The following is a 56564-nucleotide window of genomic DNA, read 5'->3' on the forward strand; positions in this document are numbered from 1 at the left end:
GGTCCAGGACGTGGACCACACCTTCTCCCCCGCCGACCTGGTCGCCGCCGGCCGCGACACCGAGTGCAAGGCGCTATCCAACGCGGTGAAATGGCACTGCGAGGGACGGGTGTTCCTCCTGGAGAACCGCACGGTCGTCCTGCGCTAGACGACAGCGCCCCTGCTCAGGCCGCCGGATGGAGCAGGGGCGCCAGGTGGCGTTCGACGCGCGAGCGCAGATCGGGCTCGTCAAGCTGTTCCCACCAGACGTTAAGGACAGTGATCCCTGCCTCGGCGAGCTCCACTTCGCGCTTTCGTTCGCGGAGCAGTTTCTCCGCCGTGCCGACGTCCTGGAAGTACTTTCCGTTTCCGTGGACCTCCAGTGCGCGGCCGAACTCCGGCCAGGCCATGTCCAGCCGATAGCGGCTGCGGGCCGTCACCACCTCGTGTTGCAACACCGGCGCGGGGAACTTCCAGCGTTCCATGAGCATGCGCATCCGGCCCTCCGCCACCGATTCGGAACGCCCATCGGCCAGGGCGAGCAGCGTGGCCGCGCGACGGACGCCGCGAGCGCCGCGCGCCCTTTCCAGGGTCGCCGTCAGGACGTAGGGGTCCGCACCGCGCCGCAGCGCCGAATCCGCCAGCACCACGCCCTGTGTCAGCCCGACGGAGCGTAGGCAATCGATGACGGTTCGTTCCAGACTGGTCACCTTGAGCCCGCGGACCGTGGCCAGATCGTGGTCTCCGAGCCTGAAGTTGTGGCAGATGATCTGCGGTCCGCGGACGTTCACGCGGTTCGCGCTGCGCTCGAGCACATGCAGGGAGCGTCCGAGCTTCCAGACGTCGAGACCCCATAGGCGGGCCGCCGATGGCCCGACGAAGACCGGTTCGCCCCGGCACGCCAGGTCATGGCCGTGTAACGCCACGATGTCCTTCTCCCAGGGGGCCAGCCCGTCCGCGACGTCGCCCGGCAGGTAGACGCCGCTCCTGATCCTGACGAGCTGGTGTGCGTTGAGGAGGAGGTCGATGGCCTGCTTGCCCAGTCCCTCGCGGGCTAGGTCCGCGCGTGCGATGAGACGGCCAACGGCCTCATCGACGGGCGTTTGGTGGTCCGACCGCCGGCCAGGTTCCACCGTCATGGCCATCGTGGCCCACCGCACCGATTCCGGAAGAGCCGAGGGAACCGAATCCATGTGGGTCATCTGCTGATGTTCGCAGCCACGGACCGCCCCGTGAACCGGTGATGCGCCGGATGTGGATAACCACCGGAGCAGGTTGCGACGGGACGGTCCGGTGCCAGTCCGTGCGGTTCCGGCCCCCGGTTCGCCGAGGGCGGGTCTGAAGCCCGAGAACGGCCCGTTTGGCCGGCGTGTCCCGAACATTCGGACCGTTCTCCCGATTGAAACGGCGCACGGCGGCCGGATCACCGCACGGACGGGTCGCGCCTGCCGGTCGGACCGCACCTCTTCGGTGCCCGCGCGCATGATGTACGTCACAGGCCATCGGCGAGAGGACCGGAGCGACCCATGGCACAGGACGAGCGGAAGCTGTTCATCGTCGGGGTCGACGGGTCCCCGTCATCGGTCGAGGCGTTGCGCCAGACCGACTGCATCGCGGGGCCGCTGAACGCACGGATCGAGGCGACGGCCTGCTGGGACACCCCGCAGATCCTGGCCGAATACCAGGTCCAGGGCATCGACGATTTCGAGAAGCACGTCCGGCGCACAGTCGACGAGGCACTCGTGGCGGCCTTCGGCCCGGAGCTGCCCGGGCACGTGACCGTACGGCTGCGCCGCGGCAACCCGCGGCCGACCCTTATCGAGGCCAGCCGCGAGGCGGACCTGCTGGTCGTGGGCCGGCGCGGCCGCGGCGGATTCGGCGGCCTGCTGCTCGGGTCGGTCAGTTCGGCCTGCATCTCCCGGGCGCACTGCCCCGTCCTCGTGGTCCGTGCCGGCGCCACGGACGGGTGAGGACCGGCCCCCGGTCAGCCCAGGTGGGTGGGGGCGAACATCTTCAGCAGCGTCTGCACGACCACGACATTCGGGCCCTCCGCGGCGAAGGACTCCTCCAGGGCGGCCTTGATGTCCTGCGGTGCCACGGCACGGGCCGGGATGCCGAACGATTGGGCCAACGCCACGAAGTCAGGGCGGGCCAGCTCGGTGGCCGTGGCCTTGCCGAACGCCCCCTCCATGTACTCGCGCAGGATGCCGTAGCCGCCGTCGTCGACGATCAGCCAGGTGACAGCGGTCTGGTGCTGCTTCGCGGTGGCCAGTTCGGCGATGGAGTACATCGAGGATCCGTCGCCGGAGACGGCCAGCACGCGGCCGTCGATGCCGGTCCTGCCCGCCACGGCCAGGCCGACGGCCCCGCCGATGGCCGCGGGGAACCCGTAGCCGAGCCCGCCGGCGCCCTGGGCGGAATGGAATTCGCCGTCCCGGGCGTCCCAGCAGCTCCAGCCCCAGTAGGCGGCGATCGTCATGTCCCAATAGGTTTGCATGGTGGACGGGACGGCGGACCGGATGTCGTCCATGAAGCGGCGCTCCAAGGCCAGGCCCTGGGCGTCGAGCCGTCCGGTGACCTTTTCCAGCGTCTCGGCGACCACCTGCTCCGGGGACTTGCCGTGCCAGTCGGGTGCACCGGCGTCGTTCCCTGCACGGTGGGCATCCAGCGCGCCGGAGAGGAATTCCAGGGCCACCCGGGCGTCGGCCCGGATGCCCAGCGCGGGGCTGTTGGATTCCAGCACGCGGGGTTCGGCGTCGATCTGGATCATGCGCCCGCGCGGGGCGAGGGTGAAGTAGTTGGAGGTGACCTCGCCCAGCGCCGAGCCGATGACGATCAGCACGTCGGCGTCCTCGAGCACCTCGGTGGTGTGCCGGTCCTCGATCCACGACTGCAGGCTCAACGGGTGCTCCCAGGGGAACGCGCCGTTGCCGCCGGGCGAGCAGATCACCGGCGCCCGCAGCTGTTCGGCCACGCGCAGCAGTTCCGCCTGGGCGCCGGCCCGCCGGACGCCGCCGCCGGCCACGATGGCCGGGCGGCGGGACTGGCCCAGCCAGCGCACGGCCTCCTCGATGAGCTCCACGCGGGGCGGGTGCTCGTACGCCTCGGCGAGCGCGTCGACCACGGGCGGGACGAACACCTCGGCGAGCAGGATGTCCTGGGGGACCTCGACCCACACGGGACCCTGCGGCACGGTGATCGCATCTGCCCAGGCGTCCTGGATGGCCGAGGGGATGCCGGAGGCGTGGTGGACGGTGCGCTGGGACTTGGTGACGTTGGCCGCGGAGGCCTTCTGGTCATCGAGCTGGTGCAGCATGCCCTTGCGCCGGGCACCGAGGCCGTCGAGCGGGATCTGGCTGGCGATCACGACCATCGGCACGCCGGTGGCGTAGGCCTCCTGCAGTCCGGCCAGCGAGGTCAGCGCCCCGGGCCCGGTGGACAGGAACAGCACGCCGACCTCGCCGGTGGCCCGGGAGTAGCCGTCGGCGGCGAATGCTGAGTTGTTCTCCACCCGGGAGGAGACGAAGTGCAGGTCCGAGCGCGAAAGCGCATCGAACAGGCCCAGGGCGTGCTGGCCCGGGATGCCGAACACGGTGCGCGCCCCGAGGGCGGAGAGCGTCTCGATGGCCAGGTCGCCGCCGTTGCGCGGTGCCGGCGTTGTCGTCGGGGTGGTTTCTGCGGTGGTGGACATCTAGGAGGCCTCCTGCCCGGTGGTGCGGCGGTCCGCCATCAGCGAGACCAGGTCGTAGGCGACGTGGGAGCCGGCGACGCCGGTCATCTCTGCGTGGTCGTAGGCCGGGGCGACCTCGACCAGATCGGCGCCGATGAGGTTCATCCCGCGCATGCCGCGCAGGATCTCCAGCAGCTCGCGGCTGGTGATGCCGCCGGCCTCGGGGGTTCCGGTTCCGGGCGCGTGCGCCGGGTCCAGCACGTCGATGTCCACCGAGATGTACAGCGGACGGTTGCCGATGCGGTCGCGCAGCTTGGCGACGATCTCCGCCACGCCCTGGTAGTAGACGTCGGAGGAGGTCACGATGCCGAAGCCGAAGCGCTTGTCGTCCTCGAGGTCCTTCTTGCCGTAGAGCGGGCCGCGGGTGCCGACGTGGGAGATGGCCTCGGTGTCGAGGATGCCCTCCTCCACGGCCCGGCGGAACGGGGTGCCATGGGTGTATTCGGCGCCGAAGTACGTGTCCCAGGTGTCCAGGTGGGCGTCGAAATGCAGCATGGCCACCGGCTCCCCGGCGCGTTCGGCGGCGGCGCGCAGCAGCGGCAACGCGATGGTGTGGTCACCGCCGATGGTCATCAGCGAGGAGCCGTCGGCGGTCAGGTCCAGCGCGTTCTGTTGGATCGTCTCGATGGCCTCGTTGATGTTGAACGGGTTCACCGCCATGTCCCCGGCGTCGGCGACCTGGACGTTCTCGAACGGGGAGATGTCCATCGCCGGGTTGTAGGGGCGCAGCAGGCGGGAGGATTCACGCACGTGGTTGGAGCCGAACCGGGCGCCGGGCCGATAGGAGACCCCGGCATCGAACGGCACGCCGACCACCTTGATGCCGGCGCCGGTGACCTGGTCCAGGCGCGGCAGCCGGGCATAGGTGGCGGCCCCGGCAAAGCGCGGGATGCGCGAGGAATCGATGGGCCCGATGTTCCCGTTGGCCTCGATGCGGATCTCTTCCATGGTTCTCCTTCGCGGCAGGTCCCCGGAATGCCGACGACGCCAGTTGCCTCATAAGATACATTTGTTGCTCTTCATGCTATTTGTGGCCCGCGGCACAGTCAAGGAGCACGACGCCGGCACGCCTGCCCCAGCCTTGTTCCGCCCCGCGATCGGGTCAAGGCCCGACCGGTCAGCGGCGCCGTGTCGGGGATCACTGCCCCGGCGGACCTTGTCCTCTTGCATCCGTCCGCTGCAGGCGTAGTGTTCCACCTCGTGAAGAACACAGCGGGCCTGCGCACCGCCCCGGGCCGCGGCCCCCGGCGCCCCATCCGGCGCCCCCTCCAACGCCGTCTGGGCAGCTGGCTCATGGACGCCGGAATCGCCCATCCCGAGGCCCCCGGCCAGGCACGCCCCGGCCACGAGACCGGGCAGGCCTGGTGGAAGGTCATGTGCCTGTCGGGCCTGGACTACTTCTCCACGCTGGGGTACCAGCCGGCCATCGCGGTGCTGGCCGCCGGGGTGCTCGCCCCGCTGGCCACGCTCGTCCTGGTCGCCGTCACCCTGGGTGCCGCGCTGCCGATCTACCGCAGGGTCGCCGCCGAGAGCCCGCATGGGCAGGGCTCGATCGCGATGCTCGAACGGCTGCTGCCCCATTGGAAGGGCAAGGTCCTGGTCCTGGTGCTGCTGGGCTTTGCGGCAACGGACTTCATGATCACCATGACGCTCTCCGCCGCCGATGCCACCGCCCACATCATCGAGAACCCCTTCACCCCGGCCTGGTTCGAGGACAAGAACGTGCCCATCACCCTGGTGCTGCTGGTCCTGCTCACGTTGTTGTTCCTGCGCGGGTTCACCGAGGTCATCTCGTTGGCCGTCGTCCTCGTCGGTGCCTACCTGGCACTGAACGTGGTCGTGCTGGCCTCCAGCCTCGGGCGCATCGTCGCCGCCCCGGGGCCGGTGGGCGACTGGTGGACCACGCTGACCACCAGCCACGGCAGCCCCTGGCTCATGGTGGCCATGGCCCTGCTCGTCTTCCCGAAGCTCGCCCTGGGGCTGTCCGGTTTCGAGACCGGCGTGGCGGTCATGCCACAGATCCGCGGCCGGGCCACCGACACCGAGGCGGATCCGGCCGGGCGGATCGCCGGGGCCAAGCGGTTGCTGACGACGGCGGCCGTCACCATGAGCGTGCTGCTGGTCATCTCCTGCGTGGTCACCACCTGGCTGGTGCCCTCCGCGGAACTGCAGCCGGGAGGCGCGGCCAACGGGCGGGCACTGGCCTATCTGGCGCACGAGCAACTCGGTGAAGGGTTCGGCAGCGTCTACGACCTTTCGACCATCCTCATCCTCTGGTTTGCCGGGGCCTCCGCACTGGCGGGGCTGCTGAACCTCATCCCGCGCTACCTGCCCCGGTTCGGCATGGCCCCGGAGTGGGCGCGGGCCAACCGGCCGCTGGTGCTCGTCCTGGGCGGAATCGCCGTGCTGGTGACGCAGCACTTCCGGGCCAGCGTGGACGCCCAGGGCGCCGCGTACGCCACCGGGGTGCTGGTGCTGATGACCTCCGCGGCGGTCGCCGTCACCCTCTCGGCCCGGCGCCGGCGGCAACGGTGGCGCACGATGGCGTTCTCCGTCGTCGTCCTGGTCTTCCTCTACACCACGATCGCCAACGTCGTCGAGCGGCCCGACGGGCTGCGCATCGCCGCCCTGTTCATCGCCGCGATCCTCTTCGTCTCCTTCATCTCGCGGTTCCGCCGCTCCACCGAGCTGCGGGCCACCACCGTCATGTTCGACGACGCGGCCCATTCCCTCCTGACGGCGGCCGCCGGTGCGGGGCAGGTCTCGCTCATCGCCCACGAGCCGGTCAGGTTCAGCGCCGAACGGTACCGCCACAAACTCGTGCACGCCCGCATCGCCAGCCACCTGCCCGAGACGGCCCGGCCGCTGTTCATCGAGATCACGCTCGGCGACTACTCGGACTTCGCCCAGGACCTGCTGGTACGCGGGACGACGCGGCACGGTTACCACGTGTTGGCGGCGACGGCCCCTTCGGTGTCGACGGCACTGGCGGCGATCTGCCTGCGGATCCGCGACGAATTCGGCACCATGCCGCATCTGTATTTCCGCTGGACCGAGGGTTCCCCGGTGCGCAATCTTGCGGGCTTCCTGCTCTTGGGCCAGGGCGAGATCGCGCCCCTGACGCGGGAGGTGCTGCGCGAGGCCGAACCCAACGTGCAACGACGACCCTGGATACATGTGGGCTGAAGCCGCGCGCCGTCGTTCTGGCCTACGCTGGGGAGGTGACGCATCCAGCCACCGAATCCACGACCGACGTGATGGTGCGCCGGATCGCCCTGACGACGACCCTGTCCTTCGAGCAGCTGTGCCGCCGCTTCGAGGCCGCGGTCCCGGCGCTCGACCTCGCCGGACTCGAGCGGATGGCCAGCCAGGGGGCGACCTGGGACGAGCTCCAGCGCGAGGCCGCCCACGGAGCGGCCTACGACCTCTGCCGCTACTGGACCCACGCCCCCTCGGCCCTGCTGCATCTGGCCGGCAACGATGCACCCAGCCGCATCTACCTCATCGGCAGCCTGGCCATGGCCGCCCGGTTGTTCCGCATCGAACCCGGCACGACACTGCATGCGCCGCTGCGGATCGAGCTGCATGCCAACCGGTCCGGGGCCGCCGTCCTGTCCTTCGACCAGCCCGGCTCCCAGCTGGCCAGCTACGGGCTGAACAAGATCACGCAGGCCGGCTACGAGCTGGACCGGCTGCTCGGGGACCTGCTGGAGGGACTCGACCTGCCCCGGCCCGCGGCGCTAAGGCGCTAAGGCGCTAAGGCGCTAAGGCGCTAAGGCCGAGGAAACAGGCGTCAGCGCGAGGCGGCAGGGACCAGCGTCCAGAGCACGACGGCCTCGGCATCGGTGGGGTTGATCCAGGAATGCGGCTCCCGGCCCGGGAAGGTCAGCGAGTCGCCGGCCTCCAGCTCGAAGCGCTCGTTGGCGAAGACGATGATGAACGTCCCGGACACCACATGCAGCACCTCGACCTCGCAATCGACCGAATACAACTCGGACTCCCCCTCGCCGCGGGGTTCGATGACCGCACGGATCACCTGCAGGCGCTTCTCCGAGCGGCTCGTCATCAACCGCTCGACGATGCCATGGCCGCCCAGGGAGATGCGCGGCGCGCTCTCCAACCGGACCACATGGGTCTCCGGCTGGGCGAAGAGGTCCCCGATCGAGACGGACAGGACCTGGCAGAGGGTCACCAACGAGGCCACCGACGGCGAGGTGAGGTCGCGCTCGACGCGCGAGAGGAACCCCTTGGTCAGCCCGGTCGACTCGGCCACCTGCTCGATGGTCATGCGCTGGGCATGCCGTGCGGCCCGGATCTTCGAGCCGATCGCCAGCGGCGTGTTGCTGGGTTCGACGGGCAACGCCTTCATGGGTGGGATACTCCGAGTTCTCGTGCAAAGGGGCGGGGTGTGGTGCTGCGTTCCGTGACACAGCTTAGGGCAATTGCTTTGTTAGCCAGCTCACTTTAGCCTAGTGGGCAACAGGTGTTTACTGTCAAGCATCCTTCATCATCACCACACGAAATAGGGTCACCATGGAAACCATCAACATCGCGATCGTCATCGCCTACCTGGCGGCCATGCTCGCCTTCGGCTGGTGGGGCAAGTCGCGCACCAAGAACAGCAGCGACTACCTGGTCGCCGGACGCCGCCTCGGCCCGTTCCTCTACACGGGGACCATGGCCGCCGTCGTGCTTGGCGGTGCCTCCACCGTCGGCGGCGTGGGCCTGGGTTACAAGTTCGGCATCTCCGGCGCCTGGCTGGTCATCGCCATCGGCATCGGCGTGCTGCTGCTGAGCCTGTTCTTCGCCCCGCGCCTGCAACGCCTGAAAATCTTCACGGTCTCCCAGATGCTCAGCCTGCGCTACGGCTCGAAGAACGCCACCAACGCCTCGGCCATCGTCATGCTGGCCTACACGCTGATGCTGTGCGCCACGTCGACCGGCGCCTATGCCACGATCTTCGTCGTGCTCTTCGGCTGGGATCGCTGGCTGGCCATCGCCGTCGGCGGGGTCATCGTGCTCGTCTACTCGACCATCGGCGGCATGTGGTCCATCACGCTGGCCGACCAGGTCCAGTTCGTCATCAAGACCGTCGGCGTGTTCGCCCTGATGCTCCCCTTCGCCCTGTCGGCGGCCGGCGGGTTCAACGGCATCGCCTCCGGGGTGGACGAGCGGGCCCGCGACGCGTTCTTCAGCTGGGGCGGGATCGGCGCACAGACGATCATCACGTACTTCGTCGTGTACACCCTCGGCCTGCTCATCGGCCAGGACATCTGGCAGCGCGTGTTCACCGCCAAGACGCCGACGGTCGCCCGCTGGGGCGGTTCCACCGCCGGCATCTACTGCGTCCTGTACGGCATCGCCGGTGCGGTGATCGGCATGTCGGCGCGCGTCGCCCTGCCCGGCATCGACATCGAGAACCTGGGCAAGGACGTCGTCTACGCGGAGGTGGCGATGAACCTGCTGCCCGTGGTGGTCGGCGGCATCGTGCTGGCCGCTGCCGTCGCCGCGATGATGTCCACCGCCTCGGGCGCCCTCATCGCCGCCGCCACGGTGGCCCGCAACGACGTCACCCCGTTCGTCGCCGGCTGGTTTGGCAAGAAGATCGAGGTCAACACCGGGCGCAACCCCGAACACGACGTCGCCGCGAACCGCTACTGGGTACTGGGCCTCGGCGTGGTGGCCATCGTCCTGGCCATCATCGTCAACGACGTCGTCGCCGCCCTGACCATCGCCTACGACATCCTGGTCGGCGGCCTGCTGGTGGCCATCCTCGGCGGGCTGCTGTGGAAGCGCGGCAACGGCACCGGCGCCGCCCTGTCGATGGCTGCGGGAACCATTGTCACCCTGACCACCATGATCGTGCTGGAAATCGGTTCGGAGGTGAAGTTCGGCGGCGTGTACGCCAACGAGCCGATCTACTACGGCCTGGCCTCCTCGCTGGTGGTCTACCTCGTGGTCAGCCTGCTCACCCCGGCCACCCGGCCCGAGGTCAGCCGGCACTGGGCGGACCGGATCTCCGGCCGCGTCGACGTCGAGGGGGTCCCGGCCGAGCAGCACTAGCCGCGCCGGCACCGTCGTCGTGCCCCTCGGCGGGGAAATGACGGCAAAACCCGCCTGTGACGCCAAGCGGGTTTTGCCGTGCCAGCACTGGGATGCACGGCAAGTGGCGCCTACCATAGCTTGGGTGGCGCGTCCATCCGCGTTAGGCTGGCCGAAAGCTTCATGAGACGCGGGCAACAGCTCCGACTACCCGCGCACCAACCCCAGGTTCGCGGGTGGTTCGGATGAGGAAGCGGCCCGCGCGACAACGTGTCGGGTAAGAACGCACGAAAGGAAATCCGTGACGCACAGCGTCTCCGTTCTTCCCATATTCGATTCAATGCTCGGCACCGTCTGCCTCAACGTCGACGGCAACTGGGAGCGGTTCATCGCCCCACATCCCCGGGATCTCGACCACGCCCTGGGCAATACGGCGGGCCGCCCACATTGGGAGGCCGACTCCTGCGCACTGACAGTGCGCGTGCCCCGCGCCGGCCGTTCCGACGGCGAAGCGCAGGTCTTCTTCCTCGAGCGCCTCCCCGTCCGCGAACATCGCGACGCCGACTCCGCTATGATGGTTGGCTGAAGGGGAGTAGTTCCATACCCCGTCCGCCGAGGCCCCAGGCCCGGGCGGACGACAGAGGATCTGTCGACATACTGATCGCCGTGACGGCGGTCCGGCAATCCACCCGGTGTCCATGCCGGGCGAACGAGACCTTCGGCCCGCTGGTGGCGGTCCGAGGTCCTGCGCATCCCCGCAAGCCTTCGACCGGCGCCCCCGCCCCTGGGCGGGACCAACGAACCGATTGAAGGACGCCCGATGACACCGGATGCCCCCACGCCCGACGCCCCCGCCGGGAACGCCGATGCCCGGCCGGACCCCACCGCCGGCGACATCCGCCGATGGCGCAAGTACCTGGCCGACGAACGCGCCGAGGGCGCGATCTACGGGGCCCTGGCGTCCCGCCGCCAAGGCGAGGAGCGAGAAATCCTGCTCGGGCTGGCCTCCGCCGAGAAACGCCATGAGGAGCACTGGGCCAACCTCCTCGGCGGGCACGCCGACAAGACCGTGCAGCCCTCTGTCCGCCGTACCATGCTGCGCTTCATGGCCAGGAACTTCGGCTCCGTCTTCGTCCTGGCCCTGGCGCAACGGGCCGAGGGCGCCTCGCCCTACGAAGACGACGACGACGCCACCGCCCGGATGGCCGCCGACGAACTCGTCCACGAGGAAGTCGTCCGCGGCCTGGCGATCCGGGGCCGCAATCGACTCTCCGGGAACTTCCGGGCCGCTGTCTTCGGGGCCAATGACGGTCTGGTCTCCAACCTGGCCCTGGTCATGGGCATCGGGGCAACCGGCGTCTCCAGCGCGCTGGTCCTCTTTTCCGGAATCGCCGGGCTGTTGGCCGGCGCCCTGTCGATGGCGGCCGGGGAGTATGTGTCGGTCCGCTCCCAGCGCGAGCTGCTCACCGCGTCGCAACCCACCCAGGTCACCCTTGTCGCGGCACCAGATCTGGATCTGCAGGCCAACGAGCTGGTGCTGGTCTACCGGGCACGTGGCATGAGCCGTGAGGCCGCCGAGCATCGGGCTGCCGAGCGCATGGGCAAGTTCAGCTGCGACTGCGATCCGTCGCTGTCGCTGAACCCCGAGGTCCCCGATGAGGTCGAGGACGAACACGAGGCGCTCGGTTCGGCCGTCGGGGCGTCCGCCTCGAGCTTCTGCTTCTTCGCCTCCGGCGCCCTGATCCCGATCCTGCCCTACATCTTCGGCATGAGCGGGCTGCCCGCGGTGGTCCTCTCGCTCGTGTTGGTGGGCATCGCGCTCCTGGCCACCGGCGGTGTCGTCGGCCTGCTCTCCGGTGCCTCACCGGCCAAGCGCGGGCTGCGCCAGCTGGCCATCGGCCTGGGCGCTGCCGGTGTCACCTACCTGCTGGGCATGCTCTTCGGCGGTTCCGTGGCCTGATCGGCCCGTGCCGCCACGACCGGCTCAGCTGGCGCGGCGCAGCCGCCGGGCCGCGGCCGGGGGCAGCCCCGTCCGCACAGGTTCCGGGGTCGGTTTCGCCGCGGAGCCCTCCGGGGCGGGCTGCGGTTCGGGGGCCGGCTTCGGTTCCGGGGCCGGCTTCGGTTTCGGAGCCGGCTTCGGTTTCGGAGCCGGCTTCGGTTTCGGAGCGACCGCCGTGGGTTTCGGTTTCGGTGCGGGCGTCGACTGCCGCCCGGCCTTGGCCGCGGCGATCGACTCACGCGAAGGCCGGCGCGGGGCCGACTTCAACGGCCCTGCCGTTCCGCCGATCGGCGGGAGCGGCTCCACGGGGGCGTGCTCCGCATGCTTGCGGACCTTGGCCGCCCGGGACGCCTTCAGCCGCGCTGCTTTCCCTACCCGCTCCCGCTCGGCTTCGGCCACCTTTTCCGCCCGTTCCCGCTCCGCTGCGGCCAGCTTCTCCGCCTTGGCACGTTCGGCGTCGGCCAACTTCTTGTTCCGCGACTTCTCGGCTTCCGCCGCCTTCTCCGCCTTGGCACGTTCGAGCTGGGCGAGATGCTCGGTCTTCTCGGCCCGCGCCCGCTCGGCTTCGGCCAACTTCTCCGCCTTGTACCGTTCCTCCTGGGCTGCCTGGTCGGCTTTCGCCACGCTCCGCGCCTCGCGCTCTTGCCGTGCCAGGGCAGCGTGTTCGGACCGCTCCACGCGGCGTGCTGCCCGGGTTTCCACCGTGTGGGCTGCCCGTTGTTCCTTGGCCGCTTTCGCTTCTACTGCGGCCAGGTCCATCTGCGCGGCCTTGTCCGCCCGCGCCTGCCTCTCGGCCTCGCGTTTCGCCATCTGGGCAGGGGTCATCGCCTTGGTCTTCTCCGTCGGCTTCGACGGGTGTGCCGGCTCCGGCGCGGCCGGTCGTGGCGTGGCGGGATCGAAGTAGTCGGCGAGCCGGTCCAGGGTGCGCTCGATGTCCACCGGCGTGCTGCGGACCACCCCGCGCACCTTCAGTGGCCAGTGCCGTTTCACCGTCGAGGCGTCCCAGATTTCGCGCACCACGGTGCCACGGGGTGCGGGAACCAGTTCGTAGCGCCAGCGGTGGCCGTGGGGATCGCGCCACGCGATGTGCCGGGCCTCCTCGAATTCCACCACGATGTTGCGCATCCGCTGCCCCTGGCCCACGCGCTGGTCCGGGCCGAATTCGGCGCCGAGGTCCAGGCGTTGGGGTTCGTCCGGGCGGGCATGCTTCTCCGGGCTGGAACCGTCGATGAGCCGATGTTTCGACGGGTCTGCCAGCAGTTCGAAGATGGCTCCGGGGGGCGCCTGAACCAGGCGCTGCCGGGTCACGACGTACGGGTTCGAGTCCATGTCGTCAGCGTACCCAGCCGACCTGCCGATCTGCTGGACGTGGCCGGGCGCTGCGCGGATCGTTATGGACGGTTCCGGCGGCTGCCGGTCAGCCGCCGGCGAGGATGGCGACCGCCTCGTCGATGTCCTCCACCAGGTGGATGGAGCCGGCCATGTCCCGCCCCTCGGCGAGGGCGCGCAGCAACGGCCAGGCCGGTAGGTCGTGGGTCCAGTGCCGTCGCCCGACCAGGATCATCGGCGTCTGTACCTGGGCGGTGCCGTAGTAGTTCTCGCAGGCGTCCTGGAAGATCTCCTGGACCGTTCCGGCGGCGCCGGGCAGCACCACCACTCCCCCGGTGCATGCGGTGAGCAGCACGTCCTCGCGGATCGAGTTGGCGAAGTACTTGGCGATGTGCGTGGCGAACACGTTGGGCGGTTCGTGCCCGTAGAACCAGGTCGGGATCCCCACGCTCGGCGTGCCGTGCGGATGCCGCTCCAACACGGCGAACGCGGCACGCGCCCAGCCGGAGACCGAGGGGCGGAACGACGGCGCCACCTCCAGGGTGGCCACGGCATCCCGGATCGCCGGCTCGTCTTCCCCCGACAGGTAGGCGCCGAGGTTCGCCGCCTCCATCGCCCCGGGACCGCCGCCGGTGGCGACGGTAAACCCCGCACGCGCCAGCCCGGCGCCCAGGCGCATCGCCGCGGCGTAGTCCGCGGACCCGCGTTCTGCTGCGTGGCCGCCCATCACCCCGACCACACCGCGGGTCCCGATCCCCTTCCCGGGGGCACCGTCGTCGTGCCCGGGTCCGCGAACCGGGGCCAGCAGCTGCCCCAGTGCCGCACCGATCGCGTGGTCGTGCAACGTGGTGGCCAGCGCCACGTCGAGGGTGCCGCGCTCCGTCGCGCGCAGCCGGGTCCAGGCGTAGATGCGGGCATCGGCGGTCTGTTCGTAGGGGGCGGTGCCCAGCCCGGCATAGAGTTCGGACGCCGTGTAGAGGCCGCCGCGGTAGGGGTCGAACGGCAGGCCGGGCAGCTCGGGGAAGATCAGGGCGCCCCGGCGGCGCAGGCCCTCGATGGACCCGGCCGGCAATTCGCAGCCCAGGAACACCGCACCGGCGACCTCGGACGCGTCCAGGGTGCGCCGGCGGGTGCGCAGGTCCACCGATTGCAGGTGCCAGCCGGCCATCGACGCTGCCCCGTCGGCGGTGCGGGCGTCGAACTGCGCCAGCGTGTCGATCTCCAGTTCGTGCGGTGGGGTCTGCATGGACGGTGTCGACTTCATGTCGATTACCCTACGGCGCACCGGGGGAACCGGCATCCCGGTTCGTCGGCGGGGCCCGGATCATGAAACGATGGGAGGATGGCCGAATCCGCATACCCGCTCGTCGATGCCCGCGAAATCCTGCGCGTGGTCGGCGGTGCCGCGTTCACCCGCGGGAAGGCCTATGCCAACGCCGAGCACGTCCTGGACCTGGACTTCCGCACCGGCGATTCGACGCTGTCCGCCCGGGTGGCCGGCACCGAACCCGAGCCCTATGAGACCACCGTGGTGCTGCGCGATGCCCAGGGGGCGTGGATCGTGGGCGAGACGTGGTGCAGCTGCCCGGTGGGCGCCGCCTGCAAGCATGCCGCCGCGGTGCTGATCTATTCCAACACCCTGCACCTGCGGGCCCAGCGGGTGTTCTTCGAGAACACCAGCGCCCCGGCGAAGGTCCCCGCCTGGCAGGACACGCTGAATTCGCTCATCAACGCCGGGAACCGTGCGGCCACCACCGGGTCCGGGCACCGCGGACACGGCGGGCCGGACCGCCAGCACGTGCAGCCCATGGCCCTGCAATTCGAGCTCCAGGACACCACGCAGGTCGCCCACCGGCAGTGGGCCCCCGGCTCCGGGGTCGGCCACCAACGCACCTCCAGCCACCGCTGGCGCCTGGGCGTGCGCCCCATGGTCCGCTCCGGCAAAGGCCGCTGGATCCGCGGGAACCTGCGCTGGAACACCATCAGCTTCAAGACCTACGGGCTGAACCTGGACGAGGAGCAGCACCGCTGGTTCTGCCAGTTCGTCCCCCTCTACCGCGCCAACGGGCAGCTCTACTTCGGCGAGGACAACGACTGGCTCTACCTCGACGAGTTCTCCTCCCCGCTGCTGTGGTCGCTGCTGCGCGAAACCGACTCCCTGGGCATCCGGCTCATCGGCCCGCACGCCGACACCGAGATCCGGGTCGCCGACGCCGCCTCCGTCGGGCTCTCCGCCGGACGCAATGCGGACGACGGCGGGGCGCTGGGGCTGGTGCCCACGCTCACCCTGGAGGGCGGGGACCTGGCGCTGGGCCCGGACACCCCGGTCGGGGCGATCGGCACCCATGGCGTCTACGCGGCCCGGGCCGACGGCGGTCTGGTCGTCCTGGCCCCCACCGCCCAGCGGCTCAGCGCCGCCGAGGTGGCCCTGCTGCACCGGCCGGACCCCGTGATCGTCCCCGCCGACGACGTCGAGGACTTCCTGACCAGCGTCTACCCGCGGTTGGGCCGCCGCCTGGCCGTGAGCGCCCTGGACGACTCGGTGGAGCTGCCGGCGATCCTGCCGCCGAAACTCGTCCTCTCCGTGGACTACCCGGGCGGCGACGCCGTCGAGTTGTCCTGGGACTTCGACTACGGGCACGGCCCCGTCGACGCCGACCTGCGCGACACCGAGGCCGAATCCTCCCTCGAAGAGGCCGCGCTGACCGCCCTGGCCGACTCCACCGCCCTGGCCGGCCGCGCCCTGGTCCCACGCACCCTGCACGGGCTGGACACCGTGGACTTCGTGCGGCGCTCGCTGCCCCTCCTGGCCGGGGTCGAGGGGATCGACATCCGCACCACCGGCACCCCGCCCGAATACCGGGAACTGACCGAGTCCCCCGAATTGACGGTCACGACCGTCGAATCGGAGAAGCGAGACTGGTTCGACCTGGGCCTGGTCATCGCGATCGGCGAGCGCCGGATCCCGTTCGCCGACGTGCTGCGCGCCCTCTCCCGCGGGCAGAACCGCATGCTGATGCCGGACAAGACCTACTTCTCGCTCGAACACGAACTCTTCGACAAGCTGCGCGAACTCGTCGCCGAGGCCGGGGCGCTCAGCGACCGGAAGTCCGAGCTGCAGATCACCCGCTACCAGGCGTCATTGTGGGAGGAACTCGAGGAACTGGCCACGGTCACCGAGGGCCCGGATTCCTGGTACGCCGGGGTCAACTCGCTGCTCAACGTCGCCGACGCCGATCCTCCCGCCCTGCCGACCGGGCTGAAGGCCACGTTCCGTCCCTACCAGCGCGAGGGCTTCGAATGGCTGGCCATGCTCTGGCACAACGAGCTCGGCGGCGTCCTGGCCGACGACATGGGCCTGGGCAAGACCGTGCAGACCCTGGCATTGATCCTGCACGCCAAGGAGCAGTGGGCCGCGGCGGTCCCCGAGGGCGCCGACCCGGCCCGCACCCAACGTGGGCTCGACCGCGCGGCCGGCGCCCCGGCGTCGTCCTCCACTGCCGTCCCGGGCCCGTTCCTGGTCGTCGCCCCCACCTCGGTCATCGGCAACTGGGCCGACGAGGCGGCCCGTTTCGCGCCGGACCTGAAGGTCGAGGCCATCGCCGATACGCAGGGCCGTGCCTCCCGCCCCCTGTCCGCCATCGCCGCGGAAAACGACATCGTGGTCACCTCCTACACGCTCTTCCGGCTCGACGCCGAGGCCTACCAATCCCAGACGTGGGCCGGGCTGATCCTCGACGAGGCGCAGTTCGTGAAGAACAAGGCCACCAAGGCCCACCATGCGGCCCGGGACCTGAACGCCGCGTTCAAGCTGGCCATCACCGGCACCCCGATGGAGAACAACCTCATGGAGTTGTGGTCGATCTTCGCGATCGTCTCCCCCGGGTTGTTCCCTTCCGCGCTGCGCTACGCGGAGAACTACCAGCGCCCGATCGAGAAGCAGGGCCTGGACGAGCCGCTGGCCCGGCTGCGCAAGCGCATCCGCCCGTTCATGCTCCGGCGCACCAAGGACGCGGTCGTCACCGACCTGCCGCCGAAGCAGGAGCAGGTCCTGAACATCGAGCTGACCCCGCGGCACCGCAAGATCTACGACACGCATCTGCAGCGCGAGCGCCAGAAGATCCTGCGCCTGGTCGATGACATGGACAAGAACCGGTTCACCATCTTCCAGTCGCTGACCCTGCTGCGCATGCTCTCCCTGGATGCCTCGCTGGTCGATCCGGAGTACGACGGCGTCGCCTCGGCCAAGCTCGATGTGCTCTTCGAGCAACTCGCCGATGTCCTCGCCGAGGGCCACCGGGCGCTGGTGTTCAGCCAGTTCACCTCGTTCCTGAAGAAGGCCGCAGCACGGCTGGAGGCCGAGGGCGTGGAATATGCGTACCTGGACGGCTCCACCCGGCGGCGCTCCGAGGTCATCGACTCGTTCAAGTCGGGCAAGGCACCGGTGTTCCTGATCTCGTTGAAGGCCGGCGGGTTCGGGCTGAACCTCACCGAGGCGGACTACTGCTTCCTGCTGGACCCGTGGTGGAACCCGGCGGCCGAATCCCAGGCCGTCGACCGGGTCCACCGCATCGGGCAGACCCGTAACGTCATGGTCTACCGGATGGTCGCCAAGGACACGATCGAGGAGAAGGTCGTGGCCCTGCAGGACGCAAAGCGCCAGCTGATCTCCTCGGTCATGGATGCCGGGGAGGGCTTCGGCTCGGCGATGACGGCCGACGACATCCGCAACCTGCTGATCGAGTAGCCGCCCGGTCCCGCGTCACGTGCGGGCCGGCTCTGGCCCGGCGCCCAACTCCTGCCCGGGCCCATCTCCGGGTCGTTCAGGTTTCGCCAGATGGCGCCACATGAACGACCCCGGGGCCCTCCTTCAAACTGTCGGCACACCCCGCTAGGCTGGAACCAGCTTCACGAGTCATGGTGGAAAGCTCCGACTGGCCATGCACCAACCCCACTGCGGGCGACGCACGCGGCGCCCACGGATTGTTCGGCGGGTGGTTCGGATGACGAAGCGGCCCCCGGTAGCCGCCAGGGGCAAGGACGATCCGAAAGGCACGGCCATGCAGGCATTGCTGCAGCACACCACCGAGAACCCCCACCCATCCCCCGGAACCCCCCGCTTCAGCGGGGATTGGGTGGACGCTGTCGTCGTCCTGGGCCAAGGAACCATCCGCGTGGACACCGGCGACCAGGGGCATATCCTCATCCCCGGGGATTTCGAGACCCTGCGCGGGGCGCTGGACGTTTCGGGCCCGGTCGGCAACCGTACGGGGCCATGGCCCGGGGCCGGCCGCCCGGGGGTGCAGTACAACGCCGCATTGGGCATGCTGCTGGTCCCCGGCGGACACGGCCGTGTTGGACGGTCGTTTTTCCCCGTCCGCCCCGCTGGTGCATCCAGCACGTAGCCGGGCGTCGGGTCAGCCGAGCCGGATCATGACCTTCGACGATCCGGTGCCGCGGTCCGCGGCGATTTCGAAACCGCGGACCGCCTCCTCGATGGGGACCTCGTGCGTCATCAGCGGGCTCACGTCGACACCGCCGGCCATCAGGGCCAGTGCGTCGCTGATCTCGTCCACGAATCGATAGGAGCCGCGGTAGTCGATTTCCCGGGTGACGATGTTCCCCAACACGGCGGAGACCTCACCTCCGGGGAGGTTCCCCACCTGGACCAGCACCCCGCCACGGCGGACCGCGGAGATGACGCCGCCCAGCGCCCGGGGGGACCCGGAGGCCTCGATCGCGACGTCGACGTCGGTGGGCAGCACGCCTCCGGTTCCGGGGTTCACCACCTCGTCGGCTCCCATCCGGGAGGCGATGTCCAGGGCCGCATCGGACAAGTCCGCGGCGATGACGTGCTGCGCGCCGGCGGCGTGGGCCGCGGCGACGGCCAGGGCGCCGATCGGTCCGCACCCGTTGACCAGCACCGTCCGGCCGGACACGTCGCCGGCCCGGGTCACCGCATGCAACGCCACCCCGAACGGTTCCGCCAGCGCGGCCTGCTTCAGCGGCACCCCGGTGGGGATCACGCGCAGCTGGTCGGGATGGACGGTGCGGTACCGGCTGAAGGCGCCCTGTTCGTGGGGCTGGAAGGCCGCGGAGCCGAAATACCTGACCTCCGGCCACAGGTTCAACCGCTCCCCCTCGTACACGCCGGTGGCGTCCCGGCCCACATAGGTCGCCGGATGCAGGGTGACCAACGTGCCGGCGGAGATTCCCCGGCCGGCCAGCGCCTCCTCCGACTCCGCACCGATGGCCGCTACGCGTCCGGAGACCTCATGGCCCAGGACCAGCGGCCCGCTCAAGGTGGCTGTGCCCGAGGCACCGTTCCTCCAGTAGGCGATGTCCGAGCCGCAGATCCCGCCCCAGGCGAGCTCGACCAGCACCTGGTCGGGCCCGCACATCGGATCGGGAACCTCCTCGATGCGCAGATCCCCGCACCCATGTACCACTACGGCTTTCATGCCCTCGTCCTTTCGTCGCGCGTTCGGTGGATCAGAACATGTTGGCCAGGCCCAGCACGCCGACCAGGAAGATGGCCAGCGCGGAGAGCACGAGCAGGACGGTGAAGACCTTGCCGTCCTTCACCAACGGGTCGGTCTGGCGGTGCGACAGATAGATCGTCGCCGCGGCGACGCCCATGAGGAACACCGCGTTGAGGATTCCCGCCAGGACCACCAGTGCCAGTGGCGAGGAGACGACGGTGCCGAACAGGCCCCAGATGATCGGCAGTACGACCATGATCACGCGCATCCAGCGGTCGCGCTGGACCTGGTTGTTCCAGTCGAAGGCGCCGAAGACGGCGAGCGTGTTGCCGACCTGCCGGCCCAGCGAGGGGACGTTGGCGATGATGGTCTTGAAGAGGGCCAGGCCGGCGCCGACCAGGAACACGACGGCGCCCCACTGCCCGACCTCGGTCGAGAAGATGCTGGCGATGGTGCCCATCACCTCGTCGCCCTGGGGGACGATGCCCTGTGGGTGCAGGACCGCGGCGCCGAGGATGTAGAAGGCGGCGGTGGAGACCGTGTAGATGACCCAGGAGACCCAGGCGTCGAGCTTCATCACGGAGATCCATCCGCGGGCCCGCTTCGCCCACGCCTCGGATCCGTCGTTCTTCCCCGACCAAGCGGCGTAGCCCTTTTCGACACACCAGTAGGTGTAGGCGGTGATCTCCCCGGCGCCGACGCCGGTGAGCCCGAACATGGACAGGGCAACGCCCATGGACCCGACGGCCACCTGGAAGCGCATGCCCTCGAGCATGTCGCCGGCGGACCAGGCGAATTCGGTGCCCTGGATGAGGAAGACCATGACCACGGCGAAAACGGCGATGACCATGACCAGCGCGGTGGAAAGCCCCTCGACGACGGTGTACTTGTTGGCCACGTGGATGGCGATGGCGATGGCCACCAGGATGGCGACCCACGTGCCGATCGACAGGACGGAGAACGGGTCTCCGCCGATGGGCATGAGCGCCGAGAAGGCAAAGGCCGAGGCGCTGATGACGCCCGCCTGGCTGGTGAGGAACTGGACGAACATCAGCAGTACGAGCCAGGCCATCCAGCCGCGTTTGCCCAGTCGTGGCGGGACTTCGTCGTAGCCGGTCACGGCGACCTTGCCGGTGGAGATGGACCAACGGCCCAACTCGATCTGCACCCACACCTTCAGGAAGGTGGAGGCGAGCACCAACCACAGCAGGATGAAGCCGACCTCGGCGCCCAGCGTCGTGGCGGTCAGGAGTTCACCGGAGCCGACGACGGCGGCCGAGGTGATCATGCCCGGGCCCAGGAACCTGAAGCGGCCGCGCCAGGTGGCGGGCGGTTCCTGGACGTCGCGGGCGTTCAGGGCATAGGGATCGTCCAGATCGCGGGTCTTCAGGTCCGGACTGTGGGGTTGTGCGCTCATGCAGCTCCTCTGGTGGGGCGCCGTCTGGCGGCGCCCTCAAGCTCGGGCCCCGGGCGGCGCTCAACCGCTGGACAACCCCATCGGTGCGGCTGCCGGAACCCCCCAGAGGCTACCCTTCCGGAGCCCCGAGACGACAGCGGTGGCCATAACTTTCATTGGCCGCGGGGGACGAGCATGACCTTGGTGGCCCGACGTTCGTCCATCGCCCGGTAGGCCTCTGCCGCGTCCTCGAGCGGCATGACGGCGTCGAAGACGAGTCCGGGGTCGATGGTGCCGGCGAGCACGTCCTCGAGCAGTTCGGGGATGTACTTCCGGGTGGGGGCGGCACCCCCGGCGACCGTGATGTTTTTCGAGAACAGCACCCCGATCGGGAGTTCAGCTCCCCCGGCGGGGACGCCGACGATGCCCAACGCCCCGCCGGCTCGGGTGCAGCCCAGGGCCTGGTCCATCGACTCCGCGGTGCCGACGCATTCGAGGACGGAGTCGGCCAGCACCCCGCCGAGCAGTTCGGAGACCCTCCCGGCGGCCGCCTGGCCGCGTTCGGCCACGATATCGGTGGCGCCAAACGCGCGGGCGATCGCGGCCCGGTCCTCGTGCCGCGACATGGCGATGATGCGGGTGGCACCCAGACGCCGGGCTGCCAGCACGCCGCTGAGCCCGACGGCCCCATCCCCGACGACGACGACGCTGCGCCCGGGGCCAACCTGGGCACCCAGGGCGGCGTGGTGGCCGGTGCCCATGACGTCGGAGAGCGCGAGCAGGCTCTTGAGCAGCTTCTCATCCGGGTCGGCAAGGCCGGGGACGACGACGAGGCTGCCGTCGGCGTTGGGGACGCGGACGGCTTCGCCCTGGCCGCCGTCGACGTCCAACCCGTTCTCGTCCTGGCCACCCCAGATGGCCCGGTGCCGGCACGCGACCTGGACGCCGTTGCGGCAGTCGGGGCATATTCCGCAGCTGTTGGCCCACGGGGCGATCACGAAGTCCCCGACGGCCAGCGTGGTGACCTCGGCGCCGACCTCGGTCACCGTACCCACGAATTCGTGGCCGATGGGATGCGGGGCGCTGGTTTCGCGCACCCCGCGGTAGGGCCAGAGATCGGAACCGCAAACGCAGGCGGCGGCCACGGTGACCACGGCGTCGCCGGGGTGCCGGATGACCGGTGCGGGACGGTCCTCGACGCGGATGTCATAGGCAGCGTGGATCATCGTGGCGCGCATGGGCGGTTGCTCCTGGGAACTGGGCGGGACGAGCCCGGAATGCCGGGCTACACCTCCAGCGTAGAACGATCCGCCTCCGCCCGCGCGGCCCACCCGTCGAGGATCAGATCCAACCCCTCCAGAAAGGTCCGGCGCGCCCGGTCGGGCTCGTCCAGGCCGGCGGCGAGGGCCTGCGTGAATTCGTCGCTGGCGGCCTCGTCGGCCTCCCACACCACGGCGGGCGCTGCCGCGTCGAGGGCGGAGCCGAGGATGAAGGAGTCCAGGATGGTCACGGCCCGCAGCCGGGCAGCCGGGTCGAACCCGCCGGCGGCCAGTGCACGTGCCATGGCGTCGTAGACGCGCAGCGTGGTGGGGTCGCGCACGGTGTAGGCGGTGAGCAGCGGGATCAGCCGCGGATGCCGGGCGTAGGAGTCCCGGTAGCCGATCGCGATCGTCCGCAGCGTGCCGCGCCAGCCGGGCCCCTCCCCCGTTGCCGGGGCCCCATCGTCGTCATCCATGCCCGGGACGGCGACGGCCGACATCGCCACCTGGCGCATCAGTTCGACGATGTCGGCCTTGGATCCGATGTGGTTGTAGAGCGAGGACGGGCTGACACCCAGGACGGCGGCCAACCCGGGGATCGTGAACTCGCCGGCCCGGTCCACCAGGTCCAGGGCGGCGGCGGCGATGCCGGGCCGGCTGAGTTTCGGTGTCGTCGGGCGGGCCATGTCTTCTCCTCGCGTCCCGGGCCGCGGTCCGGCTCCTGGAACCGAGTATGGCAGCCCTTCCACAAGAAAACGAATGTAATTCGCTTTAGGTCTTGCGCCGGGCCGTGACCGAGGTCATACTTCTAAACGAACCCCATTCATATAACTGTCGTCACGTCGAAGGAACCGGCCATGCTGGAAATCGTCAACACCACGTCCCCGACCCCGCCCTGCCGCATCGAGGCACCCGACCGCGGCACCCGCCGCATCGCACTCGTCCAACACCGATGGCAGCCCGACACCGCAGCGCTGCGGGCCGAACTCGACGAGGGCATCGCCCGCGCCGCTGGCCACGGGGCCGCCGTCGTCTTCCTGCCCGAGCTCACCCTCTCCCGCTATCCCGCCGACACCCGGCCGGAAGGGATCCCGGTCGACGCCGCGGAGGACCTCGAATCCGGCCCCACCTTCGCCTTCGCCGCCGAGGCCGCGCGCCGCCACGGGACCGCCGTGCATGCCTCGCTCTACCAACGCGCGGACACCGGCGATGGGCTGGGCCTGAACACCGCCATTCTCGTCGGGGCCGACGGCACCCTGCAGGCCGCCACGCACAAGCTGCACATCCCGGTCACCGCCGGCTACCACGAGGACCTGTATTTCCGTCCCGGGCCGGCGTCCGACCCGTACCCGGTGTACACGCCGCCGGGCATGGACGGGCTGCGTGTGGGCCTGCCGACCTGCTGGGACGAGTGGTTCCCCGAAGTCGCCCGCAGCTACGCACTCGCCGGTGCCGACCTGCTGGCCTACCCGACGGCGATCGGCTCGGAACCGGACCACCCCGGGTTCGACACCCAGCCGCTGTGGCAGCAGACGATCATCGGCCACGCGATCGCCAACGGGCTGTTCATGGCCGCCCCGAACCGCTTCGGCAACGAGGGGTCGTTGACCTTCTACGGCTCGTCGTTCATCTGCGACCCCTACGGGCGCATCCTCGCCCAGGCGCCGCGCGACGAGTCCGCCGTCCTGGTCGCGGAGATCGACCTGGACCAGCGCCGCGACTGGCTGCAGCTCTTCCCGTTCCTGCGCACGCGCCGCCCGGACACCTACGCGGCACTGGCCGCTCCCGTGCGGGGTGCCTGAGATGGGCTGGACGATGCCGGCCGAGACCACGGCGCAGGACCGCGTCTGGATGGCCTTCCCCGCCTCCGGCTACACGCTGGGCGACACCGAGGCGGACGCCGAGGCCGCCCGGGCCTGCTGGGCCGATGTCGCCCGGGCCGTCGCCCGCTTCACCCCGGTGACCATGCTGGTCGACCCCGCCTCCCGGGCGGCGGCCCGCCGCCACCTCGGCGACGCGGTGGAGATCGTCGAGCGCGCCTTGGACGATGCCTGGATGCGCGACATCGGCCCCACCTTCGTCCACGACGGAGCGGGCAACCTGGCCGCGGTCAACTGGATCTTCAACGGGTGGGGCCAACAGGAGTGGGCCACCTGGGGGCATGACAGCCGCATCGCTGCAGCCGTCGCCGGGCTCACCGGTGTGCCGCTGATCGATTCACCCCTGGTCAACGAGGGCGGCGGATTCCACGTCGACGGCGCCGGCACTGCGTTGGCCACTGAGACCGTCCAGCTCGACCCCCAGCGCAACCCGGGGGCGACGAAGGCCGACATTGAGGCAGAATTCTCCCGCCTCCTGGGGGTCGGGAAGGTCATCTGGCTACCCCGCGGCCTGGCCCGCGACAACGGCGAGTTCGGCACCCGCGGCCACGTCGACATCGTCGCCACCTTCCCCGCTCCCGGTGTGGTGCTCTACCACGACCAGCGCGACCCCGGCCACCCTGACCACGAGCTCAGCGCCGAACTCCGTACGCTTTTCGGCACCGCGACCGATGTAGCCGGGAACCCGCTCCGCGCGATCGCCGTCCCGGCCCCGGCCACACTGCGCGACGACACCGGCTGGGTCGACTACAGCTACCTCAACCACCTGGTCACCAACGGCGGCGTGATCGCCTGCACCTTCGACGACGACCACGACGACGAGGCCCTGGCGGTGCTCGCCGACGCCTACCCGGGCCGCGAGATCATCGGCGTCGACGCCCGCGAGCTCTTCGCCCGGGGCGGCGGCATCCACTGCATCACCCAGCAACAAGCAGCGATCCGGAGACAACCATGACCACCAATACCGGAACCAACCCGGCCACGCACGGCACCACCGTTCCGGGCAGCGAAGGCACGTCCAAGGGACTGGCCGCCAGCCAGATCGGACTGGGCGCCGCCATCCTCATCGGCGTGTCAACGATCGCCCCGGCCTACGTGCTGACCTCATCGCTGGGGCCGACGGTACAGGCCATCGGCCCGTACCTGCCGGCGATCTTCATCATCGGGTTCATCCCCATGTTCCTGGTGGCCCTGGGTTACCGGGAGCTGAACACCGACACCCCGGACAGCGGGACCACCTTCACCTGGGTGTCCAAGGCCTTCGGGCCGAGGATCGGCTGGATGGGCGGCTGGGGGTTGCTGGCGGCCAACATCATCGTGCTCTCCAATCTGGCCGGGGTCGCCGTCGACTTCTTCTACCTGCTGATCTCCCAGGTCACCGGGCGTCCGGAGCTCGCCTCGCTGGCGCAGAACATCCCCGTGAACATCGCCACCTGCCTGGCATTCGTCGGCCTGGCCGTCTGGGTCTCCTGCCGAGGCCTGCACACCACGCGGACCGTGCAGTTCCTGCTGGTGGGATTCCAAGTCGTCGTCCTGGCCTGGTTCGTCATCGCCGGGATCTCTAGGGCCTCGACCCAGCCGGGACACCTGGCCTTCAGCTGGGACTGGTTCAACCCGATGCACATCAGCTCGTTCTCAGCGTTCGCTGTCGGGCTGAGCTTGTCGATCTTCGCCTTCTGGGGCTGGGACGTCTGCCTGACCATGAACGAGGAGACCAAAAACGGCGGCAAGACCTCCGGACTGGCCGCGGGCTTCACCGCAGTCGTGGTCCTGGCCATCTACCTGCTCGGATCCATCGCCGTCGTGATGTTCGCCGGCACCGGCGACACGGGGACCGGCCTGGGCAACCCGGACAACGCCGAGAACGTCTTCGCCGCACTCGCCTCCCCGGTCATGGGGCCCTTCGCAATCCTGCTCTCGCTCTCGGTCCTCTCCAGCTGCGCGGCCTCGTTGCAGTCCACGATGATCTCCCCGGCCCGATCGCTGCTGGCGATGGGCCATCACGGGGCACTGTCGAAGCGGTTCGCCAGGATCAGCCCGCGGTCGTATTCACCGGTCTTCGCCACGGTCTTCTCCGGCGGCGTCTCGACGGCCTTCTACGCGTTGATGCGGGTCCTGTCCACGAACGTCCTCAACGACACGATCCTGGCGCTGGGCATGATGATCTGCTTCTACTACGGGCTGACGGCGGTTGCCTGCGTCTGGTACTTCCGCCACACCGCGTTCCGCACCGTCCGCAACTTCACCTTCCGCTTCCTGGCCCCGCTGCTGGGAGGAATCGCGTTGACCGCGGTGTTCCTGCAGACGGCGATCGACAGCTGGGACCCGTCCTACGGGTCGGGTTCGGAGGTCTTCGGCGTGGGGCTGGTATTCGTGGTCGGCATCGGCATCCTGGCGGTCGGGTTGCTGTTGCTCATCGGGGCGAACCGCCGGCACCCGGAATACTTCTCCGGGGCGTCCCTGCCGCAGTCCGCACCCGAGCGGTGAACACCCGGAAACTGAAAGCGGCACCCGCCTTCGTGCTGAAGGTGGGTGCCGCTTTCCGTCCGCGGTACCGGCCAGGGGCCGGCGGTGCGGTCTACAGGTTGGAGGCCTCGGCGTGCTCCGGGTAGACCTCGCGCAGCAGGTGCGCGGTCTCCGACGGGGTCTTGCCGACCTTCACTCCGGCGGCCTCGAGGGCCTCCTTCTTGGCCTGCGCGGTGCCGGAGGAACCGGAGACGATGGCGCCGGCGTGGCCCATGGTCTTGCCCTCGGGGGCGGTGAAGCCCGCGACGTAGCCGACGACCGGCTTGGTGACGTTGGCCTTGATGTACTCGGCCGCACGTTCCTCGGCGTCGCCGCCGATTTCGCCGATCATGACGATCGCCTTGGTGTCCGGGTCCGCCTCGAACGCGGCCAGCGCGTCGATGTGGGTGGTGCCGATGACCGGGTCCCCGCCGATGCCGATGGCGGTGGAGAAGCCCAGGTCACGCAATTCGTACATCATCTGGTAGGTCAGGGTGCCGGACTTGGAGACCAGTCCGACGCCGCCCTTGCCGGTGATGTTGGCCGGGGTGATGCCGACCAGCGATTCCCCGGGGGTGATGATGCCGGGGCAGTTCGGGCCGATGATGCGCGTGACCTGGTTGCCGTTGGCGTCGACCTTGGACTGGGCCAGGGCCCAGAACTCGGCGGCATCCTGCACGGGCACGCCCTCGGTGATGACCACGACGAGGCCGATGCCGGCCTCGATGGCCTCCACGACGGCGTCCTTGGTGAACTTCGGCGGGACGAAGACGATGGAGACGTCGGCGCCGGTTTCGGAGATGGCCTCGGAGACGGCACCGAAGACGGGCAGGGTCACGTCACCGTGGGTGACGGTGGTGCCGGCCTTGCGGGCGTTGACGCCACCGACGACCTGGGTACCGGCCGCGAGCATGCGGGCGGTGTGCTTGGAGCCCTCGCCGCCGGTGATGCCCTGGACGATGACCTTGGAGTCCTTGTTGATGAAGATAGACATGTTTTCTTTCCCCTGGTCCTTAGGCGTTCGCCAGTTCGGCGGCCTTGTCGGCGCCTTCGTCCATGGTGGTGGACAGCGTCACGAGCGGGTGGTTGGCGTCGGCCAGGATCTTGCGTCCCTCGTCGACGTTGTTGCCGTCGAGGCGGACGACGAGCGGCTTGGTGGCCTTCGCGCCGAGCATTTCCAGGGCCTTCACGATGCCGTTGGCGACGGCGTCACAGGCGGTGATGCCGCCGAAGACGTTCACGAACACGGACTTGACCTGCTCGTCGTTGAGGATGACGTCCAGGCCGGCGGCCATGACCTCGGCCGAGGCACCACCGCCGATGTCCAGGAAGTTGGCGGGCTTGACGTTGCCGTGCTTCTCGCCGGCGTAGGCGACGACGTCCAGCGTGGACATGACCAGTCCGGCGCCGTTGCCGATGATGCCGACCTGCCCGTCGAGCTTGACGTAGTTCAGGCCGGATTCCTTGGCCTTGGCCTCGAGCGGATCGGCAGCGCCCTTGTCCTCGAGCGCCTCGTGCTCGGGGTGGCGGACCTCGGAGGCGTTCTCGTCGAGCGAGACCTTGCCGTCCAGGGCGACGATGTCACCGGCGCCGGTGCGCACCAGCGGGTTGACCTCGACCAGGGTGGCGTCTTCCTTCACGAAGACGTCCCAGAGCTTGATGATTGCCGCGGCGACGTCGGCGCGCAGCTCGGCGGCGAAGCCGGCCTCGGCGACGATCTCGTCGGCCTTCGCCTGGTCGATGCCCACTGCGGGGTCGACGGTGACCTTGGCCAGGGCATCGGGACGCTCGACGGCGAGTTCCTCGATTTCCATGCCGCCCTCGACGGAGCACATGGCCAGGTAGTTGCGGTTGGAGCGGTCCAGCAGGACGGAGAAGTAGAACTCCTCGGCGATGTCGGCGCCCTGGGCGATCATCACCTTGTTGACGGTGTGTCCCTTGATGTCCATCCCGAGGATGTTGGTGGCGTATTCGAACGCCTCGTCGGCGGTCTTGGCGACCTTGACGCCGCCGGCCTTGCCACGGCCTCCGACCTTGACCTGGGCTTTGACCACGACAACTCCGCCGATCTTCTCGGCGGCAGCCTTGGCTTCTTCAGGGGTGTAGGCAACGATGCCGGCAAGCACGGGGACACCGTGCTGCTCGAACATATCGCGCGCCTGGTATTCATACAGGTCCACGGGTGTGTCCTTCTACGTCGAAGTCGTTTCTGACTCGGAGCACGGCTCGTGTTGGCCCGGTGGCTCCAAAGGGAACTTTAGTCCCTGGGTGGCGGATGCCCTGCCAAGGCTATCGCTTTCGTGAGCAAGAGCACAGTTCTACGACGAGTAGACATCCTGGGCCGTCATACCGGGGGTTTTCGCCTGTCGATACCTCCACCCGGGGCCGTGCGGGCAGAAACTACAGCCCCCTCGTTCGTGCCGGTCCGGCCCACGTGAGCGCCCCGGCCGGTGGCGGTCAGCCGAGTTTGGCCAGCGGCGCGTAACGCAACAGCAGGCGCTTTTCCTCGGCGGCGAACTTCACCTTCGCCACGGTCTTGTCGCCTGCCCCCTCGAGCGCCAGGACCACCCCCTCGCCGAAGCTGGTGTGCGCTACCTTGTCGCCGACCGAGAGCGCGATGACCTCCTTCTGCGGTTGGACGCGCCCGACGGCCTTGGCCGTCGGCGTGGTGCGCAGCGAACCGGATTCGGCGTCGCCGGAGCGGCGGCCACCACCGGAACCGGAGCCCCAGTAGGAGCCGCTGTCGTACCGGCTGGTGGAGAAGTCACGGGAACCGAAGGCACCTGGAGCCGAGCGCCCGACCCCTTCGCGCTTCCACTCGAGCAGCTGGGCGGGGATCTCCTCGAGGAACTGGCTGGCGGGGTTGTATTGGGACTGGCCCCACAGGCTCCGATGCTCGGCACGGGTGACATAGAGCCGCCGTCGTGCACGGGTCAGGCCCACATAGGCGAGCCGGCGTTCCTCGGCGAGCTCCTTCGGGTCCGCCATGGAGCGCTGGTGCGGGAAAATGCCGTGTTCCATGCCGGTGAGGAAGACGACCGGGAACTCCAGCCCCTTGGCGGTGTGCAGGGTCATCAGCGTGACCACGCCCTCCTGCTCGGCCATCTGCGCACCCTCCTCGTCGGTGGGGGCCGCCGGGATCGAGTCGGCGTCGGCCACCAGCGAGACCTGCTCGAGGAAGTCCCCGAGCGTCCCCTCGGGGTTGTCGCGCTCGTAGTCGCGCACCACGGCCACCAGTTCGGCCAGGTTCTCCACCCGGGACTCGTCCTGCGGGTCATCGGAGGTGCGCAGCGTTTCCAAGTAGCCGGTCTGCTCCAGCACGGCTTCCAAGGCGGCGGCGGCACCGGAACCCTGGGCGACCACGGAGAGGTCGTCGATGATCTTCACGAACCCGGCGACGGCCTTGGCGCTACGCGTGGCCAGCCCGGGGGCCTCGTCGGCGCGGCGCAGGGCCGCGGTGAAGGCGATGCGCTCCTTCTGGCCCAGTGCGGCGATGGCGTATTCGGCCCGGTCCCCGATCCCGCGCTTGGGTTCGTTCAGGATCCGGCGGACGTTGACATCGTCCTCCTCGTTGACCAGCACCCGCAGGTAGGCCAGCGCGTCCTTGATCTCCTTGCGGTCGTAGAACCGGGTGCCGCCGACGACCTTGTACTTCAGGTCCACGCGCATCAGCTGCTCCTCGAGGGAGCGCGACTGGGCATTGGTGCGGTAGAACACGGCAACATCGCCGGGCCGGATGCCCTCGTCGTCGTTCAGGCGCAGGATCTCGTCGGCGATCCAGCGGGCCTCGTCCTGTTCGGATTCGCCGACGTAGCCGATGATTTTGGCCCCGTCGCCCTCTGCGGTCCACAGCCGCTTCTCCGGCCGGTCCTCATTGCGGGAGATCACCGCATTGGCGGCGTTGAGGATGGTCTGGGTTGAGCGGTAGTTCTGCTCGAGCTTGATGGTCTCCGCGTCGGGGTAGTCCTTGCCGAACTCGACGATGTTGCGGATGTCTGCGCCGCGGAAGGCGTAGATCGACTGGTCCGAGTCGCCCACCACGGTCAGCTCCCCGCCCGGGGTCTGGCCGTCGGGTCCGGTGAGTTCGCGGACCAGGGAGTACTGGGCGTGGTTGGTGTCCTGGTACTCGTCGACCATCACGTGGCGGAAACGCCGGCGGTAGTTGTCGGCGATGGCGGGGAAGGCGCGGAAGATGTTCACGACCTGGCCGATGAGGTCATCGAAGTCCATCGCGTTGGCCTGGCGCAGTCGCTGGGTGTAGCCGCGGTAGACCTCGGCCACGGCCGCGGCGAACGGGTCGTTCATGTTGGCGGTGGCCGCGTTTTCCTCGTCGTCGACCAGCTCGTTCTTCAGTGCCGAGATCCGGTGCTGCATCGCCTTGGGAGCGAATTTCTTGGGGTCCAGGTCCAGCCCCTTGGCCACCAGCGTGATCAGCCGTAGCGAGTCGGCGGAGTCGTAGATCGAGAAGTTGGATTTCAGCCCCACGTGGGTTGCCTCGCGGCGCAGGATCTTCACGCAGGAGGAGTGGAAGGTGGAGATCCACATCTTGCGCGCCGGCTCCCCCACCAGGTCGCCGATGCGTTCGCGCATTTCGGCTGCCGCCTTGTTGGTGAAGGTGATCGCCAGGATCTCGTGGGGCCGCGCGCGCCCGGTGGCCAGCAGGTAGGCGATCCGATGCGAGAGCACCCGGGTCTTGCCCGATCCGGCGCCCGCGACGATCAGCAACGGGCTGCCGGCATGCTTCACCGCTCGCTCCTGCTCGGGGTTCAGGCCCTCGAGCAGTTCGGCGGCATTCGGCAGCGAGGTGGCGCCGGCGTCGTCCGCAGTCAGGCGCGAACGCGCATCGGAAAAGTCGTCGAAGAGAAAATCCATGGTGCCTCCAGTCTACGGTCGCCGCGCATCGGGCGTTTTCAGTGGCGGTGGGGTCCGGCGGCATAATGGGCAGCATGTCCAAGAAGCCCGCGCAGCGCCGCAAGAAGCCCCGCAACCGCCCGAACACCACCACCGGGGGCGCGGGAACGACGGCGGCAGCCGGATCAGGTGGGCCGGCCCGCCGGCAACCGACGGGACCGGCACCGCGTTCGGGTAGCGCCCTGGCCAACACCACCACGGGGCGCACCCCCGAGCAGGCCCAGGGCAACGGGAACCTGATCCTGTGGGCCGGATTGGGTGCCGTGGTGCTGTTGTTCTGGTACTACCACCTGGTGGTGCTGAACCAGATGCAGGATCTCTCCGGCGGGTTGGCGATGCCCGACCAGTTGATCGGCGGCTACGACCTGTCCTACATCGAGCAGCTGCGCCCCCACATGGATGCCGACGCCCGCGGCCAGCTCTCCTACGTGCACAAGACGGCCGGGTCGTTGTTCCCCTTGTTCTTGTCCCTGGTGACGATGCTGACGATCGCCCTGCACGTGCCCCGGCGCGGGCTCAGGTGGGGCTTGTGGGCCGTTCCGCTGGCGTTCGCGATCGTGGACTTGTGGGACAACCCGCTCATCGACGGGCTGCTGACCGGCCCGGTCGATGCCGCGGCCGTGGCCACTGCCTCGGCGTTGACGGTGGCCAGCTGGATCCTGCTCTTCGCCACGGTCGCCACCGGTTTGGCGGTCGCCATCGCGGCGTTCATCCGTACGTTCCGCAAGAAATGGAGCGACGCGGGCCTGTCCTGAGGCGCGCCATGTTTTCGGCGTGGCCTGCAACTACCGCTAGGATGGTTGCTGTTCGCCCGGGTGCAGCATCCGGGCCTGCGGCCCCTGTAGCTCAGTCGGATAGAGCGACTCTCTCCTAAAGAGTAGGCCATCGGTTCGATTCCGGTCAGGGGCACCACATGGCGGGTTCGGCGCCCGCCGCGCGGACGTGCCCGCGGATCCCGTCGACCGGTGCCGGCATAAAAAAGTGGTGCCGACCGGCGTCCTGATGATGGCTCCCTTGATGCATCACCACGACGCCCGTCGGCACCCGTGCCAGCACTGCTCCCCGTGGTCGCCAACCTGCCGTTCCCCCACCAGGCACGGAAGCCGTTGAGACTCGCGTTGCCGTGTCGGTGGGCAGTTTGGTTACCGCAGCACTAACCATCATATCTAATTCCACTGGAAATAGATTGTCAATCCGAGACGTCATCCCGGGTCGTGACGGCGGGGATCCTCAGTCCAGCAGCAGGACGCTCGGCTTCGGTGACAGGCTCGCGTCCAGCACGGCGCAGCCGCCGCCGATGGCGGCGACCTCCGGACCGAGGACGGAGTTGACGATCCGGACCCCGTGCACGTCCTTGGCACTGAAGCGCTCGTTGACGACCTCGTCGACCGTCTCCAGCACGTGCTCCCGGATCAGCTCCCAATACGGTCCGCCGTAGACCACCCGGTCGACGTCCAGAACGTTGACCAGCTGGCCAATCATGTCGGCCACCCGACGGGCAAAGGTGCGCAACAGGTCGACGGCCACGGCGTTCCCGCCGTCGGCCAGCTCCACCAGGCGTCCCATGCCGGCGGCCCGCTCGGAGACGCCGGCGTTCTCGGCGATGCCCAGGTCCAGGCCGGCCTCGGTGGCCTTGCGGGCAATCGTCTCGAACGAGGTGGCGCCCGCCAGGCAGTCGTTGCGCCCGCAGGAGCACATCGTGGTCTCCTCGCCGACCGAATAGTGGCCGATCTCCCCGGCGTTGTTGCTCACGCCGCGGACGATCTCCCCGTTGACGACCATGCCGACGCCGATCCCGGCCCCGACGTAGGCGAACACGAAGTTCTGCTCGTCCTCGTGGTCCGTCCCGTGCCAGACCTCTGCGATGGTGGCGGCGATGGTGTCCTTCTCGAGGATGACGTTCAGGTTCAGCTTGCTGGCCAGGGGCTTGACGATCTCCACCTTGGACCATCCATCCAGCAGCGGCGGGCCGGTGACATGTCCGCCGTCCGCGTCCATCGGGCCGGGGACGACCACCCCGACGCCCACGATGTTCGACCGCAGCTGCCCGGAGGTGCCGATGAGTTCCTCGACGGCCTCGGCCATCCGTTCCACAGTCCCTTCCGGGTCCTCGACCGACGGTGCGGGGTACCGCTTCGAGGCGACGACCTCGCCGCGCAGATCGAGCATCACCAGGGTGATGAGGGCCGGATCCAGGTGGATGCCGATGGCGAGTTGCCGGTTGGCTTCCAGTTCCAGCACGGTGCGCGGTTTCCCGGGCCCGGAAACGATGGTGCGGTCCTCACGGACCAGTGCCTGGTCGAGCAGCCGGCGCACGACGTTGGAGATCGTCTGGGGTGATAGGCCGGTGGATTCGGCCAATTCGACGCGGCTGACGCCGTCGATGGCCCGCCTGATCGATGCGAAGATCACTGCCTGGTTGAAGTCGCCTAGCCGCCCAAGGTTGGTGCCGCGCTGCATGTATGCTCCAGATCGTTTGTGGCCACGGAGGTCGGAGTCCGCCCGCGCACCCCCAACGACGCGCCGCACCCCGTTGCGCCGCGAATGGGCGCATCGTCTTTGATTCTACATATCGATTGCACTACGGGGGCCCAGAAGCCGGGACGACGCGTGTTTGCCCGCAGGCCGGGGTCCGGGACCGCCGGTTACGGGTGGGTGCCGGCGTCGGGTCCCGCGGCGGCGAACTGGGTCCGGTGGAGCTCCGCGTAGCGTCCGCCCCGGGCGAGCAGTTCGGCATGCGTGCCGCGTTCGGCGATCCGGCCACCCTCGATGACGAGGATCGCGTCGGCGGTGCGGATGGTGGAGAGCCGGTGCGCGATGACGACGGCGGTGCGGCCCGACAGCGCCTCCACCAGGGCGGCCTGCACGGCGGCTTCACTGGTGGAGTCCAGCGCGGCGGTTGCCTCGTCGAGCAGGACGACGCGCGGGGCGGCCAGCAGCAGCCGGGCAATGGTCAGGCGTTGGCGTTCGCCGCCCGAGAGGCGGTAGCCGCGCTCGCCCACCATCGTGTCCAGGCCGTCGGGCAGCGAACGGATCAGCTCGTCGAGCCGGGCGCGGCGCAGGGCGTCCCAGAGGGCTGCGTCGGGTGCCGCGGGCGCGGCCAGGCGCAGGTTGGCGGCGATGGTCTCGTGGAAGAGGTGCCCGTCCTGGGTCACCATCCCCACCGTCTCGCGCAGGGAGGCGAACGTGGCATCGCGGACGTCCAGGCCCGCGAGTTCCACCGCTCCCCCATCCACGTCGTAGAGGCGAGCCAGCAGCTGGGCGATGGTCGATTTGCCCGCCCCGGAGGAGCCCACCAGGGCGTAGGTCTGCCCGGCCGGGACCTCGAAGTCGATGCCGTGCAGGACCTCCTCACCGCCGCGGGTGTCCAGCACGCTGACCTCCTCGAGGGAGGCCAGCGAGACCTTGTCGGCGCTGGGATAGCCGAAACGCACGTCGCGGAAACGCACGGGGACCGGCCCGGCCGGTACCTGGCGGGCGTCCGGCTTCTCGGCGAGCAGCGGTTCCAGGTCGAGGATCTCGAAGACCCGGTCGAAGGACACCAGGACGCTCATCACCTCGACACGGGCGTTGGCCAGGGCGGTCAGGGGAGCGTAGAGACGGGTCAGCAGCAGGGCCAGGGTGACGACGTCGCCGGCCTCGAGCTGGCCGGTCAGCGCGAAGGCGCCGCCCATGCCGTAGACCAGCGCGAGCGCCAGCGCGGCGACCAGGGTCAAGGCGGTGACGAAGGTGAACTGGCGCAGCGCCGTCTTCACGCCGATGTCGCGCACGCGGGCCGCACGGTCGGCAAAGGCACCGACCTCGGCCTCGGGGCGGCCGAATAGCTTCACCAGGGTGGCTCCCGGGGCGGAGAACCTCTCGGTCATCTGCGAGCCCATTTCGGCGTTGTAGTCAGCGGCCTCGCGCCGGAGCCGGGCCAGCGTCGAACCCATGCGCCGGGCGGGGATGAGGAAGATGGGGAGCATGACCACCGCGAGCAGGGTCAGCTGCCAGGAGGTGCCGAACATGACGACGGCGGTGAGCACGAGGGCCACGATGTTGCTCACCACCCCGGAAAGCGTGCCGGCGAAGGCCTGCTGGGCACCCATGACGTCGTTGTTCAGCCGGCTGACCAGGGCCCCGGTGCGGGTGCGGGTGAAGAAGGCGATCGGCATCTTCTGGACGTGCTCGAACACCGCGGTGCGCAGATCGTAGATCACCTGCTCGCCCAGGCTCGAGGACAGCCACCGGTTCCACAGCGAGACCCCGGCCTCGACCACGGCCACCGCGGCGATGAGCAGCGCCAGGTCCACGATCAACGACAACGGCCCGTCGGCGACGATCGCGTCGACGACCCGGCCCGCCAGCACCGGGGTTGCCACGGCCAGCACGGCGGCGACCACCGACAGGATGACGAAGACGGCCAGGCGCCCGCCGTAGCCACGGGCGAACCCGACGACGCGGCGGACGGTCCCGGGGGCGAACTGGCGTCCGGTCTGCCCCGAGGACATCCTCCACAGGGAGTTCCAGGCGGCTTGGTCCATGCTCACGGCGGCATTCCTTCGGTCGATCGGGTCCGACCCGGGAAGGGGCCGGATCCATGCTACCGGGCGCGCACCGCCGTGCCCCTACCGGGCGGGGACCGCCTCGACTGCGGGGCGTTCACGCTCGTCGAAGACCCGGTTGGGTTCGGCGGTGTGCGCCACGAAGTTGACGGTCATGGCCTTGTAGCCGGGGGTGTTCGATTCCCGCGCGACCAGCCCACGGTGCACCAGCGCGTTCGCCTCCGGGAAGTAGGCCGCGGCGCAGCCGCGTGCCGTCGGATAGGAGACCAGCCGGAAGCGGTTGGCCCGGCGTTCGGTTCCCGCGAAGGTGGAGATGACGTCGACGAGGTCGCGGTCGGCGTAGCCCAGCTCGGCGAGGTCCTCGGGGTGGACCAGGATGACCCGGCGGCCGTTGGAGATCCCCCGGTAGCGGTCGTCCAGCCCGTAGAACGTGGTGTTGTACTGGTCATGGCTGCGCATGGTCTGCAGGATGAGGTGCCCGGCGGGCGCCTTCAGGTACTCCAGCGGGCTGACCGTGAACCGGGCCCTGCCGATGTCCGTGGCGAAGGTCCGGGTGTCGCGCGGCGGGTTGGGCAGCACGAAGCCGTTGCGGGTACGCACACGGCGGTTGAAATCCTCGAATCCGGGGCAGACGGCCGCGATGTGGTCGCGGATGACGTCGTAGTCCTCGGCCATGGCCCGCCACCCCACGACGTGTCCCTCCCCGAAGGTCGCCGCTGCCATGCGCGCGACGATGACCGGTTCGGCCAGCATGTGCCGGGACATCGGTGCCAGCCGGCCTTGGGTGGTGTGCACGACGGACATCGAGTCCTCCACCGAGAGGAACTGCGGCCCGTCCGGGTGCTTGTCGTCCCGGTCGGTACGGCCCAGCGTGGGCAGGATCAGCGAGGTCCGACCGTGCACCACATGGGAGCGGTTGGGCTTGGTGGAGATGTGCACGGTGAGCCCGGCGCGGCGCATCCCGGCCTCCAGCGCCTCGGTGTCGGAGCAGGCCAGCGAGAAGTTCCCGCCCATCGAGACAAAGACATCGACGTCGTCCTTTTCGAAGGCCCCGACCGTGTCGGTCGAGTCGTAGCCGTGCTCGCGCGGGCTGGTGATCCCGAATTCGGCGTCGAGGGCGGCCAGCCATTCCTCCTTCGGCTTCTCCCACACGCCCATGGTCCGGTCGCCCTGGACGTTGGAGTGCCCGCGCACCGGGCAGGCACCGGCGCCGGGCTTGCCGAAGTTGCCCTGCAGCAGCAGGACGTTGATGAGCTCCTTGAGCGTGTCCACCGAGTGCGGCTGCTGGGTCAGGCCCAGCGCCCAGCAGATGATCGTGGCCTTGGATTTCGCGAGCAGCCCGGCGATGGAGGTGATCTCGGCGCGGGTGAGGCCCGTGGCCTCCTCGGTGGCGTCCCAGTCGATGTCGGCGCGGGCCGCGGTGTAGGCGTCGAACCCGTTGGTCTGTGCCGCGACGAAGTCGTGGTCCACGACGCTGCCGGGCACGCGTGCCTCCTCGGCCAACAGCAGGTGCCCGAACGCCTGGAACAGGGCCAGATCGCCGCCGACCTTGATCTGCAGGAACTCGTCGGCGATCCGGGCGCCGTCACCGACGACCCCGGCGACCGTCTGCGGGTCGCGGAAGTTCAGCAGACCGGCCTCGGGCAGCGGGTTCACGGCGACGATGGTGGCGCCACGCTGGCGGGCATCGGCCAGTGCGGAGAGCATCCGCGGGTGGTTGGTGCCGGGATTCTGTCCGACGACGAAGATCAATTCGGCGTGCTCGAAGTCCTCCAGCGAGACCGTTCCCTTGCCGATGCCGATGGTCGGGGCCAGGGCGGTGCCGGAGGATTCGTGGCACATGTTCGAGCAGTCCGGCAGGTTGTTGGTCCCGATGCTGCGGGCGAACAGCTGGTACATGAACGCCGTCTCGTTGGCCGTGCGCCCCGAGGTGTAGAACACGCAGCGGTCCGGGGTGGTGGCGTTGATGTGCTCGCCAATGGTGGCGAACGCCCGTGACCAGGAGACGGGCCGGTAGTGGGACTCGCCCTCGTGGATCATCATGGGTTCGGTGATGCGGCCCTGGTTGCCCAGCCAGTATTCGGTCTTGCCGGCCAGCTCGGAGATGGGGTGCTCCGCCCACCAGGCGGCGTCCGCGGTGCGGGTGGTGTTCTCCTCGGCCAGGGCCTTGGCCCCGTTCTCGCAGAATTCCGCCGGCTTGCGGGCACCGGTGATCGATTCGGGCCAGGCGCAGCCCGGGCAGTCGATGCCGCCGCGCTGGTTCACCCGCAGCATCGAGCGCACGGTCCGGCTGACGCCCGCCTGCTCGTAGCCGCGTTCCAGGGCGACCATGACCGCCTTGACGCCGGCCGCCGTCGTCTTCGGGGCGCCGACTTTTAGCGCGTCCTCGTTGATGTCCTGTTCGGGTGCCGAGCGCTTCACGACGTCCGTCCTGCTTCCTGTTGCCGGGGGCGGGACGGCGCATCGTGCGCCTCCGCCAGCTGGGTGGGTACCGGATCGGTGTCGATCCGGTTCGGGTGGGTGTAGATGTTGACGCTGGACCCGCGGGCGAAGGCCGCGAGGGTCAGCCCGGCCCGGTCGGCCAGGTCCACGGCCAGCGAGGAGGGTGCCGAGACGGCGCTGAGCACGGGGATCCCGGCGAGGTAGGCCTTCTGGACGAGTTCGAAGGAGGCACGGCCGGAAACCTGCAGGATGGTATCCCGCAGCGGAAGCCGCCCCTCACGCAGGGCCCAGCCGACGACCTTGTCGACCGCGTTGTGCCGGCCGACGTCCTCGCGCAGGCACAGCAGGTTCCCGTCGGTGTCGAACAGCCCGGCGGCGTGCACGCCACCGGTCTTGCCGAACAGGGCCTGGCGTTCGCGCAGCGAGTCGGCGAGTCCGAGCAGGGTGTGCACACCGGTGGTCCCGGCCTCCGGGTCCAGGGTGAAGCGGCTGGTCTTGGAGACGGCGTCGATCGAGGCGGTCCCGCAGATCCCGCAGGAGGAGGACGTGTAGACATGCCGGTCCAGGGAGGGGTCCGGGATGATGGCGCCGGGCCCCAGCTGGGCCTCGACGACGTTGAACGTCTGGCGACCGTCCTCGTCCTCGCCGGCGCAGAAGCGCAGGCTGGCCAGTTCGCCGGGGTCGGCGACGATGCCCTCGCTGACCAGGAATCCGGCGACGAGGTCGAAATCGTCGCCCGGGGTGCGCATGGTGACGCTGAAGACACGTCCGCCCATGCGGATTTCCAGGGGTTCCTCCGCGGCCATCGTCTCCTCGCGGACGCGCGGGCCGCCGTCCACCGAATACCGCACGATGCGGCGCCGTTGGGTCAATCTGCCCACCCGGGGGCCTCCTTCGCTCCGCCGCCTCGAGGGCGCGGCAACAGCGCCGGGCCGAGGCGTTTCACCGACCGTACCACGGCAGCGGGAGGTAGCCGACCGGGCCGCCGGCGGCAGCCCCGGCGGGCGGGACGACCAGCACCACGTCGGCATGGGCCAGCCCCCGCATCATGGCCGATCCGGTGTGCTCGGAGGGCACCAGCACCTGCCGGTCGGCCGCATCCGCCCAACGGGCCGGCAGCAACCGGTGGGAGTGTCCGGCCCCGCGGATCGCCTCACCGCTGCGGGCGGAAACCGGGGACGACGGCGGCTGGCCAGTGGCCGCTTCGAGCAGCGGTTCCAGCAGGGTCACCACGGCCATGAGCGCGGCCAGCGGATTCCCGGGCAGGGCGACGAGCAGCCGGCCGTCCGGCAGGCGGGAGAGCATGGCCGGGTGTCCGGGGCGCATGGCCACGGACCCGATGAGGGTGGTGGCGCCGAGCTGGTCGGCGGCCGGCCGCAGGTGGTCGGCCGGCGAGTGCCCGGTCCCGCCCGTGCTGACCAGCACGTCCATGGTACGGGCGGCCGGCGAGTCCAGCGCCTCGAGGGTGGCCCGGCGGTCATCGCCGATGCGCACGGTGTCCACCACGTCGCCACCCAGTGCCTCGATGCAGGACGGCAGGACGGGCCCGAAGGTGTCCCTGACCTGGCCGGGCAGCGGGATGCCGGAGGTGACGACCTCATCGCCGGTCAGCACCAGCCGGACCCGGAGCGGAGCGGTGACCGGCAGGGTGTCGTGCCCGCCGACGGCGGCGACGGCGATCTGGCCGGGGACCAGGCGGGTTCCGGCAGCCAGCAGCAGTTCCCCGGCGGAGGCCTCCCGTCCGGCGGGGCGGATGTCGGCCCCGGGCCGGGGCGTCCGCAGGGCGGAGAGGAGGCCGGGTCCCGGGTCCAGCACCGAGTCCTCCTGGCGCAGGATCGCCGTCGTGCCCGGTGGCACGGTCTCCCCGGTGACGATGGCCCGGGCGGTTCCCGGGGCGAGTGGGGAGGGGACGGCGCCGGAGGCGGAGTGCGGACGGGCGGCCGCGCCGGGCCGCCAGGGCCCCTGGCCCGCGACGGCCCAGCCGTCCATGGCGGAGGACGCGTAGTGCGGCATGGTGTGCAGGGAGGCGATGTCGCGGGCGAGGACACGTCCGGTGGCACGGGCCAGCGGCTCCTGCTCGACGGCACCGTGGTCTGCTGCGAGGGCCAGACCCGCCTCGTAGGCGGCGCTGCGGGCGCCCTGCCAGTCGGCTTCGTGCACTACTGGTCGGAGGCGCGGCGGTCGAGGAGCTGGTTGACCCGGGCGCGGGCCCCCTCCATGGAGGCCACCTCGCCGGCCATTCCCGCACCCGCGGCCAGGCCGGCCGCGTATCCGGCGATGTAGGTCGTCACCGGCGCGGCGGGCCGGATGATCGAGTGGGCGGCCACGCCGGCCATGCCCAGGATGGAGTCCACGTCGACGGGGGCGTCCGGGATCTCGAGGCCCTCCAGCAGTTCGGCCACCCAGGCATCCAGCTCTGGCATCTCGGTCATCCGTACCTCCTGTAGTGGCGGGCTATGGGGCCCCTCCGGGGGCCGAGGGACGGGCGATGCCCGCCTTGTCGGCGTCTTCCCAGGTGTCCACGTCCGCGTAGTCCACGCCGTCCAGGGACACCCTGACTATCTGCACCTTAGCAAGCAAGCGCATCATCGATGAGTTGGCCAGGCCCTCGCCCGGTTTTTCCGCGGCCTCGATGGCGCGCAACAGGGCCGGGGTCTCGATGACGCAGCTCAGTGGCTGAAGCCGTCCCTGGGCGTCGACGGGGACCCAGGCCCTGCCGAATTCGGCCAGCGGCATGGCCAGTGCGTTCGGCTCGACGGCGGGGTCGGGGCCGGCAACGGCCGCCGGCAAGGGGCCCTGGCCGCCGGCTGCGTGTTCCACCGCGTACTTGACGATGGCCGCAGCGACGGGCCCCGGGCTGATGAGGTCGGCGGCGAGGATCAGGGTCAGCGGTGCGTGCTCTCCCGGCATCGGCACTTCCCCGGCGGCACCGTCGCCCAGCGCGCGCATGCCGGCGGCTACGGCCGCCGCCGGTCCGGCGAACGCCGGGTACTCCCGCGTCAGGGTGATGATCTGGCCCGCATCCGCCTCGGTGGCGTAACGGGAGATGACCGGATTCAACTCGGTGGGGCCGACGACGGCGATGCGGTGGGCCGCCGCGGTGGCGCGCAGGGCATGGTCCAGCAGGGTGGCCCCGCCGTGGTGCAGCAGCGGCTTGTCGGTGCCGCCGAGCCTCCTGCCGCGTCCACCGGCGACGACGATGGCGTCGAAGTTCATGCCGCCCTCCCCGCGAGGAAATCCGTCCATTCGGGGGCGGGGCGTTCGAGTTCGGTGATGAACCATTGTGGGCCGCGCGGGCTTGTGGGCTTCACGCGCAGGTTCCACCCCAGTTGGCGAAGCGTCTTGTCCCCCTTGGTGCTGTTGCAGGCCAGGCAGCAGGCGATGAGGTTCTCCCAGCTGTTCGATCCTCCCCGCGACCGGGGCATGATGTGGTCCACCGTGGTCGCCGCCTTACCGCAGTAGCCGCACCGGCGTCCGTCTCGGCGCAGTACCCCGCGGCGGGTCACGTTGACGGACTCGCGGTACGGGACCTTGACGTAGCGGTTGAGCAGGATGACCGAGGGGCGACCCAGGACCATCCGTGGCGTGACGACCGGCTCCCCGACCTCGGCCAGGACGCTGGCCTTGCCCGTGAGCACCAGCAGCAGCGCGCGGCGGAAGGTGACCACCGCCAGTGGTTCGTATCCTGCGTTCAGTACCAGGGTTCGCATCAGCGTTCCTCGTCGTGGTGTGCACCCGCACCGGCCAGCCAAGCCGTCGGACCCGGGCGCCGTGCAAGGGCCATCGGGCACCAGCCTAAGCCCGGCGGCGCCGCCATGGGGAGTAGGGCGCGGCTGTCGGCGGCGTGTCCGCGGTCCCCCGGGCGCGTGTTCACGCCCCGGTCGCTGGCGGTTCAGCGGCTGGTACGGACTCGTTCACGGTCGGAAACGAGCCGTCTTAAACCAGCGAAGTCCCCACCCAAACGGGTGAGGACTCCACTAAAGGCGTTTTCGACTAGCCGACGTAGGTGTAGTAACCCATCAGCGGCCCGTACGCGCTATCGGCCGGACGAAGCACGGTGCCGACCGACGGGTTCTGGGCCCCGATGATCTTGCCACCACCGATGTAGATGCCCACGTGGCTTCCACCGTTCTGGTACACGAGGTCGCCCGGCTTGGGGCTCGAGGTGCGAACGAACTTGCCGCTGCCGCGAATGGCAGAGGTGTTGTGGGGCAGGCTGATGCCGTGCTGACCGTACACGTACTGCACGAATCCGGAGCAGTCCCAGCCACCCGGGGTCGAGCCGCCGAAGACGTACGGCGAGCCCTTGTACTGCATGGCGGTAGCGGCGATGCCGGACAGCCCTGCACTGGGAGCGGATGCCGGCTCGGCCTTCTTGGTCACGGCACCGGCGGAGGCGGTCGTCACGCTCGAGTCGGAAGAGGATGAGGCGCTGGAGGTCCCCTGCGAGCTGCTGGCCTGCGAGGACGCGGAGCGGTCGGCTGCGGCCTGCTGGGCGGCTTCGCGCTCTGCGGCGGCGGCCTCCTGGGCGGCTTCGCGCTCGGCGGCGGCCTGGCGCTGTGCCTCGCGGTAGGCCGCACCGGACGTCGACTTGATGTCGGCGACGGAGACCTTGATCTGCGAGCCCTTGGACTCCGACTTCGCGGCGGGCACGGTCACGGCTGCCGGGGTGGTCACGGATGCACGCTGGATGTCGGTGACCGGGGCCTTGTCGGCGGCGCGGGTGGCCGTGGTGGCCTGGGCCGGAACACCGAGGGTCAGCACGAGGCCGGACGCGGCGGCGATGACTGCTGCCTGGCGTCCGACGGAGCCGGCGTTGGAGGACACGGCCTTGGAGATCGACCCCAACGGGTTGGTGTGGACGGGCGTGGCGCGGTGGCGGCCCAGAGCTTGACGCTTAGTCATGTATTGAGTACCTCTCCCAATGCCTGCGGGGTGAGCTGTCGGATTCGAGTGGGAGTCACTCGGTGTCCCGTCCAGTGAAATGGACCGCGACACTTAACCCCAAGGATCCTTGCGGACCCGAAATGTGGTTCCCCCGCTACTGCCAGCGATTCTTTGCGAACGGACCTCGGGCGGTGGCAGTATTCGGCAATCTGCCCGAGTGTGCCCGGCCCCTATGCGGCCTGGCACGTCGACAACGATATATGAAATGTTTGTAAAAGTCACGTTCAGGTCACGGAATGGTTATTTCCCGATCACGGCCCCTGGTTTTCGGACCCTACAGCCACCCTGCGGGGTCGACCGCGTTGCCGTCGACGAGCACCTCGAGGTGCAGGTGGCAGCCGGTCGAGTTGCCGGTCGTTCCGCTCAAGGACACCACGTCCCCGCGCTTGACCGCCTGCCCGACCGAGACCTTCAGGCTGGTGTTGTGGTTGTAGGTCGTCTCCAGGCCATTGCCATGGTCGATGCGCACCCGGTTGCCCGAATGGCCGGCCCAGCCCGCCTGGACGACCGTCCCCGATGCCGATGCCTTGACAGGGGTTCCACAGGGAACGCCGTAGTCCTGGCCGATATGAACCTGGGCCCCTTCGCCCGTCGGATTTGCCCGTGCGCCGAAGGGCGAGGTGATCCTGACGTGGTCGACGGGCTGGGCCAGGACACCTTGGGTGTCGATGGTGTTGATGTTCCCGCCGGAGGCGGACATCAGGTAGCTGAGCTGGTCGTCCTTGGTGAAGCTGCTGGACACCGAGGCCCGGACCACCGAGAAGTTCTCGGATCCCGGCACGGTCACGTCGGCGACGTTGACGGCCGACTCGTGGGCCACGCGCTGAGCGGGTTCCTCCTCGCTGCCGGCCAGGGTGGGGTAGGCAGCGGCCAGCGCCAGGCCGGACACCGCGGCAACCGCCGCGAAGCGGTGGCTCCAGGCCAGCGCCGGGCGCGCCGCGGTGCGTGGGGCAGCTGCCCCACCGCGCGGCTTCTTCGGCAAACCAGCCGGCCGGGGTTCCGCGGATACGGCGCGCGTGCCCTCCGGAAGGCCGATGACCGTCGCGTCGAAGCTTCCCCGGTTCTGGACCGAGGCCGCGTGCGGATGCACCGGGGCGGCGTCGGCCAGCAGGGGGATGATGTCCGCAACCGGAGCGGTTTGCTCGGCCACGGCGGGCGCGGCGGCGTCCTGCCGCAAGGGGGCGGCGGAGGGGGCGTAGCGCATGGCGCCGTCGTAGCGGCGCGGCATGTAGCAGCCGGCGTCGGGGGCCGTGGCCGGCGCGGTCGCATCGGGGGCGACGGCGGCACGACGGCCGGAACGCTTTTGCTCTGTCAAACGAGGACCTCTCATGGGCGCCTGCGGAGTTAGCTGTCGGATTCGGGCCGGTCCGGCCCGGCCGCAGGCAGCCGGGCTGCGATGCGGCTTCACCCCGAGGCGGCCGGATGCCGGGGACACCGGGCACGACGGACCACCAAAGATTGGGTTCTCCACCCCTGCCTGTCATTCAAGCGAACGGACCCGTTCCGCAGGCAGGGTCAGGCGGTCGGAAGGGGTGATGGGGACGAATCCCCGTCTGTTACCAACGGTACCTTAATCGAATACAAAGTAACAGTTCCGTTATCAAACGTCCCGGGCCACGAAAACGTGTGCGCTGACCTCCACCGGCAGCTCCAGGGCCCCCTCGACGCCTTGCACGCGGACGACGACGTATTCGCCGGCGCGCTCGAGGGTGACCTGCGCGCCCGGGCGGATTCCGCCGTCGTTCAATTGGGCCAGCAGTTCGGGATCGACCTGGATGGCCTCGGCGAGGCGTTCGACGGCCACGGGCCCGGTGTTCCCGGCCAGCAGGGCGGCGTCGAGGTTCTGCACGCCCAGGGCGAACTCGTGGGCGGCGGGCCCGCCCAGGATCTCCAAGCCGGGGATCGGATTGCCATAGGGCGAATCGGAGGGCCGGCCAAGCAGGTTGTAGAGGCGCTTCTCCACGCGCTCGCTCATCACGTGTTCCCAGCGGCAGGCCTCGTCGTGGACGTACTCCCATTCCAGCCCGATGACGTCGGCCAGCAGCCGCTCGGCGAGGCGGTGCTTGCGCATCACCGAGGTCGCGCGTTCGCGCCCGGCCGCCGTCAGCTCGAGGTGCCGGTCCGGGGTCACCACGACCAGGCCATCACGTTCCATCCGGGCCACCGTCTGGGACACCGTGGGGCCGGAATGGTCCAGCCGCTCGGCAATGCGCGCGCGCAGTGCCGTGATTTCCTCTTCCTCGAGTTCCAGAATGGTCCTCAAGTACATCTCGGTGGTGTCGATCAGATCTGTCACTGCGTGGCACTCCTGTAGGGCGGGGCGGTGGATGGTGGACCCGTAAATCCAACTCTACCCGCGTTAACAATGCCGTCGGCTTTCGGCATTCCCCCCGGCCGTGCGCGACCATGGAACCCGGGCCCGCCCCGTGCGGTTGGACCCCGCCCGCAGAACCCACCGATGGCAGGAGCAGAACTTGACCGATTCGCTGAGCATCCCCGCACCCCTTCTTCCCGCGGACGGTCGGTTCGGTGCCGGGCCCTCGAAGGTCCGTGACGGGCAGCTCGCGGCACTGGCCGCGGCCAACCCCGCGATCCTGGGGACCTCGCACCGCCAGGCGCCCGTCAAGAACCTGGTCGGCAGCATCCGCGAGGGGCTCTCGACGTTCTTCAACGCCCCGGACGGCTATGAGGTCGTCCTGGGCGTCGGCGGCTCCACCGCGTTCTGGGACGTCGCTGCCTTCGGCCTGGTCGAGCAGAAGGCCCAGCACCTCTCCTTCGGCGAGTTCGGCTCGAAGTTCGCCAAGGCCACCGACAAGGCACCTTTCCTGCAGGCCTCCTCGATCATCAGCTCCGAGCCCGGGACCCGCCCGGACTCCATCGCCGAGGCCGGGGTCGATGTCTACGCCTGGCCGCAGAACGAGACCTCCACCGGCGTGGCAGCCCCCGTGCGCCGGGTAGCCGGGGCCGACGACGGCGCCCTGGTGCTGGTCGACGCCACCTCGGCGGCCGGCGGCCTGGCCGTCGACGTCGCCGAGACCGATGTCTACTACTTCGCCCCACAGAAGAACTTCGCCTCCGACGGCGGGTTGTGGCTGGGCCTCTTCTCCCCCGCGGCGCTCGAACGCGCCGAACGGGTCGGCTCGTCCGGCCGCTGGATCCCCGACTTCCTGGACCTGGGCACGGCCATCGACAACTCGCTGAAGAACCAGACCTACAACACCCCGGCACTGTCGACCCTGGTGACGTTGAACGCGCAGGTCGAATGGCTCAATGGCCAGGGCGGGTTGGACTGGGCGGCGGGGCGCACCGCCGACTCGGCGCAGCGGGTCTACTCGTGGGCCGAGGCCTCGGCGGTCGCGACCCCCTACGTGGTCAAGGCCGACGAGCGCTCCAACGTCATCGCGACGATCGACTTCGACGACTCGGTCGATGCCGCGCAGGTCGCCAAGATCCTGCGGGCCAACGGCATCGTCGACACCGAGCCGTACCGCAAGCTGGGCCGGAACCAGCTGCGCATCGCCACGTTCGTGGCGATCGAGCCCGACGACGTCAGTGCGCTGACGGCCTGCATCGACTATGTGCTGGAGAACATGTAGCACGACTAGAAGCACCGGGCCGCGGCTCCCCCACCTGATGGGGGCCGCGGCCCGTTGCGTTGGTGCCGGTGCTACCGCCGACGACGGCGGGAACGGCTGCGCCGCGGCGCCTCGTCGGCTGCATGTTCGGCGTCAACCAGTTCATCGTCGTCCTCGACGACCTCGTCCGGTTCGTCGGGGCTGGCCGCGGTGTCGACGGTCTCGACGTCGGTGCCGCCCTCGGCCGGAACGGAGACGCCATCGTCGGGTACATCGCCGTCGTGCGTGTCGGGGGCCGCATCCTGTGCGGACTTGTCCTCGGCAGCGCCTCCCGCGGCCGCAGCCTCGGCGGCCTTCTGGGCTTCCAGTTCCTCGGGGCGCACGCGGTCGGCCCAGGGCACCCATTCGGGGGCCAGCAGGGCGCCGTCCCCTGGCAGCAGGCCGGTCTCGCAAACGGTTGGTTCCTTGCCGCGCGGAACGCGGGCCAGGGTCACGTACCAGTTCCAGCCGGCGTAGCCGGGCAGCTTGGCCTCGAACCGGTGCGTGAGCACGCGGTCGTCGTCGGCGGCGACCCCGAGGTGGCCGCCGATCTGTGCGGGGTCCACGGTGGCCAGCAGCGTGCTGTGGGCCAGGTCGACCCCGGCACCCAGCACCGCATCGATTTTCGGTGCCCGTGCCATGCTCAGGCGTCCAGATCGTCGGCGACGCGGCGCAGGACGGCAGCAACCTTGGTCGAGTGGTTCTTGTCCGGGTAGCGGCCCTTGCGGAGGCCGTTGGAGATGCTGTCGAGGACCTTGATGAGGTCCTCGATCAGGATCGCGGTGTCCTCGGCCGGCTTGCGCTTGGCACGGGCGACCGACGGGGCGGCCTCCACGATGCGGGCCGACAGCGCCTGGGCGCCCTTGCGGCCCTGCGCGACGCCGAACTCCATGCGGGTACCGGCACGGACGTCCGAGGTGCCCTCGGGCAGCGCGGAGGCATGCAGGTACACCTCCTCGCCGTCGTCGCCGACCAGGAAACCGAAGCCCTTCGAGGCCTCAAACCACTTCACTTTGCCGAATGGCACTGCACTTACCTCGTTCTCACGTACCGGCGGCGCCCGGCCCGTTGGCCGCGCCGCGTCTGGATTCCCGGCCCGCACTCGCACCGGCAGCGTCTGCGCGCGGGTACGGCCAAGCCGGGGAAGTCTATTTTCCTAGGGTACGGCATGGGGACGGCGCCGCGGACTTTGCCGCCCGTCGTGACGCTGATATTTTGACGGGGTGAATACCGCCGAAACCCCCGCCGCCACGCAGCGCGTCGTCACCGTGCTCGCCGCCGCGGTCGCCCTCGTCTCGATCCTGTCGTTGGCATTCGTACTCGTGCAGTACATGGTCGGCGCCACCCCGCTCACCGCGCTCATGGCCATCGGGTTGTACGGGTTGCCGGTCGCGTTCCTGCTGCTGATCGCCCTGTTGCTGTTGCGGATCCGCGAGCGCCGCCGGAGCTGACGACGGTCCACCGGCGCCCCCCGGGCCCGCTTCGATTCACATCGGGCACCCAGAAAACTCCCAGACTTTGCACGCACAATGTCTGGTATGACTGACAAACCTGCGGAAGCCAAGCTCCTCGTCGTCGACGACGAACCCAACATCCGCGAGCTGCTGTCCACTTCCCTGCGTTTTGCAGGGTTCTCCGTGGTTGCCGCCGCCAATGGCCGCGAAGCCCTCGCCGCCGTCGAAAAGGAAATCCCGGACCTCGCCGTTCTGGATGTCATGCTCCCGGACATGGACGGCTTCACCGTCACCCGCAAGCTGCGCGCCGCCGGGCGCCACTTCCCCGTGCTCTTCCTCACGGCCCGTGACGGGACCGAGGACAAGGTCATGGGCCTGACCGTCGGCGGTGACGACTACGTCACCAAGCCGTTCAGCCTCGACGAGGTCGTGGCCCGGATCCGTGCCGTACTGCGCCGGACCCAGCCCCTGGACGAGGACGACGCAGTGATCCGCGTCGACGACCTCGAACTCGACGACGATGCCCACGAGGTCCGCCGCGCCGGGGAGATCGTCGAGTTGTCCCCCACCGAGTTCAAGCTGCTGCGTTACCTGATGATGAACCCCAACCGCGTGCTCTCCAAGGCGCAGATCCTCGACCACGTCTGGGAGTACGACTTCAACGGGGACGCCTCCATCGTGGAGTCCTACATCTCCTACCTGCGTCGCAAGATCGACGCCCGGGAGGACTGGCCGGCCATGATCCAGACCAAGCGCGGCGTGGGCTACCTGCTGCGCTCCGCCGACCGGCGCTAGGCTGCCTGGGTGCGTTCCCTGCCCCGCCTGCTCCGGCAGGTCTCGCTGCGTTCCAAGCTCGTGGCCCTGATGGCCATCCTGATGATGTGCGGTGTGATCGTCACCGCGCTGGCCGCCTCGGCCTCGCTGAGGCTGACGCTCCAGGACCAGATGAACACCGACCTGAACGACAACAAGGTCGCGCTGGCCAACATCATGTGGTCGTCGTGGAAGGACCAGGAGGCCCCGAGCGAGGGCGCCGCCCTGGAGTTCAACAGGTTCCGTGCCACGTTGCGCGACAACGACGGCAAGGTGCTCTATGAGCTGCCGCACCCCAAGCACAAGGACGGGCCGGTCGTGCCGGCCCTGACCATCGAGCAGGTCAGCGAACGGCCCTCACCGTTTATGGACGTCGAGGGTTCGGAAAAAAGCTCCCCGGGATGGCGCTCCGGCGTCTACCAGTTGAGCAACAACAGCGGCTACGTCGTCGTCTCGCTCCCCCTGAAGTCCGCCATGCAAACAGTAGACATGTCGACTAAACTGGTGGTCACCAGCGGAACGCTCGTCACGCTGGTCATGTCGATGATCGCCTACGGCATCACGGGCCGGGCGCTGCGGCCACTCGTCCGCGTCGAACGGACCGCCGCGGCCATTGCCGCCGGCGACCTCTCGCGGCGCGTCGAGGACTATCCGCCCGAGACCGAAGTCGGCCGGCTCTCGCGCTCGCTGAACGCCATGCTGGCCCACATCGAATACGCCTTCCGCGGCCGGGCGGCATCCGAACGCAAGATGCGCCGCTTCATCCAGGATGCCTCGCACGAGCTGAGGACGCCGCTGGTCACCATCCAGGGGTACTCCGAGTTGTACCGCCACGGCGGGCTGACGGACCAGGAGCAGGTGGGAACGGCCATGGGCCGGATCGAGGGCGAGGCCAAGCGCATGGCCCAGCTGGTCGAGGATCTGCTGACCCTGGCCCGACTCGACGAGCAGCGCCCGCTCGAACGCCAGCCGGTGGACCTCTTCATGTTGGCCTCCGACGCCGTCGAGGATGCGCGCGTCAACGCCCCGGAGCGCGACGTGAGGCTCGTCGGGCTCGAGGGGCCCCAGCCGAGCAGCGCGCCGACCAGCGGTGACGAACAGCGGTTGCGCCAGGTTGTGGCCAACCTGATGACCAACGCCCTGCGCTACACCCCCGAGGGGTCCGACCTGGAGGTTGCCGTCGGCGTGCTGCCGGTCATCGACGGCCGTTCCGACGCCGTGCTGGAGATCCGCGACCACGGCCCCGGGATCTCCGAAGAGGACGCCTCACGGGTCTTCGAGCGCTTCTACCGCGCCGACAGTTCGCGGCAGCGGGAAACGGGGGGAACCGGTCTCGGCCTGGCGATCGTTGCGGCGATCGCCGCCCAGCATGACGGGTCCGTCCGACTCACTGACACGCCCGGTGGAGGTGCCACGATGGCCATCCGCCTGCCGCTGGTCCCCGCCGACGAGCCCTCCACAGTTGAGGGCGACGCCTGAGTTCTCCACAATCTGGTTTCCGCCGTCCCCTTGCGGCCGCCCGGGCGGCATCGTGGAGCCAGGACACCGTGCGGTGTCCCGGGCCCAGAAGCGGCCCGACATGCGAGGCAGGAGTGGCCATGAGCAGTTTTTCGGCAAACACTGAGGACATGCGCGGGCGCGCCCAGGCCGTCCAGGGGACGATCGAGCGGCTGCGCTCGGAGGTCGACGCCATGCAGGGGGGCCTGCGCGATCTTGAATCCTCTTGGCATGGCGCCGCGGCCTCGAACTTCCAGGCGGTGGTCGCCGATTGGCGGGCGACCCAGATGAAGGTGGAGGAATCCCTCACGGCAATCAACACGGCCCTGGCCCACGCGTCCCAGCAATACGACGAGGCCGAGGCGGCCAACGCCCGCATGTTCACCTACTGAGGATCCGTGCGTCCTGCGTCTTCCGGACCGCGCTTGAGCCCCAGGAGCGTGCGCAATTTCTCCTCGGTGGCGGGGTCGGTCGCCCGGGATGCCTCGACGTTGGCGTCGGAGACAGCGGCAACGACTTCCTGTCGCTGGATGCGCAGGCCCCGTGGCGCGTCGATGCCGATCTTGACGCCTTCGCCGCGCACCTCCAGAACGGTCACGACGATGTCGTCACCGATGAGGATCTGTTCCCCGGCCTTTCGCGAGAGTACTAGCACCCGGCCATCCTAACGTGCCCCGGAGCCCCGGCGGCTGCCGCCGGGTGTCGGAAGCTGGTCGACGTCGCGCACCGGGATGCCAAGGTCCAGCACCGTGTCGGGGGTTGCGGTCGTCGCCCGGCCATGGACGGCGACGCCGTCGACGGGGCATATGGCGTCCAGGGCCTCGACCCAGGCCCGGGTGTCCTCGCTCTTGCGTCCCGCGTCAACGGACACCCACAGCTGGTCACTGCCGAGCGCCTCAACTTCCTGCACCTGGGTTTCTAGGTCCACGGAATGGTCAAGGGCGCAGGCGATGAAGACCGGTTCCCCGGACCCGACCCCGGCGGCCTGTGCCTGGACGAGTTCGATCCGGTTGCCGATGCGCAGCCCCTTGGGCACGGTGGCATCGGCGGCGAACGCCCCGGCCGCATGGATGCCCACGCCGGGGCCGGCCAAGGTGGCTGCTGCCCGGTGGGCGTCGGCGCCGAGGCCCACGACCACGACCAGGTCCCCGGGCCCACGCAGCGGTGTCGGCCCCGTCGTTGCGGAGGGGCCGACGGGTTGCAGGCGTCCGGGCCCGACCGCAGGTCCGCCAAGTCGTGCCGCCCGCGCCCCGTGGGAGGGCTGCGCACCGAAGGTCAGGTCGTCCATGAGCCGGTCGAAATCCTCGGATTCGGTGGATACATCGGGTTCGGGGCGTCCGTGCCACTCGGCTTCGTCGCCGTCGGCCTCGGCGAGCAGGGCAACGAGTGCCTGCCGTTCCGGCACGGGTTGGTGGGTTTCCGCCGCACGGCGGCCGCGCGACCGCGCGGGGGCCTCCTCCACCTCCGTCTCGTCGGAGCCCGGCCTCGGCCCGGGAGTAGGCGCCTCCAGGGTCAGGACGGCGCGTTCTGGAGCCACCAGCGGATCGATTTCCCCGTCGACGCCTTCGGTGGCCGGTTCGGTTCCTGCGGGCACCTCGATGACTGCCTCGACGTGCCGACGCGCCAGGAAGCCGCCGATGCCCCCAACCGTGACCCGTTCGGCCGAGACGATGCGGGCCTCGGAGCCGTATTCGTCCAGGACCCGTGTGCGGAGTTCGTCGAGCGAAGCTGCCTCAAGCTGAAATCTGGTTGGTTGCACGCACCACTCCAACGGTCTCGATCTCGGCCCCACCGGCGGTGGCCTCCTGGTAGGACAGCACCGGCAACCCGCTGGCTAGCGGGGCGACGAGGCGCTGGATGGCAGGGCGCAACGCCGGCGCACAGACCAGTACCGCTGAGAGGCCACGGTTCTCGAGTTCTGCCAGCGATTCCTTCACCCCGGCGTGGACTTGTTCCAGGCGGCTGGGATCGAGCAGGATCTGCGTCCCGTGTTCCGAGGGCCGCAGCCCCTCGAGCATGCCTTGCTCCAGCGAGGGGTCGATCATGATCACGCGCAGGGTGCGCCCCTCCAGATGTCCGGCGGCCAGCGCCGGGCCCAACGCCTGCCGGGCCGCCTCGATGAGCCCCTCGGGATCGTTCGAGGTCTTGGCCCGCAGTGCCAGGGCCTCGTAGATCCGCTGGAGGTCGTTGATCGGGACCATTTCCGCCAGCAGGCCCTGCAACACGCGCTGCACTTCGGCCAGGCTCAGCAGGCCCGGGATCAGTTCGTCGACGGCCGACGGGTTGATTTCCTTCGTGCCGTCGGTCAGCACCCGCACATCCTCGCGGGTGAGCAACCGTGCGGCATTGGATTGGACCACCGAGGAGAGGTGGGTGACGACGACGGAGACACGGTCGATTGTGGTCGCCCCGGCCATCTCGGCGTTGTGCCGCAGTTCGGCGGGGATCCACTTCCCCGCCAGCCCGAAGACGGGTTCGACGACGCTGGGCCCGGGCAGTGCCTCCAGGTGGTCGCCCAACGCCAGGATCTTCCCGCGCGGGGCCTGGCCGCGTCCTGCCTCCACGCCGGCGATCCGGATGACATAGGTCGCCGGTGGGAGGTCGACGCTGTCCCGGGTGCGCACGGGAGGCAGCACGATGCCCAACTCGTTGGCGATGCGCCGGCGCAGTGCGCGCACGCGTGCGAGCAGGTCGTCCCCTCCCCCGTTGACGATGTCGACCAGGTCCGGGGCGAGCTGGATCTCGAGGGCATGTACGCGCATCTGTTCCATGATGTCCTCCGTGGTTTCCTTCGGCGCTGCCACTTCGGAGGCGGCCTCCGAAGCCTTTCGCTCGGCACTGGCCTTCTCCTGCGCCTTGACCCGCTGCGCGGCGAAGATGAGCAACCCGCCGACCAGGACGAACGGCAGCTTTGGCATGCCGGGGACGACGGCCAGTGCGATGGCCGCGGCGCCGGCGATCATCAGTGCGGTCCGCGACTGTGAGAGCTGCGTGGAGGCGGTCGACCCCATGTCGGATTCCGCGTTGGACCGGGTGACGATCATTCCGGTGGACACGGCCATGAGCAGGGCGGGGATCTGGGTGGCCAGTCCGTCGCCGATCGTCAGCAGCGCGTAGGTGTTCAGGGCATCGCCCACACCCATGTCGCGCTGCAGCATGCCGATCGCGATGCCGCCGACGAGGTTGATGACGATGATGATGATCCCGGCAATCGCATCGCCCTTGACGAATTTGGAGGCGCCGTCCATGGCACCGTAGAAGTCCGCCTCCGCGGCCACCTCCGCACGGCGCTCGCGGGCCTGGGTGTCGGTGATCAGGCCGGCATTGAGGTCGGCGTCGATCGCCATCTGCTTGCCGGGCATCGCGTCAAGGGTGAAGCGCGCCCCGACCTCGGCGACACGTTCGGCGCCCTTGGTGACGACGACGAACTGGATGACGACCAGGATCAGGAACACGACGAACCCGATGATCAGGCTGCCGCCGATCGCGATGTGCCCGAACGCGGCGATGACCTCACCGGCATAGCCGCTGCCGAGCACCAGGCGCGTCGATGCGACGTTCAGGCTCAACCGCAACAGGGTGGCGACCAGCAGCAACGAGGGGAAGACCGAGAAATCCAGCGGCTTCTTCACGAACATCGTGTTCAGCAGGATCACCAGCGCCAGCAGGATGTTCACGGCGATGAGTCCATCGAGGAGGAGCGCGGGAACCGGCACGATCAGCAGCAGGATGATGCCGACCACGCCGAGCGGGACGGCGAGCTTGGTCAGTGTGCTGAAGTTCATCGTGATGCTTTCTCTGTGAGGGTGGCCGCGGACAATGCCGCTGGGGCGGGGTGGGGCGGTGGTCCCGGGGAGGGGCTGGAGCTCCGGTGGGCGGTCCGGGGCGGTGCCGCCTCGGGGACCGTGTGGACGCCTTCGGCATTGCCGCGGGTCTTCAGCGCCATCACGAATGCCAGGACGACGGCAACCTGCCCGTAGAGCTCGGCCGGGATCTCCTGGCCCAGCTCGCAACCGGCGTGCAGGGCACGGGCCAGCGGGATGTCCCGGACCATCGGCACGTGTTGGTCCTGGGCCTCCTCGCGGATGCGGGCGGCGATTGTCCCGGCTCCCTTGGCGACGACCCGCGGTGCCGATTTTCCCGGTTCGTAGCGCAGGGCCACGGCCACGTGGGTCGGGTTCACCAGCACGACGTCGGCGTCGCTGATCGCGGAGATCATGCGGTTGCGGCTCATCGCCATTTGCCGCGAGCGGCGCTGGGATTTGATGAGGGGGTCCCCATCGCTCTTCTTGCTCTCGTCCTGGACTTCCTTGCGGGTCATGCGGGTGTGCTTGCGGTTGCGTCGACTGACCACGATCAGGTCCACCGCCGCCAGCACCAGCCCGGCCAGGACCGATGCCTGCAACAGCGAGGCGGTCCCGTCGGCTGCGGAGCCGAGCAGGGAGGTCAACGGCAGCAGCCCGGAATGCAGCAGCACGGGCATGAGCTTCGAGACGATGACCCACAACACCAGACCGACCACCGCGATCTTCAGGAATGCCTTGACTCCCTGCCAGACCGCCTGCAGCCCGAAAGTGCGCTTGACGCCCTCGACCAGGTTCAGGCTGGAGGCATCGAACTTGAACTTCTTGAAGTAGATGCCCCCCTGCAGCGCGGCGGCGCCGGCCACGACGATCAGCACCGCGGCCAGCATCGGCATCAGGATCCCGGCCATGGAGCCGAGTCCCGCATCCAGTGCCGCCAGCGCGCCGGCGGTCTCTGGCTGGGCGATCACCGAGGTCACCGTTTCCAGCTGGCTGCGGCCGGCCTGCTCCGCGCCGTCCATCACCGTGGGGACCATCAGGGCGGCGGCGCCGATGCCCAGCCACGCGGTCAGGTCCTGGGACCTGCTGGTCTTGCCCTTCGAGCGCACTTCCTTCATGCGCTGGGGGGTGGCCTTTTCGGAGCGTTCCCCGGAGTCCTCGGACATCAGCCCATCACCGCCCTCAACGCCTCGAGTCCCGAGCGCACGAGCGCCGAGACCACGGCGGGCAGCACCACGAAGACGGTGCCCGCCAGCGACAGGGTCAGGATGATCTTCAGCGGGAAGCCCATGGCGAAGGCGTTCAATGCCGGTGCCGCACGCGTGAGCAGGCCCAGCCCGACGTCGGCCAAAAACAGCACGACCAGCAGCGGTCCGGCGATCTGGACCGCCGACAGGAACATGTCGGTGACCCCGCCGACCGCCTCGTCGGCCACGGCGCCCAGGCCGATTCCCGCGCCCAGCGGCATCGCGTCGAAGGAACGGAACAGCCCGGAAAGGACCAGCTGGTATCCGTCGGAGGCAACGAGCAGCGCCAGCGCCGCGAAGTGGAACAGGCGGGTGAACTGGGCGCCGTTGACCATCGACTGCGGGTCGAAGGCCTGGGCGAGCTGGAATCCGCCGAACAGGTCGATCAGCCCGCCGGCAGCCTGCACGGCGGCGAAGAGCAGCATGACCAGGAAGCCCAGCGCCGCCCCGGCGACGATTTCCAGGGCCAGCGCCCCGATGTACGACGCGGTGTCCAGGGGCACGTAGTCTGCCACCACGCGCGGGGAGACCGCCAGCGCCAGTCCGACGCCGATGATCGCCTTGATCCGGATCGGGATGGAGTTGTGGGAGAACGACGGGGCGATGATGATGAACGCCGTGACACGCACGGCGGCCAGCATCATCGCCGCGAGCCAATCGAGCTGGATGGTCGTTCCCATGTCATCCGCCC

General features: G+C 69.4%; 50 protein-coding genes, 1 tRNA gene and 4 riboswitches (2 of these 55 only partly in view). Of the genes, 19 read left to right on the forward strand and 32 right to left on the reverse strand.

All coding sequences use genetic code 11. The features are described from left to right. Positions 1–148, forward strand: the final stretch of a protein-coding gene (gene purU / locus AC1MEQ_RS06165; RefSeq protein WP_479794933.1) for a formyltetrahydrofolate deformylase. Its footprint begins 758 nt before the window's first position; only the last 148 of its 906 coding nucleotides appear in the window; its start codon lies off the left edge, out of view; the stop codon is at positions 146–148. A gap of 16 nt (positions 149–164) precedes the next feature. Here the strand turns inward: purU and AC1MEQ_RS06170 are convergent, their stop codons facing one another. Next, positions 165–1181, reverse strand: a complete 1017-nt coding sequence (locus tag AC1MEQ_RS06170; RefSeq protein ID WP_479794935.1) for a hypothetical protein — start codon at positions 1179–1181, stop codon at positions 165–167. Between the two features lie 324 nt (positions 1182–1505). On the opposite strand from AC1MEQ_RS06170, the gene AC1MEQ_RS06175 reads away from it, so the two are divergent. Continuing rightward, positions 1506–1949: a universal stress protein gene (locus AC1MEQ_RS06175; protein ID WP_479794937.1), complete on the forward strand. Its 444-nt coding sequence runs from the start codon at positions 1506–1508 to the stop codon at positions 1947–1949. Positions 1950–1963: 14 nt separating this feature from the next. Here AC1MEQ_RS06175 and AC1MEQ_RS06180 read toward each other — a convergent pair whose 3' ends face one another. Together AC1MEQ_RS06180 and speB are read right to left on the reverse strand one after the other, a co-directional pair. Further along, positions 1964–3670: a thiamine pyrophosphate-binding protein gene (locus AC1MEQ_RS06180; protein ID WP_479794938.1), complete on the reverse strand. Its 1707-nt coding sequence runs from the start codon at positions 3668–3670 to the stop codon at positions 1964–1966. Continuing rightward, positions 3671–4657 (reverse strand): agmatinase, encoded by a 987-nt coding sequence (gene speB / locus AC1MEQ_RS06185; RefSeq protein ID WP_479794940.1) that lies wholly within the window; start codon positions 4655–4657, stop codon positions 3671–3673. Positions 4658–5002: 345 nt separating this feature from the next. Between speB and AC1MEQ_RS06190 the strand changes: the two genes are divergently transcribed. Both AC1MEQ_RS06190 and AC1MEQ_RS06195 read left to right on the forward strand, forming a co-directional pair. Then, positions 5003–6895 (forward strand): APC family permease, encoded by a 1893-nt coding sequence (locus AC1MEQ_RS06190; protein ID WP_479796072.1) that lies wholly within the window; start codon positions 5003–5005, stop codon positions 6893–6895. A gap of 35 nt (positions 6896–6930) precedes the next feature. Next, positions 6931–7461, forward strand: a complete 531-nt coding sequence (locus AC1MEQ_RS06195; protein ID WP_479794942.1) for a DUF302 domain-containing protein — start codon at positions 6931–6933, stop codon at positions 7459–7461. A gap of 41 nt (positions 7462–7502) precedes the next feature. Here the strand turns inward: AC1MEQ_RS06195 and AC1MEQ_RS06200 are convergent, their stop codons facing one another. Continuing rightward, complete coding sequence (locus AC1MEQ_RS06200) at positions 7503–8078, reverse strand: helix-turn-helix domain-containing protein (protein WP_479794943.1); 576 nt, start codon at positions 8076–8078, stop codon at positions 7503–7505. Positions 8079–8242: 164 nt separating this feature from the next. Here AC1MEQ_RS06200 and AC1MEQ_RS06205 point away from each other — a divergent pair, with 164 nt between their 5' ends. The 3 genes from AC1MEQ_RS06205 (at position 8243) to AC1MEQ_RS06215 (ending at position 11711) form a co-directional block, all read left to right on the forward strand. Next, positions 8243–9772 carry a sodium:solute symporter family protein gene (locus AC1MEQ_RS06205; protein WP_479794944.1) on the forward strand — a complete coding sequence of 510 codons (1530 nt, stop codon included), beginning with the start codon at positions 8243–8245 and terminating at the stop codon, positions 9770–9772. A gap of 158 nt (positions 9773–9930) precedes the next feature. Next, positions 9931–10041: riboswitch (SAM riboswitch) on the forward strand. A gap of 11 nt (positions 10042–10052) precedes the next feature. Beyond that, the gene (locus AC1MEQ_RS06210) at positions 10053–10337 is read left to right on the forward strand and encodes a hypothetical protein (protein WP_479794945.1); all 285 of its coding nucleotides are present in this window, start codon (positions 10053–10055) and stop codon (positions 10335–10337) included. 234 nt (positions 10338–10571) lie between these two features. After that, complete coding sequence (locus AC1MEQ_RS06215) at positions 10572–11711, forward strand: VIT1/CCC1 transporter family protein (protein ID WP_479794946.1); 1140 nt, start codon at positions 10572–10574, stop codon at positions 11709–11711. A 24-nt stretch (positions 11712–11735) separates the two neighbouring features. Here the strand turns inward: AC1MEQ_RS06215 and AC1MEQ_RS06220 are convergent, their stop codons facing one another. Both AC1MEQ_RS06220 and AC1MEQ_RS06225 read right to left on the reverse strand, forming a co-directional pair. Next, the gene (locus AC1MEQ_RS06220) at positions 11736–13079 is read right to left on the reverse strand and encodes an SRPBCC family protein (protein ID WP_479794947.1); all 1344 of its coding nucleotides are present in this window, start codon (positions 13077–13079) and stop codon (positions 11736–11738) included. 88 nt (positions 13080–13167) lie between these two features. Further along, on the reverse strand, positions 13168–14343 hold the full coding sequence (locus AC1MEQ_RS06225) for an LOG family protein (protein WP_479794948.1): 1176 nt from the start codon (positions 14341–14343) through the stop codon (positions 13168–13170). A 78-nt stretch (positions 14344–14421) separates the two neighbouring features. Between AC1MEQ_RS06225 and AC1MEQ_RS06230 the strand changes: the two genes are divergently transcribed. Both AC1MEQ_RS06230 and AC1MEQ_RS06235 read left to right on the forward strand, forming a co-directional pair. Then, on the forward strand, positions 14422–17826 hold the full coding sequence (locus AC1MEQ_RS06230; protein WP_479794949.1) for a DEAD/DEAH box helicase: 3405 nt from the start codon (positions 14422–14424) through the stop codon (positions 17824–17826). 159 nt (positions 17827–17985) lie between these two features. After that, positions 17986–18126, forward strand: a riboswitch (SAM riboswitch). Next, positions 18083–18484, forward strand: a complete 402-nt coding sequence (locus AC1MEQ_RS06235) for a hypothetical protein (protein ID WP_479794950.1) — start codon at positions 18083–18085, stop codon at positions 18482–18484. Its footprint overlaps the riboswitch before it by 44 nt. Positions 18485–18496: 12 nt before the next feature. Here AC1MEQ_RS06235 and AC1MEQ_RS06240 read toward each other — a convergent pair whose 3' ends face one another. The 4 genes from AC1MEQ_RS06240 to AC1MEQ_RS06255 all read right to left on the reverse strand — a co-directional run bounded on the left by AC1MEQ_RS06240 (position 18497) and on the right by AC1MEQ_RS06255 (position 22902). Next, positions 18497–19540, reverse strand: a complete 1044-nt coding sequence (locus AC1MEQ_RS06240; protein ID WP_479794951.1) for an L-idonate 5-dehydrogenase — start codon at positions 19538–19540, stop codon at positions 18497–18499. 31 nt (positions 19541–19571) lie between these two features. Next, a complete protein-coding gene (locus AC1MEQ_RS06245) occupies positions 19572–20978 on the reverse strand; it encodes an Nramp family divalent metal transporter (RefSeq protein WP_479794953.1) in 1407 nt (468 codons plus the stop codon). Between the two features lie 152 nt (positions 20979–21130). Beyond that, complete coding sequence (locus AC1MEQ_RS06250) at positions 21131–22195, reverse strand: zinc-binding dehydrogenase (RefSeq protein WP_479794955.1); 1065 nt, start codon at positions 22193–22195, stop codon at positions 21131–21133. 47 nt (positions 22196–22242) lie between these two features. Then, positions 22243–22902, reverse strand: coding sequence for a TetR/AcrR family transcriptional regulator C-terminal domain-containing protein (locus AC1MEQ_RS06255; RefSeq protein ID WP_479794957.1), 660 nt, complete (start codon positions 22900–22902; stop codon positions 22243–22245). Between the two features lie 171 nt (positions 22903–23073). Between AC1MEQ_RS06255 and AC1MEQ_RS06260 the strand changes: the two genes are divergently transcribed. Genes AC1MEQ_RS06260 through AC1MEQ_RS06270 form a run of 3 tightly spaced genes read left to right on the forward strand, consistent with a single transcriptional unit; the run spans position 23074 to position 26583 of the window. Next, on the forward strand, positions 23074–24018 hold the full coding sequence (locus AC1MEQ_RS06260) for a nitrilase-related carbon-nitrogen hydrolase (RefSeq protein WP_479794959.1): 945 nt from the start codon (positions 23074–23076) through the stop codon (positions 24016–24018). Between the two features lies 1 nt (position 24019). Beyond that, positions 24020–25051 (forward strand): agmatine deiminase family protein, encoded by a 1032-nt coding sequence (locus AC1MEQ_RS06265; RefSeq protein WP_479794961.1) that lies wholly within the window; start codon positions 24020–24022, stop codon positions 25049–25051. Further along, complete coding sequence (locus tag AC1MEQ_RS06270; RefSeq protein ID WP_479794963.1) at positions 25048–26583, forward strand: APC family permease; 1536 nt, start codon at positions 25048–25050, stop codon at positions 26581–26583. The genes AC1MEQ_RS06265 and AC1MEQ_RS06270 overlap by 4 nt, the downstream gene beginning before the upstream one ends. 91 nt (positions 26584–26674) lie before the next feature. Here AC1MEQ_RS06270 and sucD read toward each other — a convergent pair whose 3' ends face one another. The 3 genes from sucD to pcrA all read right to left on the reverse strand — a co-directional run bounded on the left by sucD (position 26675) and on the right by pcrA (position 31473). Then, positions 26675–27595: a succinate--CoA ligase subunit alpha gene (gene sucD / locus AC1MEQ_RS06275; protein ID WP_479794965.1), complete on the reverse strand. Its 921-nt coding sequence runs from the start codon at positions 27593–27595 to the stop codon at positions 26675–26677. Positions 27596–27614: 19 nt separating this feature from the next. Beyond that, complete coding sequence (gene sucC / locus AC1MEQ_RS06280; RefSeq protein ID WP_479794967.1) at positions 27615–28781, reverse strand: ADP-forming succinate--CoA ligase subunit beta; 1167 nt, start codon at positions 28779–28781, stop codon at positions 27615–27617. 277 nt (positions 28782–29058) lie between these two features. Continuing rightward, positions 29059–31473: a DNA helicase PcrA gene (pcrA, locus tag AC1MEQ_RS06285; protein WP_479794969.1), complete on the reverse strand. Its 2415-nt coding sequence runs from the start codon at positions 31471–31473 to the stop codon at positions 29059–29061. A 74-nt stretch (positions 31474–31547) separates the two neighbouring features. Between pcrA and AC1MEQ_RS06290 the strand changes: the two genes are divergently transcribed. Both AC1MEQ_RS06290 and AC1MEQ_RS06295 read left to right on the forward strand, forming a co-directional pair. Next, positions 31548–32267 (forward strand): hypothetical protein, encoded by a 720-nt coding sequence (locus AC1MEQ_RS06290; protein ID WP_479794971.1) that lies wholly within the window; start codon positions 31548–31550, stop codon positions 32265–32267. A gap of 80 nt (positions 32268–32347) precedes the next feature. Beyond that, positions 32348–32424: transfer RNA gene (locus AC1MEQ_RS06295), tRNA-Arg, on the forward strand. Positions 32425–32742: 318 nt separating this feature from the next. On the opposite strand, the gene AC1MEQ_RS06300 is transcribed toward AC1MEQ_RS06295, so the two are convergent. The 11 genes from AC1MEQ_RS06300 to AC1MEQ_RS06350 form a co-directional block, all read right to left on the reverse strand. Beyond that, complete coding sequence (locus AC1MEQ_RS06300) at positions 32743–33972, reverse strand: ROK family transcriptional regulator (protein ID WP_479794973.1); 1230 nt, start codon at positions 33970–33972, stop codon at positions 32743–32745. Between the two features lie 185 nt (positions 33973–34157). Beyond that, complete coding sequence (locus tag AC1MEQ_RS06305; RefSeq protein WP_479794975.1) at positions 34158–36041, reverse strand: ABC transporter ATP-binding protein; 1884 nt, start codon at positions 36039–36041, stop codon at positions 34158–34160. Between the two features lie 78 nt (positions 36042–36119). Continuing rightward, positions 36120–38477, reverse strand: coding sequence for an FdhF/YdeP family oxidoreductase (locus AC1MEQ_RS06310; protein ID WP_479794977.1), 2358 nt, complete (start codon positions 38475–38477; stop codon positions 36120–36122). Next, complete coding sequence (gene fdhD, locus AC1MEQ_RS06315) at positions 38474–39379, reverse strand: formate dehydrogenase accessory sulfurtransferase FdhD (protein WP_479794979.1); 906 nt, start codon at positions 39377–39379, stop codon at positions 38474–38476. Before fdhD ends, AC1MEQ_RS06310 begins: the two co-directional genes overlap by 4 nt. A 61-nt stretch (positions 39380–39440) precedes the next feature. Further along, positions 39441–40658 (reverse strand): molybdopterin molybdotransferase MoeA, encoded by a 1218-nt coding sequence (locus AC1MEQ_RS06320; RefSeq protein ID WP_479794981.1) that lies wholly within the window; start codon positions 40656–40658, stop codon positions 39441–39443. Further along, positions 40658–40930, reverse strand: coding sequence for a DUF6457 domain-containing protein (locus AC1MEQ_RS06325; protein ID WP_479794983.1), 273 nt, complete (start codon positions 40928–40930; stop codon positions 40658–40660). The genes AC1MEQ_RS06320 and AC1MEQ_RS06325 overlap by 1 nt, the downstream gene beginning before the upstream one ends. Positions 40931–40952: 22 nt before the next feature. After that, a complete protein-coding gene (locus AC1MEQ_RS06330) occupies positions 40953–41714 on the reverse strand; it encodes an NTP transferase domain-containing protein (RefSeq protein ID WP_479794985.1) in 762 nt (253 codons plus the stop codon). Beyond that, positions 41711–42208 (reverse strand): HNH endonuclease, encoded by a 498-nt coding sequence (locus tag AC1MEQ_RS06335; RefSeq protein WP_479794986.1) that lies wholly within the window; start codon positions 42206–42208, stop codon positions 41711–41713. Before AC1MEQ_RS06335 ends, AC1MEQ_RS06330 begins: the two co-directional genes overlap by 4 nt. Before the next feature lie 283 nt (positions 42209–42491). Beyond that, positions 42492–43403, reverse strand: coding sequence for a C40 family peptidase (locus tag AC1MEQ_RS06340; protein WP_479794988.1), 912 nt, complete (start codon positions 43401–43403; stop codon positions 42492–42494). 6 nt (positions 43404–43409) lie between these two features. Continuing rightward, a riboswitch (cyclic di-AMP (ydaO/yuaA leader) is annotated at positions 43410–43586 on the reverse strand. A 133-nt stretch (positions 43587–43719) separates the two neighbouring features. Continuing rightward, complete coding sequence (locus tag AC1MEQ_RS06345; protein WP_479794990.1) at positions 43720–44760, reverse strand: M23 family metallopeptidase; 1041 nt, start codon at positions 44758–44760, stop codon at positions 43720–43722. Positions 44761–44763: 3 nt separating this feature from the next. Then, a riboswitch (cyclic di-AMP (ydaO/yuaA leader) is annotated at positions 44764–44946 on the reverse strand. 99 nt (positions 44947–45045) lie between these two features. After that, a complete protein-coding gene (locus AC1MEQ_RS06350) occupies positions 45046–45741 on the reverse strand; it encodes an iron-dependent transcriptional repressor DtxR (RefSeq protein WP_479794991.1) in 696 nt (231 codons plus the stop codon). 178 nt (positions 45742–45919) lie between these two features. On the opposite strand from AC1MEQ_RS06350, the gene serC reads away from it, so the two are divergent. After that, a complete protein-coding gene (serC, locus tag AC1MEQ_RS06355; RefSeq protein ID WP_479794993.1) occupies positions 45920–47041 on the forward strand; it encodes a phosphoserine transaminase in 1122 nt (373 codons plus the stop codon). A 71-nt stretch (positions 47042–47112) separates the two neighbouring features. Here serC and AC1MEQ_RS06360 read toward each other — a convergent pair whose 3' ends face one another. Both AC1MEQ_RS06360 and AC1MEQ_RS06365 read right to left on the reverse strand, forming a co-directional pair. Beyond that, complete coding sequence (locus AC1MEQ_RS06360) at positions 47113–47700, reverse strand: DUF3027 domain-containing protein (RefSeq protein ID WP_479794995.1); 588 nt, start codon at positions 47698–47700, stop codon at positions 47113–47115. A gap of 2 nt (positions 47701–47702) precedes the next feature. Continuing rightward, complete coding sequence (locus AC1MEQ_RS06365) at positions 47703–48086, reverse strand: cold-shock protein (protein ID WP_479794996.1); 384 nt, start codon at positions 48084–48086, stop codon at positions 47703–47705. A 196-nt stretch (positions 48087–48282) separates the two neighbouring features. On the opposite strand from AC1MEQ_RS06365, the gene AC1MEQ_RS06370 reads away from it, so the two are divergent. The 4 genes from AC1MEQ_RS06370 (at position 48283) to AC1MEQ_RS06385 (ending at position 51215) form a co-directional block, all read left to right on the forward strand. After that, positions 48283–48510: a hypothetical protein gene (locus AC1MEQ_RS06370; protein ID WP_479794998.1), complete on the forward strand. Its 228-nt coding sequence runs from the start codon at positions 48283–48285 to the stop codon at positions 48508–48510. An 87-nt stretch (positions 48511–48597) separates the two neighbouring features. Next, on the forward strand, positions 48598–49308 hold the full coding sequence (locus AC1MEQ_RS06375) for a response regulator transcription factor (RefSeq protein WP_479794999.1): 711 nt from the start codon (positions 48598–48600) through the stop codon (positions 49306–49308). Between the two features lie 9 nt (positions 49309–49317). Then, positions 49318–50805: a sensor histidine kinase gene (locus tag AC1MEQ_RS06380; protein WP_479795001.1), complete on the forward strand. Its 1488-nt coding sequence runs from the start codon at positions 49318–49320 to the stop codon at positions 50803–50805. A gap of 119 nt (positions 50806–50924) precedes the next feature. Continuing rightward, positions 50925–51215 carry a WXG100 family type VII secretion target gene (locus tag AC1MEQ_RS06385; RefSeq protein ID WP_479795003.1) on the forward strand — a complete coding sequence of 97 codons (291 nt, stop codon included), beginning with the start codon at positions 50925–50927 and terminating at the stop codon, positions 51213–51215. On the opposite strand, the gene csrA is transcribed toward AC1MEQ_RS06385, so the two are convergent. The 6 genes in view from csrA to fliQ are tightly spaced (at most 9 nt apart) and all read right to left on the reverse strand, a layout consistent with a single transcriptional unit that may run on beyond the window. Next, positions 51209–51478, reverse strand: a complete 270-nt coding sequence (gene csrA / locus AC1MEQ_RS06390; protein ID WP_479795005.1) for a carbon storage regulator CsrA — start codon at positions 51476–51478, stop codon at positions 51209–51211. The genes AC1MEQ_RS06385 and csrA overlap by 7 nt on opposite strands. A 9-nt stretch (positions 51479–51487) precedes the next feature. Next, the gene (locus AC1MEQ_RS06395; protein ID WP_479795007.1) at positions 51488–52582 is read right to left on the reverse strand and encodes a hypothetical protein; all 1095 of its coding nucleotides are present in this window, start codon (positions 52580–52582) and stop codon (positions 51488–51490) included. Continuing rightward, positions 52557–54608 carry a flagellar biosynthesis protein FlhA gene (locus AC1MEQ_RS06400; RefSeq protein ID WP_479795009.1) on the reverse strand — a complete coding sequence of 684 codons (2052 nt, stop codon included), beginning with the start codon at positions 54606–54608 and terminating at the stop codon, positions 52557–52559. Before AC1MEQ_RS06400 ends, AC1MEQ_RS06395 begins: the two co-directional genes overlap by 26 nt. Beyond that, entirely contained in the window at positions 54605–55792 is a 1188-nt protein-coding gene (locus tag AC1MEQ_RS06405) for an EscU/YscU/HrcU family type III secretion system export apparatus switch protein (RefSeq protein WP_479795011.1), read from the reverse strand. Before AC1MEQ_RS06405 ends, AC1MEQ_RS06400 begins: the two co-directional genes overlap by 4 nt. Further along, entirely contained in the window at positions 55792–56553 is a 762-nt protein-coding gene (locus AC1MEQ_RS06410; protein ID WP_479795013.1) for a flagellar biosynthetic protein FliR, read from the reverse strand. Before AC1MEQ_RS06410 ends, AC1MEQ_RS06405 begins: the two co-directional genes overlap by 1 nt. A gap of 1 nt (position 56554) precedes the next feature. Continuing rightward, positions 56555–56564: the end of a flagellar biosynthesis protein FliQ gene (gene fliQ, locus AC1MEQ_RS06415; protein WP_479795015.1), read on the reverse strand. Its footprint extends 266 nt past the window's final position; only the last 10 of its 276 coding nucleotides appear in the window; its start codon lies beyond the right edge, outside the window; the stop codon is at positions 56555–56557.

This window comes from Arthrobacter sp. ASL1, assembly GCF_056680475.1.

Coding starts and splice junctions, on each gene's coding strand:
- AC1MEQ_RS06170 (WP_479794935.1), bottom strand. CDS start 1,181: ATGACCCACATGGATTCGGTTCCCTCGGCTCTTCCGGAATCGGTGCGG.
- AC1MEQ_RS06175 (WP_479794937.1), top strand. CDS start 1,506: ATGGCACAGGACGAGCGGAAGCTGTTCATCGTCGGGGTCGACGGGTCC.
- AC1MEQ_RS06180 (WP_479794938.1), bottom strand. CDS start 3,670: ATGTCCACCACCGCAGAAACCACCCCGACGACAACGCCGGCACCGCGC.
- speB (WP_479794940.1), bottom strand. CDS start 4,657: ATGGAAGAGATCCGCATCGAGGCCAACGGGAACATCGGGCCCATCGAT.
- AC1MEQ_RS06190 (WP_479796072.1), top strand. CDS start 5,003: ATGGACGCCGGAATCGCCCATCCCGAGGCCCCCGGCCAGGCACGCCCC.
- AC1MEQ_RS06200 (WP_479794943.1), bottom strand. CDS start 8,078: ATGAAGGCGTTGCCCGTCGAACCCAGCAACACGCCGCTGGCGATCGGC.
- AC1MEQ_RS06205 (WP_479794944.1), top strand. CDS start 8,243: ATGGAAACCATCAACATCGCGATCGTCATCGCCTACCTGGCGGCCATG.
- AC1MEQ_RS06215 (WP_479794946.1), top strand. CDS start 10,572: ATGACACCGGATGCCCCCACGCCCGACGCCCCCGCCGGGAACGCCGAT.
- AC1MEQ_RS06220 (WP_479794947.1), bottom strand. CDS start 13,079: ATGGACTCGAACCCGTACGTCGTGACCCGGCAGCGCCTGGTTCAGGCG.
- AC1MEQ_RS06225 (WP_479794948.1), bottom strand. CDS start 14,343: ATGAAGTCGACACCGTCCATGCAGACCCCACCGCACGAACTGGAGATC.
- AC1MEQ_RS06230 (WP_479794949.1), top strand. CDS start 14,422: ATGGCCGAATCCGCATACCCGCTCGTCGATGCCCGCGAAATCCTGCGC.
- AC1MEQ_RS06235 (WP_479794950.1), top strand. CDS start 18,083: ATGACGAAGCGGCCCCCGGTAGCCGCCAGGGGCAAGGACGATCCGAAA.
- AC1MEQ_RS06240 (WP_479794951.1), bottom strand. CDS start 19,540: ATGAAAGCCGTAGTGGTACATGGGTGCGGGGATCTGCGCATCGAGGAG.
- AC1MEQ_RS06245 (WP_479794953.1), bottom strand. CDS start 20,978: ATGAGCGCACAACCCCACAGTCCGGACCTGAAGACCCGCGATCTGGAC.
- AC1MEQ_RS06250 (WP_479794955.1), bottom strand. CDS start 22,195: ATGCGCGCCACGATGATCCACGCTGCCTATGACATCCGCGTCGAGGAC.
- AC1MEQ_RS06255 (WP_479794957.1), bottom strand. CDS start 22,902: ATGGCCCGCCCGACGACACCGAAACTCAGCCGGCCCGGCATCGCCGCC.
- AC1MEQ_RS06260 (WP_479794959.1), top strand. CDS start 23,074: ATGCTGGAAATCGTCAACACCACGTCCCCGACCCCGCCCTGCCGCATC.
- AC1MEQ_RS06265 (WP_479794961.1), top strand. CDS start 24,020: ATGGGCTGGACGATGCCGGCCGAGACCACGGCGCAGGACCGCGTCTGG.
- AC1MEQ_RS06270 (WP_479794963.1), top strand. CDS start 25,048: ATGACCACCAATACCGGAACCAACCCGGCCACGCACGGCACCACCGTT.
- sucD (WP_479794965.1), bottom strand. CDS start 27,595: ATGTCTATCTTCATCAACAAGGACTCCAAGGTCATCGTCCAGGGCATC.
- pcrA (WP_479794969.1), bottom strand. CDS start 31,473: ATGGATTTTCTCTTCGACGACTTTTCCGATGCGCGTTCGCGCCTGACT.
- AC1MEQ_RS06290 (WP_479794971.1), top strand. CDS start 31,548: ATGTCCAAGAAGCCCGCGCAGCGCCGCAAGAAGCCCCGCAACCGCCCG.
- AC1MEQ_RS06300 (WP_479794973.1), bottom strand. CDS start 33,972: ATGCAGCGCGGCACCAACCTTGGGCGGCTAGGCGACTTCAACCAGGCA.
- AC1MEQ_RS06325 (WP_479794983.1), bottom strand. CDS start 40,930: ATGACCGAGATGCCAGAGCTGGATGCCTGGGTGGCCGAACTGCTGGAG.
- AC1MEQ_RS06330 (WP_479794985.1), bottom strand. CDS start 41,714: ATGAACTTCGACGCCATCGTCGTCGCCGGTGGACGCGGCAGGAGGCTC.
- AC1MEQ_RS06335 (WP_479794986.1), bottom strand. CDS start 42,208: ATGCGAACCCTGGTACTGAACGCAGGATACGAACCACTGGCGGTGGTC.
- AC1MEQ_RS06340 (WP_479794988.1), bottom strand. CDS start 43,403: ATGACTAAGCGTCAAGCTCTGGGCCGCCACCGCGCCACGCCCGTCCAC.
- AC1MEQ_RS06360 (WP_479794995.1), bottom strand. CDS start 47,700: ATGGCACGGGCACCGAAAATCGATGCGGTGCTGGGTGCCGGGGTCGAC.
- AC1MEQ_RS06375 (WP_479794999.1), top strand. CDS start 48,598: ATGACTGACAAACCTGCGGAAGCCAAGCTCCTCGTCGTCGACGACGAA.
- AC1MEQ_RS06385 (WP_479795003.1), top strand. CDS start 50,925: ATGAGCAGTTTTTCGGCAAACACTGAGGACATGCGCGGGCGCGCCCAG.
- AC1MEQ_RS06400 (WP_479795009.1), bottom strand. CDS start 54,608: ATGAACTTCAGCACACTGACCAAGCTCGCCGTCCCGCTCGGCGTGGTC.
- AC1MEQ_RS06405 (WP_479795011.1), bottom strand. CDS start 55,792: ATGTCCGAGGACTCCGGGGAACGCTCCGAAAAGGCCACCCCCCAGCGC.
- AC1MEQ_RS06410 (WP_479795013.1), bottom strand. CDS start 56,553: ATGGGAACGACCATCCAGCTCGATTGGCTCGCGGCGATGATGCTGGCC.